This window comes from Siphonobacter sp. SORGH_AS_1065 (genome assembly GCF_030818595.1).
In the GTDB taxonomy this organism is placed as follows: domain Bacteria; phylum Bacteroidota; class Bacteroidia; order Cytophagales; family Spirosomataceae; genus Siphonobacter.
Window position 1 is genome coordinate 865,073 of the sequence record NZ_JAUTAM010000004.1, and the last position, 57,671, is coordinate 922,743.

49 protein-coding genes and 1 pseudogene (2 of these 50 running past the window's edge) are annotated in these 57,671 nt (G+C 45.8%); 27 read left to right on the plus strand and 23 right to left on the minus strand.

Annotation, left to right across the window (positions count from 1 at the left end; genetic code table 11):
- Nucleotides 1-753, plus strand: partial view of a TonB-dependent receptor gene (locus tag QE390_RS04335; protein WP_307141238.1) — the 3' end only. Its footprint begins 2,091 nt before the window's first position; only the last 753 of its 2,844 coding nucleotides appear in the window; its start codon lies off the left edge, out of view; its stop codon occupies nt 751-753.
- Nucleotides 754-868: 115 nt separating this feature from the next.
- Here the strand turns inward: QE390_RS04335 and QE390_RS04340 are convergent, their stop codons facing one another.
- The 3 genes from QE390_RS04340 to QE390_RS04350 all read right to left on the minus strand — a co-directional run bounded on the left by QE390_RS04340 (nt 869) and on the right by QE390_RS04350 (nt 6,425).
- Nucleotides 869-1,630 carry a DUF4397 domain-containing protein gene (locus QE390_RS04340; RefSeq protein ID WP_307141239.1) on the minus strand — a complete coding sequence of 254 codons (762 nt, stop codon included), beginning with the start codon at nt 1,628-1,630 and terminating at the stop codon, nt 869-871.
- Nucleotides 1,631-1,692: 62 nt separating this feature from the next.
- Nucleotides 1,693-3,216 carry a SusD/RagB family nutrient-binding outer membrane lipoprotein gene (locus QE390_RS04345; protein WP_307141240.1) on the minus strand — a complete coding sequence of 508 codons (1,524 nt, stop codon included), beginning with the start codon at nt 3,214-3,216 and terminating at the stop codon, nt 1,693-1,695.
- Nucleotides 3,217-3,245: 29 nt separating this feature from the next.
- A complete protein-coding gene (locus QE390_RS04350; RefSeq protein WP_307141241.1) occupies nt 3,246-6,425 on the minus strand; it encodes a SusC/RagA family TonB-linked outer membrane protein in 3,180 nt (1,059 codons plus the stop codon).
- Between the two features lie 309 nt (nt 6,426-6,734).
- Between QE390_RS04350 and QE390_RS04355 the strand changes: the two genes are divergently transcribed.
- The 7 genes from QE390_RS04355 (at nt 6,735) to QE390_RS04385 (ending at nt 15,888) form a co-directional block, all read left to right on the plus strand.
- On the plus strand, nt 6,735-7,502 hold the full coding sequence (locus QE390_RS04355) for a DeoR/GlpR family DNA-binding transcription regulator (protein ID WP_307141242.1): 768 nt from the start codon (nt 6,735-6,737) through the stop codon (nt 7,500-7,502).
- 56 nt (nt 7,503-7,558) lie between these two features.
- Nucleotides 7,559-8,587: a 3-dehydroquinate synthase gene (gene aroB, locus QE390_RS04360; protein WP_307141243.1), complete on the plus strand. Its 1,029-nt coding sequence runs from the start codon at nt 7,559-7,561 to the stop codon at nt 8,585-8,587.
- 53 nt (nt 8,588-8,640) lie between these two features.
- Nucleotides 8,641-9,204 (plus strand): Crp/Fnr family transcriptional regulator, encoded by a 564-nt coding sequence (locus QE390_RS04365; RefSeq protein ID WP_106637768.1) that lies wholly within the window; start codon nt 8,641-8,643, stop codon nt 9,202-9,204.
- Between the two features lie 637 nt (nt 9,205-9,841).
- Nucleotides 9,842-10,267, plus strand: a complete 426-nt coding sequence (locus QE390_RS04370) for a hypothetical protein (RefSeq protein WP_307141244.1) — start codon at nt 9,842-9,844, stop codon at nt 10,265-10,267.
- 7 nt (nt 10,268-10,274) lie between these two features.
- Entirely contained in the window at nt 10,275-11,315 is a 1,041-nt protein-coding gene (locus tag QE390_RS04375; protein ID WP_307141245.1) for an efflux RND transporter periplasmic adaptor subunit, read from the plus strand.
- A gap of 98 nt (nt 11,316-11,413) precedes the next feature.
- The gene (locus tag QE390_RS04380) at nt 11,414-14,497 is read left to right on the plus strand and encodes an efflux RND transporter permease subunit (protein ID WP_106637765.1); all 3,084 of its coding nucleotides are present in this window, start codon (nt 11,414-11,416) and stop codon (nt 14,495-14,497) included.
- Between the two features lie 74 nt (nt 14,498-14,571).
- Nucleotides 14,572-15,888 carry a TolC family protein gene (locus QE390_RS04385; RefSeq protein WP_307141246.1) on the plus strand — a complete coding sequence of 439 codons (1,317 nt, stop codon included), beginning with the start codon at nt 14,572-14,574 and terminating at the stop codon, nt 15,886-15,888.
- Nucleotides 15,889-15,981: 93 nt separating this feature from the next.
- Here QE390_RS04385 and QE390_RS04390 read toward each other — a convergent pair whose 3' ends face one another.
- From QE390_RS04390 to QE390_RS04400, 3 genes are all read right to left on the minus strand, one after another.
- Nucleotides 15,982-16,209 (minus strand): hypothetical protein, encoded by a 228-nt coding sequence (locus QE390_RS04390; RefSeq protein WP_106637763.1) that lies wholly within the window; start codon nt 16,207-16,209, stop codon nt 15,982-15,984.
- A gap of 4 nt (nt 16,210-16,213) precedes the next feature.
- Complete coding sequence (locus QE390_RS04395; RefSeq protein WP_106637762.1) at nt 16,214-17,179, minus strand: hypothetical protein; 966 nt, start codon at nt 17,177-17,179, stop codon at nt 16,214-16,216.
- Between the two features lie 162 nt (nt 17,180-17,341).
- Nucleotides 17,342-18,556: a hypothetical protein gene (locus tag QE390_RS04400; protein WP_307141247.1), complete on the minus strand. Its 1,215-nt coding sequence runs from the start codon at nt 18,554-18,556 to the stop codon at nt 17,342-17,344.
- Nucleotides 18,557-19,118: 562 nt separating this feature from the next.
- On the opposite strand from QE390_RS04400, the gene QE390_RS04405 reads away from it, so the two are divergent.
- Both QE390_RS04405 and QE390_RS04410 read left to right on the plus strand, forming a co-directional pair.
- The gene (locus QE390_RS04405; protein WP_307141248.1) at nt 19,119-19,505 is read left to right on the plus strand and encodes a hypothetical protein; all 387 of its coding nucleotides are present in this window, start codon (nt 19,119-19,121) and stop codon (nt 19,503-19,505) included.
- Nucleotides 19,506-20,076: 571 nt separating this feature from the next.
- Nucleotides 20,077-23,068 (plus strand): annotated as a pseudogene (locus QE390_RS04410) (FAD-binding and (Fe-S)-binding domain-containing protein).
- 108 nt (nt 23,069-23,176) lie between these two features.
- Here the strand turns inward: QE390_RS04410 and QE390_RS04415 are convergent.
- On the minus strand, nt 23,177-23,689 hold the full coding sequence (locus QE390_RS04415; RefSeq protein WP_307141249.1) for a GNAT family N-acetyltransferase: 513 nt from the start codon (nt 23,687-23,689) through the stop codon (nt 23,177-23,179).
- 556 nt (nt 23,690-24,245) lie between these two features.
- Here QE390_RS04415 and QE390_RS04420 point away from each other — a divergent pair.
- The 3 genes from QE390_RS04420 (at nt 24,246) to QE390_RS04430 (ending at nt 26,991) form a co-directional block, all read left to right on the plus strand.
- On the plus strand, nt 24,246-25,094 hold the full coding sequence (locus QE390_RS04420) for a pirin family protein (protein ID WP_307141250.1): 849 nt from the start codon (nt 24,246-24,248) through the stop codon (nt 25,092-25,094).
- 538 nt (nt 25,095-25,632) lie between these two features.
- Entirely contained in the window at nt 25,633-25,944 is a 312-nt protein-coding gene (locus QE390_RS04425; RefSeq protein ID WP_307141251.1) for a hypothetical protein, read from the plus strand.
- A 48-nt stretch (nt 25,945-25,992) separates the two neighbouring features.
- Entirely contained in the window at nt 25,993-26,991 is a 999-nt protein-coding gene (locus QE390_RS04430) for a radical SAM protein (protein ID WP_307141252.1), read from the plus strand.
- A gap of 241 nt (nt 26,992-27,232) precedes the next feature.
- Here QE390_RS04430 and QE390_RS04435 read toward each other — a convergent pair whose 3' ends face one another.
- Both QE390_RS04435 and QE390_RS04440 read right to left on the minus strand, forming a co-directional pair.
- Nucleotides 27,233-27,664, minus strand: coding sequence for a nuclear transport factor 2 family protein (locus QE390_RS04435; protein WP_307141253.1), 432 nt, complete (start codon nt 27,662-27,664; stop codon nt 27,233-27,235).
- A gap of 72 nt (nt 27,665-27,736) precedes the next feature.
- Nucleotides 27,737-28,069, minus strand: coding sequence for a tRNA-binding protein (locus QE390_RS04440; protein ID WP_307141254.1), 333 nt, complete (start codon nt 28,067-28,069; stop codon nt 27,737-27,739).
- Nucleotides 28,070-28,923: 854 nt separating this feature from the next.
- Here QE390_RS04440 and tsaB point away from each other — a divergent pair.
- From tsaB to QE390_RS04460, 4 genes are all read left to right on the plus strand, one after another.
- On the plus strand, nt 28,924-29,613 hold the full coding sequence (gene tsaB, locus QE390_RS04445; RefSeq protein WP_106637754.1) for a tRNA (adenosine(37)-N6)-threonylcarbamoyltransferase complex dimerization subunit type 1 TsaB: 690 nt from the start codon (nt 28,924-28,926) through the stop codon (nt 29,611-29,613).
- A 15-nt stretch (nt 29,614-29,628) separates the two neighbouring features.
- Entirely contained in the window at nt 29,629-30,144 is a 516-nt protein-coding gene (locus tag QE390_RS04450; RefSeq protein WP_106637753.1) for a DUF2480 family protein, read from the plus strand.
- 233 nt (nt 30,145-30,377) lie between these two features.
- On the plus strand, nt 30,378-30,980 hold the full coding sequence (locus QE390_RS04455; protein WP_307141255.1) for a DUF4254 domain-containing protein: 603 nt from the start codon (nt 30,378-30,380) through the stop codon (nt 30,978-30,980).
- A 65-nt stretch (nt 30,981-31,045) separates the two neighbouring features.
- The gene (locus QE390_RS04460) at nt 31,046-32,101 is read left to right on the plus strand and encodes a glycosyltransferase family 9 protein (protein ID WP_307141256.1); all 1,056 of its coding nucleotides are present in this window, start codon (nt 31,046-31,048) and stop codon (nt 32,099-32,101) included.
- Between the two features lie 99 nt (nt 32,102-32,200).
- On the opposite strand, the gene QE390_RS04465 is transcribed toward QE390_RS04460, so the two are convergent.
- The 4 genes from QE390_RS04465 to QE390_RS04480 form a co-directional block, all read right to left on the minus strand.
- Nucleotides 32,201-32,623, minus strand: a complete 423-nt coding sequence (locus tag QE390_RS04465) for an organic hydroperoxide resistance protein (RefSeq protein ID WP_307141257.1) — start codon at nt 32,621-32,623, stop codon at nt 32,201-32,203.
- 15 nt (nt 32,624-32,638) lie between these two features.
- On the minus strand, nt 32,639-33,076 hold the full coding sequence (locus QE390_RS04470) for a MarR family winged helix-turn-helix transcriptional regulator (protein WP_373424555.1): 438 nt from the start codon (nt 33,074-33,076) through the stop codon (nt 32,639-32,641).
- A 150-nt stretch (nt 33,077-33,226) separates the two neighbouring features.
- Nucleotides 33,227-34,885 (minus strand): amidohydrolase, encoded by a 1,659-nt coding sequence (locus QE390_RS04475; protein WP_106637748.1) that lies wholly within the window; start codon nt 34,883-34,885, stop codon nt 33,227-33,229.
- A gap of 484 nt (nt 34,886-35,369) precedes the next feature.
- Nucleotides 35,370-37,805, minus strand: coding sequence for a zinc-dependent metalloprotease (locus QE390_RS04480; RefSeq protein WP_307141259.1), 2,436 nt, complete (start codon nt 37,803-37,805; stop codon nt 35,370-35,372).
- Between the two features lie 244 nt (nt 37,806-38,049).
- Between QE390_RS04480 and QE390_RS04485 the strand changes: the two genes are divergently transcribed.
- The gene (locus QE390_RS04485) at nt 38,050-38,418 is read left to right on the plus strand and encodes a VOC family protein (RefSeq protein WP_106637745.1); all 369 of its coding nucleotides are present in this window, start codon (nt 38,050-38,052) and stop codon (nt 38,416-38,418) included.
- A gap of 997 nt (nt 38,419-39,415) precedes the next feature.
- On the opposite strand, the gene QE390_RS04490 is transcribed toward QE390_RS04485, so the two are convergent.
- Nucleotides 39,416-40,147: a pyridoxine 5'-phosphate synthase gene (locus QE390_RS04490; RefSeq protein WP_106637744.1), complete on the minus strand. Its 732-nt coding sequence runs from the start codon at nt 40,145-40,147 to the stop codon at nt 39,416-39,418.
- Between the two features lie 171 nt (nt 40,148-40,318).
- Between QE390_RS04490 and QE390_RS04495 the strand changes: the two genes are divergently transcribed.
- The 4 genes from QE390_RS04495 to QE390_RS04510 all read left to right on the plus strand — a co-directional run bounded on the left by QE390_RS04495 (nt 40,319) and on the right by QE390_RS04510 (nt 44,644).
- Entirely contained in the window at nt 40,319-40,765 is a 447-nt protein-coding gene (locus tag QE390_RS04495; protein WP_307141260.1) for a GatB/YqeY domain-containing protein, read from the plus strand.
- 503 nt (nt 40,766-41,268) lie between these two features.
- On the plus strand, nt 41,269-41,808 hold the full coding sequence (locus tag QE390_RS04500; RefSeq protein ID WP_307141261.1) for a CvpA family protein: 540 nt from the start codon (nt 41,269-41,271) through the stop codon (nt 41,806-41,808).
- 61 nt (nt 41,809-41,869) lie between these two features.
- On the plus strand, nt 41,870-42,943 hold the full coding sequence (rlmN, locus tag QE390_RS04505) for a 23S rRNA (adenine(2503)-C(2))-methyltransferase RlmN (protein ID WP_307141262.1): 1,074 nt from the start codon (nt 41,870-41,872) through the stop codon (nt 42,941-42,943).
- Between the two features lie 300 nt (nt 42,944-43,243).
- The gene (locus tag QE390_RS04510) at nt 43,244-44,644 is read left to right on the plus strand and encodes an inorganic phosphate transporter (RefSeq protein ID WP_106637741.1); all 1,401 of its coding nucleotides are present in this window, start codon (nt 43,244-43,246) and stop codon (nt 44,642-44,644) included.
- A gap of 116 nt (nt 44,645-44,760) precedes the next feature.
- On the opposite strand, the gene QE390_RS04515 is transcribed toward QE390_RS04510, so the two are convergent.
- Complete coding sequence (locus tag QE390_RS04515; protein ID WP_307141263.1) at nt 44,761-45,942, minus strand: M20 family metallopeptidase; 1,182 nt, start codon at nt 45,940-45,942, stop codon at nt 44,761-44,763.
- Nucleotides 45,939-46,277, minus strand: coding sequence for a hypothetical protein (locus QE390_RS04520; protein ID WP_307141264.1), 339 nt, complete (start codon nt 46,275-46,277; stop codon nt 45,939-45,941). Before QE390_RS04520 ends, QE390_RS04515 begins: the two co-directional genes overlap by 4 nt.
- Nucleotides 46,278-46,528: 251 nt before the next feature.
- On the opposite strand from QE390_RS04520, the gene QE390_RS04525 reads away from it, so the two are divergent.
- Nucleotides 46,529-47,074, plus strand: a complete 546-nt coding sequence (locus tag QE390_RS04525; protein WP_307141265.1) for an RNA polymerase sigma factor — start codon at nt 46,529-46,531, stop codon at nt 47,072-47,074.
- An 18-nt stretch (nt 47,075-47,092) separates the two neighbouring features.
- Nucleotides 47,093-48,604 (plus strand): outer membrane beta-barrel protein, encoded by a 1,512-nt coding sequence (locus QE390_RS04530; RefSeq protein ID WP_307141266.1) that lies wholly within the window; start codon nt 47,093-47,095, stop codon nt 48,602-48,604.
- A gap of 6 nt (nt 48,605-48,610) precedes the next feature.
- Here the strand turns inward: QE390_RS04530 and QE390_RS04535 are convergent, their stop codons facing one another.
- From QE390_RS04535 to QE390_RS04550, 4 genes are all read right to left on the minus strand, one after another.
- A complete protein-coding gene (locus tag QE390_RS04535; protein WP_307141267.1) occupies nt 48,611-48,997 on the minus strand; it encodes a type II toxin-antitoxin system VapC family toxin in 387 nt (128 codons plus the stop codon).
- 11 nt (nt 48,998-49,008) lie between these two features.
- On the minus strand, nt 49,009-49,239 hold the full coding sequence (locus QE390_RS04540; RefSeq protein ID WP_307141268.1) for a type II toxin-antitoxin system Phd/YefM family antitoxin: 231 nt from the start codon (nt 49,237-49,239) through the stop codon (nt 49,009-49,011).
- Between the two features lie 91 nt (nt 49,240-49,330).
- Nucleotides 49,331-50,149, minus strand: a complete 819-nt coding sequence (locus tag QE390_RS04545) for an oxidoreductase (RefSeq protein WP_307141269.1) — start codon at nt 50,147-50,149, stop codon at nt 49,331-49,333.
- A 72-nt stretch (nt 50,150-50,221) separates the two neighbouring features.
- The gene (locus tag QE390_RS04550; protein ID WP_307141270.1) at nt 50,222-51,142 is read right to left on the minus strand and encodes a TIGR01777 family oxidoreductase; all 921 of its coding nucleotides are present in this window, start codon (nt 51,140-51,142) and stop codon (nt 50,222-50,224) included.
- Nucleotides 51,143-51,241: 99 nt separating this feature from the next.
- Between QE390_RS04550 and QE390_RS04555 the strand changes: the two genes are divergently transcribed.
- On the plus strand, nt 51,242-52,126 hold the full coding sequence (locus tag QE390_RS04555; RefSeq protein ID WP_307141271.1) for a glycerophosphodiester phosphodiesterase family protein: 885 nt from the start codon (nt 51,242-51,244) through the stop codon (nt 52,124-52,126).
- On the opposite strand, the gene QE390_RS04560 is transcribed toward QE390_RS04555, so the two are convergent.
- Nucleotides 52,095-53,015 carry a bestrophin family protein gene (locus QE390_RS04560; protein ID WP_307141272.1) on the minus strand — a complete coding sequence of 307 codons (921 nt, stop codon included), beginning with the start codon at nt 53,013-53,015 and terminating at the stop codon, nt 52,095-52,097. The two genes, QE390_RS04555 and QE390_RS04560, sit on opposite strands and share 32 nt — an antisense overlap.
- Before the next feature lie 320 nt (nt 53,016-53,335).
- On the opposite strand from QE390_RS04560, the gene QE390_RS04565 reads away from it, so the two are divergent.
- A complete protein-coding gene (locus tag QE390_RS04565) occupies nt 53,336-54,811 on the plus strand; it encodes a glycoside hydrolase family 43 protein (RefSeq protein ID WP_307141273.1) in 1,476 nt (491 codons plus the stop codon).
- Nucleotides 54,812-54,864: 53 nt separating this feature from the next.
- A complete protein-coding gene (locus QE390_RS04570) occupies nt 54,865-56,061 on the plus strand; it encodes a winged helix-turn-helix domain-containing protein (RefSeq protein WP_307141274.1) in 1,197 nt (398 codons plus the stop codon).
- An 853-nt stretch (nt 56,062-56,914) separates the two neighbouring features.
- On the opposite strand, the gene QE390_RS04575 is transcribed toward QE390_RS04570, so the two are convergent.
- Both QE390_RS04575 and QE390_RS04580 read right to left on the minus strand, forming a co-directional pair.
- On the minus strand, nt 56,915-57,586 hold the full coding sequence (locus QE390_RS04575) for a hypothetical protein (RefSeq protein ID WP_307141275.1): 672 nt from the start codon (nt 57,584-57,586) through the stop codon (nt 56,915-56,917).
- A gap of 69 nt (nt 57,587-57,655) precedes the next feature.
- Nucleotides 57,656-57,671, minus strand: the 3' end of a protein-coding gene (locus QE390_RS04580) for a hypothetical protein (RefSeq protein ID WP_307141276.1). Its footprint extends 503 nt past the window's final position; only the last 16 of its 519 coding nucleotides appear in the window; its start codon lies beyond the right edge, outside the window; it ends in the stop codon at nt 57,656-57,658.

The window sequence follows — 57,671 nt, forward strand, 5'->3', positions numbered from 1 at the left end:
ATCGTTTTCTCCAGCCAGTTTGCCCGTGAGTCGGGTACTACTGGAACGGTTAATACGATTCTGAATACGGTTGACCCGAATCAAACCATCAACTCTGTTCAGTTTTTCACGAATGCCATTGATACCCGCACGAAGGGTCTGGACATTGTGCTGAGTGATCGTATCAAAATCGGTGCGAATACATTGAACCTAACTGTTTCAGGAAACTTCAACGAAACCAAAGTAACCCGCATTCAGGGTTCTTCGGTGATTGAAGCCGATCCTTCTCTGAAAACCCGTTTATTCAGCCGCGAAGAGCAGTCCCGCTTTGAGTCTTCGGTACCCAAAAGCAAGATCAATCTAAGTGCTAACTATCAGGTAAAAGCCTGGAATTTCTTTTTGCGGACGGTACGCTTCGGTGAGGTAACGTATCGAAGTGCTACCATTCCTGGTACGACTGTAGCAGGCGTTCCCTACCCCGCTGACAATGACCAGACTTTCTCGCCCAAATGGGTAACGGATGTAACGGCCAGTTATGCTTTCAACAAGCACGTAACCCTGACACTGGGAGCAAACAATCTGTTCGATGTGTATCCCGATAAGGCGTACATCAATGCCCGTAACAACCAGTTCAATTACGCCACAGACGCAACCCAAAGTTATACGACGGCACTGGATAATACCTCTAACGGTCGATTCCTCTACAGCCGGGCCGTGTCGCAGTTTGGTTTCAATGGCCGCTTTGTCTTTGCTAAAGTGGGGGTAACGTTCTAAGAACCGTCCCTTAGTAATCTATTCCGTCAGATAACGCCAGCTTAATTAAACAAAAACCGGAGCGTAAGTGTAAAACTTATGCTCCGGTTTTTATTTAATTCCTGCTCTGGGAATACTAAATATCCAGCGGTAATGATATGGTGGGTGGCGTTTTGGTATCCCCGGCAACCCCTCTCAGGATAATGGTATAAAAGCGTCCGGCATAAGGTTGAATCCGATCTGCGGAGGCCGATGTTAAGGTAACTGAGCCATTTTTAGCCGTAATGGTCTGAGCTGCCGAATTGAACGCGACGGGATCAATGGCAATGAAGTTAGTAATGCTTTTATAGGCAGATACCGTGGTAATTACCTTGCCATTGATTGCCACTTCATAGCCCCCAGCAGGACTGTTCACTACCAAATTAGCAACCCGCACGTATGCTTTTCCAGCATCAGCCACGGTTCGGTTATCTTCCACACTAATTACTTCGTAGGCCGAGGCATTTCCAGCGGCAAAGACGGAGTAATACTTCCCATCTTCCAGCGTTAGGTTAGCCCCCCATAAAGCCGCTTCCTCAGCCGTTGTCGTTTTCGCCGCATTGATTTTCAACGTGGCCGTTCCAGGTTCTACCGCTGCATAATTCCGAACCGGAAACGCAGAAAAATAGGTAACCGCCGCAGGTAGCGGATCGGGCGTGGTGGGCACGGTGTTTACTCCTGAAAAAGCCTTGTTATTAAGGTACAGAGCCAGTCCAGGAGCATCGGGGGCGGCGTGATAAAACCTCAGCCGGGCTCCGGTAGCGGGCTTTAGGCTTGCCAGAGGATCGCTTTCGTTACCACAGGCCACGACGGCAGCAGCCAGTAGTACAGTGATGAATGATTTGACTATTGATTTCATTGAATAGCTGTTCAGATGCCTGCCCAGGATTTTATGAAGAAAACCCTGAGCATTCGGCATGGTTAGGGATTAACAAACCAGGTTTCGTACGTATGGTAGTCCAGGTTATTCCCGCCGTATTTGTCCAGGGAAGCTCGGTTCCATACATATTCGGAGTTATACCGGGGACGAACCCGATAGGCCAGTTTTCCATTGTTGTCGGGGAACAGACGCTCAGGTGCAGGAGGGGTAAATCCGGGATATACCTCTGAACTGTACTTGTACCGACGCATATCAACCCAGGTTTCGATTACCCCGTGTCCGTATAAAGCCAGGTATTTCTGCATCATGATGTCACTTAACTTCAAACTCGCCGCCGCTTTCGGCACGGCATTGCTGGCCAGATAGGTCTCCCGGTTGGCAGCCGTTACGCCCGCAAAATCCATGGCTGCCGCTACTCCTTTTTTATAGGCATCGTAGGCAACCGACTTGTCTCCTTTCTTAAAGGCAGCCTCTGCTTTCATGAACTGCACTTCACTGTAAGTCATCAAAGGGAACCCGGCCAGATCCGTAAAAATATACTTACCGGGGGTACTGCTGGTAACCTGATTAGACACCACTCCCCATAAAGTCGGAATGCGGGCCTCATTGCCATTGATATTATTAGGATCGCCATAAGTTACCGTCACCCCCCGGTATTTTCCATCGGGCGAAGGAGAAGCCAGAATGTTCAGGCGAGGATCAGTCGCTCCGAGTAAGCTACCATCCAGCATTTTAATCAACCAGTCGGTCTGGCGGTAACTACCGAAGTTACTCCGGGTAGGCCCCATAAAACTCAGCGTTGCCGTATTACCCGCCGCATAAGGAACAACGAAGTTATCAGCATTGGAGGCCAGTGATTTATCGCAGTACTCAATGACCTTATCGGCATTAAAGGTGCTCTTGTTACTTTGGTGCAGCATGTTACGGGCCAGAACAGCATAGGTAAATTTAACCCACTTGCTTTTGTCACCCTTATAGGCCTGATCGGCTCCGTTCCGATTTAATACGGCAGCTCCCTGCACACCATCCGTGCGGTTGAACGTTTCCAGAGCTTCGTTAGCCAGCTTGGCTACGTATTCGTAGACTTCCGGCTGCGTGTCGTAATCAAAGACGTAACGATTAGGTTCGAAAGCCTGCTTCAGAACGATTTCTCCGTGATAGTCCGTTGTGGTTTGCCAGCTCCAGGCAAACAGAGCTTTCGCCGCTCCCACAAATTCCCATTGCTGATTGGCCGTCGCCTGATTAATCAGTAAGTTGACGTTAGGACCCAGGTTCCAATAATTTACCCGCCAGATTAACCCAGCGTTGTCGGAACCCGCCTGGTAACCGTGACGATCCCAGGTATCGTTGGCCGCAGCATCGCCCCAGCTTTGAATGTATTTTCCGATGAACCGGCAATCGAACTGTTCCCCCAACACCGTTTGCTGAATCATGGGAGGCAGCAGGGCACTGGGATCCGCTACCTGAGGGTTAGCGGGATCGACGTTAATGTCAAGGTATTTATTACAGTTGCTTAAGCCCATGCTTAAAGCAAGCAGTACGAGTGTTGATTTCAGTTTTCGCATAACGTAATAATGCTTGTCAGGTTTCGAAACTAGAAGCCCAGTGAAACGCCAAAGGATAATCCACGGGGCATGGAGATGGTACCGAAGTCAAAACCGCCGGCCCCTACCCCACCCGAAGCAGCTGAAGCTCCGTTCACATTAGGATCGGCTCCGGTATAGTTGGTCAGCAGGAACAGGTCCGTTCCGTTCACAAAGACACTGGCCGAACGAACCAGTTTGCTGCGAGTCAGCCACCCGGAAGGCACCTGATAACGAAGCGTGACATCTCTCAACCGAACCCAGTTAATATCTTTCTCCACAAATTCTGACTCAGGAATGGAAGAGAAGTAATCGGCCGAACGTGCTACCGGGTTGATCTGAATCGTATTTACCGTTGGGTTCTCCGAATCTTCCTTTCCATCACGCAGTACGCCTTTAAACACCACTGGATTTTCGCGATTCAGCGTTTTCAGGCTCAAACCATTTCTCCACAAGTACATTTCGGTACCGTTAAATACGTCTCCACCTTTCCGAATGTCCAATAAGAAAGAAAGCGTCAGGTTTTTGTACGTAAATGAGTTCAGGAAACCCAGCGTAAAGTCAGGGTTCCGATCCCCAATGGGCAGGAAGTTGGCATTCGTCAGCGGTAATCCAGTGGCCGGGTTAATCAGGACTTCTCCCTTGTTATTACGCTGATAGGAATACCCACCAATAGCCGTTGCTGAGCCCATACCCCGTTGGTAATAGTTCCAGTTTAAGCCCCGATACGCCGCCACTGATGAAGGAAAGAACGTCTCCAGATTATTGACAAATGCACTGGCCCGGGCATTCCCATAAGGCCAGGCGTCGGAGTTATAATACTCCGGTACATCGGCAGGCAGACTGGATACACTTGTATTGAGTCTGGTAAAGTTTAACGTCACGTTCCAACGGAAATCCTGGTTCTTGATGGGTGTTCCATTGAGCTGTATTTCTACCCCACGGTTTTTGAAGGTACCGCCATTAATCAATCCGAAAATAAACCCAGTCCCGTAACTCAGTCGTTGGTGAACAATCTGCTGGGAAAGTGTTTTTTCGTAATAAGCTACGTCAATTCCCAACCGATCATTAAAGAACTTCAGTTCTGTACCCAACTCGAAGCTTTTTCCTCTTTCTGCTTTCAGGTTAGGGTTACCGCCGTAAAAGTCATAGCCGAAACCTCCACCATTGGTGGTTTGAAGCACGAGTTTAGGTAATACGTAATACGGCGGTGGGGGGTTACCCGTTTGTCCGTAGGCCAACCGCACTTTACCCGCATTAAGAATACCCGTGTTCCCCTTCAAACCCGGCATATCTGTGAAGACGTAGGACAAGCTAGCCGAGGGATAAAAGAAGCTGCGATTAGAAACAGGTAACGTAGAAGCCCAGTCGTTCCGGCCCGTCAGCGTCAGGTATAACCACTCGTCATAATTCATGGTTAAGCTGGCAAAGGCACTTACCGTCCGCTGTTGTAATCGCCGGAATTTGTTACGCTGCGTCGTTGGGTCCGTGTTGTTAACAGAATTAAATTCTGGAAGGTATAACTTCTGTCCATACGTCACACTCGTGCTGTAATCCCGGTCATCAATGGCCGTTCCCAGAATCAGGTTGGTACCTAATCGGCCCACTTTCTTTTGAATCGTCGCCAGAAAGTTTCCGTTTAACAATCGGCTGGTTTCTACCAGATCTTCGATAGAACCCTGCGAAGCATATCCCCCCGGCGTACCCGCTCCATTACCTGACTGCCAGGATTCGGGATGCAGGAAAAGGTTACTACGAGTGGTATAAATATCGCCCCCTACACGGCCCGTAAGCGATAACCAATCCGTAGCCTTATAATCCGCTTGCAGGTTAATCCGACTCTGATTCGTTAAATCCTGAAAGTTATTCTTGTTAACTGTGAAGTAAGGATTGTCCGCTTCGCCCAGGTTAATCGCTCCCAGAATGGTCCGGCGAGAACCGTCAGAATTCAGATACACGCTGGCATCGTCATTCGTCGGCCAAGTGAGCAATCCAATCACGAAACCACTGTTGTTGCGTAAAGCTTTTTTCGTGTTAACATTAATGTAGGTAAACGACGGCTGTATGCTCAGTTTAGGCGTTAACTGAATGCGGGAAGCCAGCTTGATGTTGAAGTTTTTCATCCCCGTGTTAGGAACCACTCCATCGCTACCAATGAATTGACTTGACAGGTTATAAGTAGCCGTCTCCGAACCACCCGAGATGGAAACATTATGCGTTTGCGTCAGCCCCGTCTGGAAGAAATTACGGGCGTTGTCAAAAAACGTAGTTCCCTCAGCATACTTAGGTCCAAAGTAGGATACGGCGTTAGGATCAGAAAAGCCCTGCGTTCCGCGACCATATACTTTCTGCACCTCGGGAAAGCGATTCACATTCAGAAAGCGGAAATTATTGCTATAGCTTAACTGTCCACGGCCTTTCACCCCTCGCTTAGTCGTAATCACGATGGCTCCCGCCGCCGCATCGATACCGTACAGAGCCGCCGCCTCGGGACCTTTAAGTACCGTAATCGACTCAATATCATTAAAGTTAATATTAGCCGCCTTGTTCATGTAATCCACATCACGGTTCGCCCGGTCTGAATACAGCACCCCTCCTGACGTAGTCCGGTTGTCAATGGGTAGACCATCGACCACGAATAAGGGCTGGTTGTTGCCGCCAATCGAAGTAGCCCCGCGAAGCTGAATACTCGTGGAAGAACCCGGCATTCCCGAAGTAGTCGTCACATTCAAACCCGCCACCCGGCCCTGCAAGGAAACCAGGTAGTTGTCCCGTTGGGCATTTACGAGTTCGGTTCCTTTAATTTCCCCGATGGAATAACCCAGAGCCCGCTTTTCCTGCTTAATACCCAAAGCCGTCACAACGACCTCGTTCAATTGGGCGTCCGTACTGGTCATGATTACGTCCAGCGTGGTCTGATTGGAAAGCGTGATTTCCTGCGTTTTCATACCTACCATCGTGAAAACGAGCGTTTGGCCCTGGCTTGCCGTGATGCGATACACCCCATCGGCATTTCCCGAAACGCCTTTGGTGGTGCCTTTCACCTGCACAGAAACGCCGGGCAAGGGCGAACCTGATTCATCACTTACTCTTCCACTTACGGTGCGATCCTGAGCCCAGGCCATTGGGCCTGCCCCCAGAACGCTCACCAGCAAGAGTAACCGAAAAGTCTGTAGAAGTGTGTGTAGCATAAAGAAGCTGTTAATTGAGATAATAAAGGGAGACAAGAAGTGCGTTTTTATGCACGAAAATAAATCAAACTTGATAAAAACATATAAAACTGCATTTTACTGCAAAAAAGAAAATAATGGACCCATATGGATCATTTGACCATACATAATTAGCTAAATATCAAATAAACAGCAATAATGTTTATAAATATATTTATTGCACTTCACTTTATTTAGTGTTATATTTAATAGGAGTTACTCTCTATTTTTTAGTTTTTACGACAAATAACCGCATAAAACAGCATTAGCACGTTTTCAATCAATAGCACCATGTCCTCTCTTACTAATGCTATGCTGAAAGCAGAAAGACATTCGTTTATTCTGCACCAGCTTAATATTTATAACCGGATTTTATCTTCTGATTTAAGTCAGAAGCTCAACGTATCGGAAGACACCATCCGCCGGGATTTGAACGAACTCGCCGACAGTGGGCAGCTTATTAAAGTTCACGGGGGAGCTCTCTCCCGCTCGTACGGACACATCGCCACCCGAAGCGAGGTATATGCCACCAATCAGAAAGACATTATTGCTCAGAAAACCCTAAGCCTGATCCGGGAAGGTATGTTTCTGCTGCTGGGAGGAGGTACTACCGTGCGATCTCTGGTTCGGATGATTCCGTCGCATCTACGCCTGACGATTTTTACCATCAGCCCCGTGATAGCTCTGGAATTGATTGAAAACCCTAACCTTGAGGTATACCTGCTGGGGGGACGAGTGACCGCCGAGAATCAGATTTGCTCGGGCGGGGAAGTCATTCACCGCCTGAGTGAAATTCGGGTAGATTTATTGATTCTGGGAACTACTGGCATTGATGCCGTTCAGGGCCTCACGGAAAGTGACATGGAAGTAGTGCAGGTGAAAAAAGCCATGATGAAATCGGCAGATCAGGTTGCCATTCTTACCATTTCTGAAAAACTGGGAACGTCTCACCGGATGAAGCTCTGTGATCTTGGTTCCATCCAGACGCTCATTACCGAACTTGAGCCTCAGGACGCCTCGCTACAGATGTACGCAAAAGCGGGCCTGACCTTACTTTAAGGGAGGACTTGCGTTTAGTTCTTTACGCTACCAGCTAATTCTCTAATTTTGCGGTTATGGTAAAAATTGCTCCGATCACCGAAAGTCTGCCTGCTTTTCTGGCCGCTCATTCTTTTTCTCAGATAGCCGTTGTAGTAGATGAACACACAAAGGCTCATTGTTATCCGCTGATTCAGTCGCTGCTTCCGGCTCATACACTCATCGAGATTACATCCGGTGAGAGCGAGAAAACGCTTGACTCGGCCAGTCTGATCTGGGAAAAATTAACCGAAGCTGCTTTTGATCGTCATGGGTTGGTCATTAATCTGGGCGGTGGGGTAATCGGTGATATGGGTGGTTTTTGTGCCGCAACTTACAAACGTGGGCTTTATTTCATTCAAATTCCTACTACGCTTCTTTCGCAGGTGGATGCCAGCGTAGGCGGCAAACTTGGTATTGATTTTCACGGCCTAAAGAATCACATCGGCGTTTTCCGGGTACCCGACGCCGTTTTAATCGACGCGGTTTTTCTGAAAACCCTGCCCTGGCGTGAGCTTCGCTCAGGTTACGCCGAAGTGATTAAACATTGCCTGATTGCCGACGCCAGTAAGTGGGAAGAGATTCGGCAGAAAAACTGGCAAGAACAGGACTGGACGGATTTGATTACGCATTCCGTAGCCATTAAAGAGAACGTTACCACGCAGGATCCTACCGAAAAAGGCCTCCGGAAAATCCTGAACTTCGGTCATACGCTCGGCCATGCCATCGAAACGTACTTTCTGGACGATTCCGATCAACGTCTGCTCCACGGCGAAGCCATTGCGGCCGGAATGATCACGGAAGCTTACCTGAGTTATCAACGCGGCTGGTTGACAACGGAGGCATTTGAGACCATCACGCATTACCTGCTCGCCACGTACGGAAAAGCAGTAATCCCAGCCGACACCTACGACTCCATTATCGAACTGACGGCTCAGGACAAGAAAAACCGGGGTAAGGAAATTCGGTTTTCACTCCTGAAAGGCCTGGGTACCTGCGTCTTTGATATCCCCGTTTCGAGTGAAGAAATGCAACAGGCTCTGGCATTTTACACCAGCCTTTCCTAATACAATCATCTATACGAGCCTTGGATCAAGGCTCGTATTTTGGCTCTCGCTCCATGAATGTTATCTCTTTCCTTCAACAAACGATCAACCTTGGCCCGGAAATAGAAGCCGATCTGACCCACATCATTGTGCGGGAACAGTTTCCTAAAAACCATATTTTGATCCGGCCCGGCCAATATTACCGCCGCTTGATGTTCGTAGAAGAAGGCCTCATTCGGGAACATTACCTGAGTATGGCCGGAAAGGATACCACCTACCGTTTTCATACCGAAGGCAGTTTTGTTACTGCTGACGAAAGTTTCACCGATAACCAGCCGAGTCAATATACATTCGAGACGCTCGAAGATTCCGTGATCTGTTCGATCTCACATGCTGATTTCGAAAACATTCTTCGGCAGCACCCGGAGTTGGAGCAGTTACATATTCTGGTAATGCATCAACTCATTCGGGAAATGAAAGAGCGAATTACAGCTTTGCAATTTCAGACCGCTACCGAACGCTACGAATCACTCCTTAAAAGTCAACCCTCCATTTTTCAGCGAGTTAGCCTAGGACATATTGCTTCTTTTCTGGGGATTTCTCAGGAGACGCTAAGCCGTATTCGGAGTAAGCGTTAGGGATCTCCAGCTTTCTCAAAGTTGCTTTTCTACTAGCCCGCGGATGCGGATCTATTATTCGCTGCCAGTTTTTCCGCTGGCAGCTTTTTCTAAACTATTCTTTCTCAACGTTAGATAGTCATCCTTCTAGGGATTGATGCCAGCAGAAAAGCTGGCATCGGCATAGTGTGTATTTTGAATTTTTCGAATTTATCATGTGAAAGAACGGGCTGGTTTAAAAACCGCCTCTTACCCAGATGCAATTACGCACCTCTCGCCCGCCCGGGCTGGTGTCTTCTCCAGCCATCCATAAGCCTAGTGGTTGGTGAGGACACCAACCACGGCGGAAGGCATCGGCATATATTTCCCTCCCATGGCTGGTGTCCTCACCAGACATTAATAAACCTAATGGTTGGTGAGAACACCAACCACGGCGGAGGATTGCCAATCCGAAAAAGTATAGCAATCGCGTCCCTACCAACTAATTCTCTTCCAGCGAAAAGCGGGTAGCTCTAACTTCCCGAAAATTACTTTTCTAGTAACCAAGCCTCATCACCAATCTCTCGGAGTTTCCCCTTCCGATTTGCTTTTTGACTTTTGTCAAAGACTCTGGCCTTAACTTTTAGGACCTTTGCCTCACCAATCCAGAGTAAAAGCCATGAATAAGTTATCTCAATTAATGAATACGTCTGATCAACCGAAGCCTTCGCTGGTATTTATTACCGGCGAAGCTTCAATTGATCAGGTCATTGAGCGGATCATTCCTTTGATTAAACAAGGATATATCATCCGCGTATTTTACTTATCCAGTGATCTTTCTTCCCATTTTTCTAACCCAACATTAAAGGGTTTAGAAAAAGACTTTATTACGCAGTTAAAAACCTATTACATTTCTATTGACTCCAGCCTTTATGACCCGGTGGTTGCCTTAGAAATGATTGAATCCTTTCTGAATAATTACGATAAAGAGCAACTACATTTCTTTTTATCCGATCAGGAAGAATGGAGTGATTGTATTCATCAACAATTGATTTTTTTAGGAGTAACTACCCATCAAATTAACCTTCTGGAAATTGCCAGTTAATCAAATTATGAAAACGAAATATTATCCTGCCCTGCTCATGGGATTGGTATTAGCGAGTTGCCAGTCCAAGCCGTCCACCGAAAACGTGGTTACTACCGAATCTGCCGTACCCGTTATTACACAGGCAGCCTCCCTTTCCTCCAGCGAAAGCCAGCTATCAATCAGTGGTAATGTAGAAGCAAACCGAACCGTGAAACTTGGCTTTCTTGTGGCGGGTAAAGTCAATTACATCGCGGCGGCGGAAGGCCAAATGGTGTCTGCCGGAAAGGTATTAGCCAGCCTTGACCCCACGAGCTATAAGCTTGGCGTTGATGCGGCTAATGCCAGCGTCAGCCAGACTCAGGATGAATATAATCGACTCAAGCTCATGCATGATCGCAATAGTTTGAGCGATGCCGATTTCTCTAAAATCAGCAATGGCCTCAAGCAGGCGGAAGCTCAGGCGGGCTTACAGAAAAAGAATTTGTCTGATACAAAACTATACACTCCCTTCTCCGGCGTATTACTGAAAAAGAATACCGAAATCGGTGAAATTGTGGGATCAGGAATGCCCCTGTTTATCGTTTCGGATATTCAGAAAGTAAAGGTAAACGCGGCCGTTCCAGAATCTGAACTTCGGAATGTAAAAATCGGGCAGAAAGCTCAGGTTTATATTTCTGCTTTGGATAGTACATTCACCGGAAAAGTCATTGAAGTAGGTTCGGCGGCAGATGCTACCACGCGATCTTTTTCGGCTAAAATTGAGGTTGGTAATCCGAAGTTATTAATTCGTCCGGGAATGATCGCTGAGATAAAATTACCCTCCGCTAAAAAGTCGGAATTCCTAAGCTTACCTACTGAAGCGGTACTTCGGGATACTGATAATTCCTCGTACATCTACGTAGCCGATCCGCAGAAAAAACAAGCATTTAAACGTCGGGTTTCCATCGGTCGGTTACAGGATTCAACGATTGAAATTACCTCTGGTTTACAAAAAGGTGAACTGGTTATTACGGGCGGCCAGCAGAAAATCCATGATGGTTCATCCGTAAGTTTTACGAATCCTTAATCTTAGGCCGTATAATCTCAATCGTTGTTTTGTTTCATCTTCTTAAAAGACCGATTTAATACGATTGATCTGATCTTTTCAATCGGTCTCCTATAGTCATGAATTTTGTTAAATCATCGCTAAAATATTCGCAGGTCACCCTGACGGTGCTACTGATGGTCTTTGCCGTCGGCGTGCATTCCCTCCTGACCATGCCCCGGCGTGAAGATCCTAAAATTACCATTCGTACGGGTCTGGTGCTGGCCTATTATCCCGGAGCTAACTCGGCTCAGGTGGAAGATCAGGTAACTAAAAAACTAGAACAGTATCTTTTTCAATTTGAGGAAGTTAAAAAGTCAAAAACCTTTTCCACGACCCGCGACGGAGCCGTTGTCATTAACGTCGAACTGGAAGATAAGGTCAAAGACCCCGATATTTTCTGGAGTAAACTTCGCCACGAGTTACTGATTGCCAAAAGTTTATCCCTACCCGAAGGCGTACGTGGCCCGATTGTTAACTCTGATTTTGGAGATACAGAAGCCTTGGTCATTGGAATTGAATCGGATAAAGCTTCTTACAATGAACTGAAAAGCTACACGCAAAAAGTGGAAGATCAGATCCGAACGCTTCCAGCCGTTTCTAAAATTAAACGCATTGGCGAGCAGAAAGAGCAGATTCTCATCACCAGTAATTCGGAAAAACTGGCTCAATACGGCATTCCCTTTACGCAGGTCATGAACGTTCTGAAATCGCAGAATGCCATTGGTCCTACGGGTAATGTAAAAACAGGCACCGCCGAAGTACCCCTTTACGCCAACGGTATTTATAATACGGAAAGTCAGATTGCCAGCCAGATCATCGGTACCTCCAAAACGGGGGAAGTGATTCGTCTGGGTGACGTCGCGACCATTACCCGCCAATATCAGGACCCCACCAGCACCACGACCGTGAATGGCCATAAAGCCCTGATGCTGGCCGTTGAAATGCACGAGGGAAATAACATTGTGAAGTTCGGCGATGAAGTGCAAGCTCAGTTGGAAGCCGTCCAGAAGTTATTACCATCCGAAGTAAAAATCACGACTATCGTTAACCAGCCGCATCTGGTCGATGAAAACGTGGGACACTTCATTCGGGAGTTTTTCCTGGCGATTGTTTCCGTCGTAATTGTAGTGATTTTGCTGTTACCCTTCCGCATTGCCACGGTAGCCGCCATGGCCATTCCCATGACGGTAGCCGTCACGTTTGCCTTATTACATGCCTTCGGAATCGAACTACATCAGGTATCACTGGCGGCTTTGATTGTGGTATTAGGAATGGTGGTGGATGATGCCATTGTTATTGCGGACAACTACGTAGAACTGCTAGACGAAGGCGTAGATCGCTGGACGGCAGCCTGGCGAAGTGCGAGTGATCTGGTCATCCCCGTATTGGCGGCCACGATTACCATTATTGCATCCTTCATGCCCATGGTTATTCTGTCGGGTTCGGTTGGTGAATTCATTTTTGCTCTGCCCATTACCGTAGCTATTGCCCTGGCGGCCTCGTTTATTGTCGCCATGATTTTAACACCGCTGTTGTGCTATACCTTCATTAAAAAAGGCTTGCACGATCCTTCGGAGGCGAATAAGAAAAAACGTACTTCCTTACTCGACCGGATGCAAAATGGCTATAATCAGGCGATTGACTGGTGCATGCGTCACTCGGGTATTACCATTGTGGGAAGTTTGGTAACGGTTGCTCTGGCGGGGCTATTATTCACGCAGATTCGTCAGAAATTCTTCCCCGCTGCTGAACGTAACCAGTTTGTAGTAGAACTCTGGATGCCCACGGGAACCCAATTGGATAAGACCAAATCGGCGATTGAGAAGATTGAAAGTGTAATCAAAAAAGAGGATCGGGTGACGAGTTACGCGACCTTTACGGGCACGAGTGCTCCCCGGTTTTACTATAACTTCTCACCCGAGGTTCCTGTTACCAACTACGCTCAGATTCTGATCAATACCAAGGATATCCCAACCACGCAAAGTCTGGCGGCGGATCTTTCCAAACAGGTAGACGCTCTGGTTCCTGAAGGCCGCCCTCAGGTAAAACTCATGCAGCAGGGAACGGTTACGAAAGCTCCCATCGAGGTTCGGATTGTAGGCGATGATCTGAATACGCTGAAATCCATCGGTTTGCAGGTAGATAGTATCATTCGCAGTACGCCCGGCAGTGCCATGATTCGCACCGATTTCATGGAGGATTATTACGGCGTAAACATTAACCTGAAAGGCGAAGCCAGCCGACTCGGATTTACGACATCCAGCATTGCTCAAACGGTTTACGCGGGTTTTAATGGAGCTCCGGTAACGACGATGTACGAGGGAAATACCCCCGTTGATTTAGTAGTTCGGCTGGATGAAGCCAATCGTCGCAACTTCGATGATTTACAGAATACGTATCTGCCCTCGCCGGTAACGGGAGCCAGCGTTCCACTGCGTCAGATTGCAGACTTACAACCCGCCTGGCAAACGGGCCGCATCATGCACCGCAATGGGGTTCGAACACTAACGGTTCAGAGTGAAACGGCGAATAACCTTTTGCCCTCGGAGCTGCTGAAATCCGTTCGTCCGAAAATTGATAACCTGAAGTTACCCGCCGGGTATCGCATCGAGTACGGCGGTGAATTTGAAGGCCAGAAAGAAACCTTTAGTCAGATGGTGGTAGTCATGGCCATTAGTATTGTGCTGATTTTTCTGATTCTGCTATTCCAATTCCGCAATATCAAGGAAGCTCTGCTGGTGATGTTAACTATTCCGCTGAGTCTGTTCGGAGCGGTTCTGGGTCTATTCCTCACCCATAATAACTTCGGTTTTACGGCTTTCGTTGGGCTCATTAGCCTTTCGGGAATTGTGGTTCGGAACGCGATTATCCTCGTCGATCATACCAACGAATTACTCAAGCACGGCATGGACATTCCTACCGCCGCCGCCGAATCCGGGAAACGACGGTTACGCCCCATTTTCCTGACGGCAATGGCCGCAGCCATTGGGGTATTACCCATGATTCTTTCGGGGTCACCGATGTGGAGTCCACTAGCCAGTGTGATTGCCGTGGGGGTAGTCTGGTCCATGATTATGGCCTTATTAACCGTGCCCGTTCTCTACGTCAAGATGATTAAACCGAAGGATAAAAAGTACATTCTGGAAGGAAATCACGCCTAATATTTCAACCCAACAGCCTGCCGAAGCGAAAAGGCATTCGGCAGGTTTTTCAAAGAAAACAAGACCTGAACGTCATGAAAAAGGTTCTTTTTTATAGTCTTCTGCTGATGAGTAGTTTTTACGCTCAGGCTCAGGAGGCCCTTACCCTGGATCAGGCCAAACGGATGGCCCTGCAAAGCAACCGTCTGGTAGGCATTCAAAGAGAGAAAGTTAAAGAAAACGAGTTGAAAGTGCTGGAAGCCAAAACCAAGAACAAACCCATGTTTCTGGCTTCGGGGACTTACCTTTTCAACGGAATCAAAAAAGACCTGGAACTTCCGATGGGAGCCTTCGGGCAGGTGGGCGGCACGTATCTTCCCCAGCAGAACATCCCGCTGTTCAAAGGCAAACATAACCTCTTACTGGGATCGGTAGCGGCCTATCAGCCCATTAGCCAATTGGGCAAAATCAAAGTAGGCGTTAAAGCCGCCGAAGCCGATGTCCGCATCGCAGAAACGCAGGTAAGCAAGGCCGAGCTGGAAGTATTACAAGGGGTTGAAAAGCTCTATTACGGAATGCTTATTGCCCAGAAACAACTCGACGAAGCCAACGCGAATGTGCAGCTGACGCAGGCTAAGTTATACGATGTTGAAAGTGCGTTACTGGCGGGCAAAACGGATGAAGTCTACAAGGTAGGTTTGCAGGCCGAGTTAGCCAACCAGCAACAAAAAGTCGTGCAGATTATAAACCAGATGGAAGATTACGCAGCCGATTTAAGAAATGTACTGGGTGTGCAGGATACCACCTCCTTTAAGCTGGCGGATGTACACGTGGAACCTGTTTCCATCCAAACGCTCGAAGCGTATCAGCAGGAAGCAAAAAATGCCAACCCGGACGTAAAACTGGCGAATCAGACGATTGAGAAAGTGAACTATGGGCTGGAAGCCGCCAAGAAGGATAAGTTACCCAACATTGGCGTAGTAGGCGGATATACGTATCAGAATGTGGTTTCTGATTTACCCAATAATAATTACTTTCTGGGCCTGAACCTCAGTTGGGATATTTATGATTTTGGCAAACGCAAATCGCAGGAGAATCAGCGACTTTCTCAGAAAAAACAGGCCGAAGAATACCTGGCATATACACAAGAGGATGTAGCCGCAAAAATTGGTAAAGCGTATCGGAAAATCACGCAATCGCAGCGGTTAATCACAGTAGCCAATCAAGCGGTTACGTTACGCCGGGAAGAAGTACGGATGAAAACAAACGCCCGGGAGGCGGGATTAAAACTGGAGAAAGATTTACTGGAATCAAAAGTAAATCTGGCGAAAGCAGAACAGGATTTATACTCGGCTCAACTGGCGTATCGACTGGCCGTTGCAGAAATTAATACATTAACCGGAACGCGGTAACCTTCGCAGAAGAATACTTTATTAGCAAAAACGGCAGCAAAAAAGTTGTCGTTTTTTTATTGCCTAACAACAAGCAACGATGACCTAACAACGCTATTTCAAGGCATAAGCCTGAGCCGGATTTCCTTTTTCCAGCTTAATTCGTACGCCATCGATTTCGGAAGGAATTCGTTTTTCCCATTCCGCACCGAAACTTCTGACTCGGATGAGAATGTATTCTTTTTCGTTCTCCCGCCGAATCGAAACCCCTAGAAACTCCTGTTTGTCACAGAGTTGCCGGGAAAGTTCTTTTTTTATTTCACCTACCGTACTCATTTTCATAGCATTATCCGAATGTAACGTTCAAAGCTTTCAGGACCTGGGCAATCGGATTGGCGAAAGTCAGATTCCCGTCTCCGGCGAATAACAAACCAACCACTAATCCCGTTCCAGCCTGTAAAATAAGTGAACCGGAATCGCCTGGTTGTGAGAACGAACTACCGTTTTCACTTTCAATCTCCAGTTGGTCAATGAAATAGGCCTGTTTGTGCCCGAAACTTACGGGTAAATCCGTGGTTAACGAAACAATTTTTCCTTTCGTAAAACCCGTCGTTCGACCGTATTTCACGACTTCCATCCCGTACGTAGGGACGGTAATGCCCGTAATGGCAGGCAAAGCCGGATTCGATGGAGGAAAGGTAGTGGAAATCAATGAATTATCCAAAGGTTCTGCCAAAGCTGCGTCTACTTCATTAGAACCCGAAAAGTCAATAGGCACAAATCGGGCCAGTTTAGCTACCTGATCTTTCGCTGTCCCGCCATCCCGACTGCCGGGTTGCCAGATTGCATCTCCCGGCGTGGCTTCATTTCCATTGGCAAAGACGTGGTTATTACTCAGCCAGAACGGTTTGCCTTCGTCATAAACCACCCCTCCCAGTGTACCCGCCGAAACCTGATTGTGGCCGATAGAAATACCGTAAGGCAAAGGTCGCTGACGGGTTTGAATAGGGCCGTTTAAAGCCCTGATGCGGTCAGTAGCTACGAGTCGCAAATCGGTCTCTTCTACCTCCAGCACCTGCATGAGAGCTTTTACTTCTTCTGCGGATAAAGGCTTTTGTAACAGAATCCGCATGTGGTAATCATCAAGTCCGTCCCGCCCAATACCGATCCCTGCAATGGCCGGTGGTTGCATCAGGTTATGACTCGTCTCTAAAACGGACTCCAGCCCAAAAGCTCTGATAATTTTATGTTGAGAGGCCAGTAATTGACCCGATAAAAGATTTTTAGCTTCAACTGCTTTCTGATAATCCATTACTCTGGGTTGAAATGGTTTGAGGTACTTACTTAATGGTTTGAGGAAGTTTGAGTAACGCGTTTGATAGAAAAGTTCGAGAGTTTGATTAAAGGTTTGACGTTTGATTGGACTTTGCTTGGCAAACGTTATCAAACTACATCAAACATAGTCTAATCAAACTCAGGTAAATGAAGCCCGGCTGCTTAGTTTATCCGCTCGGATTAATTGCCCATCCGACTGAAACAGCATATAATTCAATTCCACCGAGGCATGATACTCAATCTCTGCATTCCACCAGAGTCGCTTGGTAATCTGATATGCTCCCTTCGAACTCACCTGCAAACGAAGGTGATAGGCTGAGTTATTCATTAGTAACTGGGACAACTGTTCCAGCGGTTGAATCATAAAGGCGTTTTCCCTAGTTCCCTCCTGCTTCAGTTGAACATGAGTGGTCTGGATAACCGTCAAAGCGGCCTGCAAGTCGTTCCATTCTTGGGTAAGTTGTTGCAGGCGAAACTTTCTTTCATCCGTATCAGCCCAGGTGTGCAGACGTTCCAGCAACCCCGGCACAGCCTCCGCTGCTTCTGCCGCCAATTGAAGCGATTGAGCTAACGAATGCCACTGTTCTACAAAAGGTGAAGTCACTCCGGTTTTATAGACGGGGTATAACTTCGGGTAGTAAATTTCCAGCTTTAATCCGGCCCTTAAGGCTTCTTTTTGCAGTAATGCCACCGCGTCCTCTTCCGTTAGTAAGGAAGACTGACTGCGAATGTCTACCTCCTTTTTAAATAACTGCACCAGATCGGCGACCGATTTGACAATTCCGCTGGCCAGAGCGGGTACAGCAATCAACCCAATTCCTACGTTTTGCGACTCAGCTAAGGGTTGGTTTTCCAGCCAGGCATTCGCCCGTCGGATGATTTGTTGGGTACGCTGAAAAACTTGTTCAGATGCTTTATGAAGTGATTGGATCTGATCCAGCAACAGGCGATAGTGATGAACAGCCCAGGCATCCTGCTCCTGATAAATAATGAGCTGTGACGACTGAAGATTTACCTGATCGCCGAGCCATTGCTGAATCAGGCTTCGCAGTTGCTGATTAACGGAATCCAGTATTTGCGGGAAAACGACCCCTTCACCGACGGTCAAGCCCCCACTAGGAAGGGTAACGGGCGTTGCCGGAGTTTCCGTCAGGCTAGTGAGGGATTTCAGTTTACCCACTTGAGCAGCTACTGTTTCTTCCAGTGCCAGGTCTCGCCGGGCCTGCCGAATGGCTCGTTCGCCTTCGGCCATTTGCTTTTCCGCTTCAATCCGTTCGGCTTTTGCTTTGGCTAAAGCGGCCTCCTTCTGAGCTTGCTTTAAAGGATCGTCTCCGGCTTGTTCTGGATATGCCATGTACTACTAGAGGTTAAGGTTCGGTTGTTTTCCGGCTGTGTTTCCAAATTAGAACAAACCGCTGGCTCAATCAAACGATCCCCGCGTTTTATTCGGTCGAGCGACTAAAATCTACGGATAATAGCGGAGCTCAGACCTCCACTTCCTTCATTTTTCACGAAAGATTAACCTTCGGGTAACATTCATTTTTCTTCTTTTTTCTTGACTCAACCAAGAAATTATTGGCTATTGAGAAGATTCAAAGGTCCATTTGCCTTTCATCCCGATTAATCATCCGTTCATCCTCGATTTAGATAAAAAAGCCTTTTGCTTGCAACGCTGGCCGTTTCCATCGCATCATTGGTACGTAATTCAAACGAAAAGTAAGGCTTGAGTTAGTAAACGAATACTACCATTCATCACACTAGATAGCCACACATACTACTTTGTATTACATAGTACCTTCCAGTCCATTATCTTTGAATCATCAATCAGGGCAAAACACCCGAAATTGATAAAGCCATGAAATTCTAAAAACATAACACGAACCTTTTTGTCAAACCAGTATCAATTTATAAAAGCCATGAAAACTTCAATCAAATCCATCTTCGTTGCTGCTCTTGTTGCTCTTTCTTTCGTTAGCGTAAACGCTGCTTCTCTGGAAGATCCTAAAGAAACCGCTAAAGCCTCTTACGCCGTTAATGTCTTCAAAGGCAAAGAAGGTAAAGTAAACTTCCTGTTGGAAAAAGTTCAGGGTAAAAAACTGAATGTAACGCTCCGCAACGGTAAAGGTGAAATTCTCTTTAATGAAAATATTACGAAGAATGCAAAAGGTTACGCCCGTCGTTTTGACGTAGCCAGCCTGGCCGATGGGACTTACTCCATTGAAGTATCTGACGGAGAAACAAAACTGAAAAAAGACTTCGTCATCAGCACGGATCAACCTTCTCGTACGATTGCAGTAAACTAATTTTTTATGAACGAGTAAAACGTGGTAGGTATGCAGCTGTTCTCTCATGATAGTCCTGGGCCGTAAGGTCTGGGACTATTTTTTTGCCAGCATTTCCCGGGTTATCAACCGAGGATATCCGAATGTCACGCCCCAGTAACTGCCCCTTACGTATTATTGATTTTCGTTCGTCCGCGTTTTCTAATCTACACTCCCTGTCACTCAGAGCGAAGGACCTTCCCTCGTTCTCAGAGAAATTGTCTAAAAGAAACATACACCTCTTACCCATAAGGTCTCTCACTTCGTTCGAGATGACCGACAGGGGTATACTGGTTCGGATTTATTCCGCTCTTTCGGATTTGCAATCCGAAAGCAAATCTGTCAGGGATTTATCATCCCGCAGTAACGTTAATCCCTTCATTACCTTAACCAGAAGCGATCAATCGCGTCTCTGCAATAGAGTTTATCCGTGGCTTCAAAAGAAAACCATCTCCAAATAATCTTTTGTAAAAAGCAAAAACTGAAAATGGTAATACCGTAAACTATTCACCCGATCGGTTACCTTTGTAGCCCCGAAGCAATAAAACGAATCATGACTACAGCAACGGATCGATTAATTACGAAGTCCTCAGTTCCGACCGAAGCTCTCCGTGACCTTGCCACCCAACTCGAAGGCGAATTCTACTACGACGAAACCATGCGTACGCTTTACGCTACTGATGCTTCAGCGTACCGGGAATTTCCAACGGCGGTGGCCCTTCCTAAAACGCAGGAAGATCTAAAAATCCTTATCGCTTTTGCCCGTCAGCATCGCACTTCGCTCATTCCCCGTACCGCCGGAACCTCACTGGCGGGTCAGGTAGTTGGAGCGGGTATCGTGGTAGACGTTTCCAAATATTTTACTAAAATCCTGGAAATAAATCCACAGGAAGGTTGGGTGCGGGTGCAACCCCGGCGTCGTTCGCGATGAACTGAACCTTTTTCTGAAACCCTACGGATTTTTATTCGGCCCCGAAACCTCTACGGCCAACCGGGCCATGATTGGAGGAATGGTAGGGAATAACTCCTGCGGTTCTAACTCCGTGGTTTACGGTTCCACGCGGGAGCACGTGATGGAAGTTAAAGCCCTTCTGGCCGACGGCTCGGAAGCTACCTTTGGTTCCCAGGCTTCTCAAAGTCCGTTCATTCAGTCTTTATTGAAGAAAAGTAATGCGGTTGAAGGCCTTTCCAATTCTCTGGAAGCGAACATTTACCGTCAGACTTTCGATATCCTTTCGAATCCAGATAATCAGCAGGAAATTCGGAAGAACTTCCCTAAACCCAGCATCGAACGCCGGAATACGGGTTATGCCCTGGATATGCTCCTGAATTGTGAGCCTTTCACGCCCGGCGGCATGGATTTCAACTTCTGTCAACTGATTGCAGGTTCGGAAGGAACGCTCTGTTTTCTAACGGAAATCAAACTGCATATTAACCCGCTGCCTCCCAAAGAAGCCGGACTGGTTTGTGTGCACTTTCATTCGGTGGATGAAGCTCTGCGGGCGAACATCATCGCCATGCAGTACAAGCCTTCGGCGAGTGAGCTGATTGATCACTATATTCTGGAGTGTACCAAGGAAAACATCGAACAGAGTAAAAACCGTTTCTTCGTACAGGGTGATCCGGGAGCAATTCTGGTCGTTGAATTCCGTCGGGAAACGCAGGAAGAAGTACTGGAAGTAGCCGCCCGAATGGAAGCGGAAATGAAGGCGGCCCATCTGGGTTACCACTTCCCTATCCTTTTTGGTGCGGATACCGGTAAAATCTGGACTTTGCGTAAAGCTGGATTAGGCTTGTTATCCAACCTGCCCGGCGACGAAAAAGCCGTAGCCGTGATTGAAGATACCACGGTGGATATTCATGATCTACCCGATTTTATTCGGGATTTCAATGAAATTCTGGCTCAGAATAACATGAGTGCCGTACACTATGCTCACGCAGGTTCGGGTGAGATTCACTTACGGCCCATCATTAACCTAAAAACGAAAGAGGGAAATCAGCAATTTCGCTTAATTGCCGAAGAGATTGCCCGACTGGTAAAGAAATACGACGGTTCGCTTTCGGGTGAACACGGCGACGGTCGTCTGCGGGGCGAGTTTATTTCCTGGATGGTGGGTGATAAGAATTACGCTTTAATGAAAGAGGTAAAGCGTATGTGGGATCCAGAGAACATTTTCAATCCCGGCAAGGTCGTGGATACGCCTCCCATGGATACCTTCCTGCGGTACGAACCTGGTCAGGAAACACCGGAGTTCAAAACCTTTTTCCGGTATCAGAATCAGAATGTTTTGCAACATGCTGAGCAATGCAACGGCTCGGGTGATTGTCGCAAGACCGAGCTAAGCGGAGGTACCATGTGCCCTAGTTTCATGGCAACGCGAAACGAAAAGGAAACCACGCGGGCACGGGCCAATATTCTCCGGGAATTTTTAACCAACTCTACGCAAACCAATCGCTTCGCCCATGAGGAAATCAAGGAAGTACTGGATTTGTGTCTGCTTTGTAAAGGTTGCAAGGCTGAATGTCCTTCCAATGTGGACATGGCTAAGCTTAAAATGGAATTTCTGCAACATTACTATGAGGAGAAAGGTATTCCGCTGCGTTCCCGACTGGTAGCAAACTTTACCTCCCTTAATAAGCTGGCAAGTTTGGCTCCCTGGGCCTACAACGGCATTTTTGATACCCCTGCTCTTAGACGCGTCGCTAACCGGATGGTAGGCTTCCATCCCGACCGGACGATGCCATTACTGGCCAAACAGACCTTTACCAACTGGTGGAACAAAGAAGGGAAATCGAAAAACTCGCAGGGCCGGAGCTTCTACTTGTTCGCGGACGAATTTACTAATTATAATGACGTTGAAGTAGGTAAGAAAGTCGTACAACTCTTTGAACGACTGGGTTATAACGTGATGCTTCCCGGCGAAAATATGCAATCGGGACGGCCTCAGTTATCGAAAGGATTACTGAAAATGGCCAAGGAAGTAGCCAACCGCAACGTTCGACTGCTTCGCACGCTTATTACCCAGGAAACGCCACTGGTGGGTGTTGAACCTTCTGCGATTCTTACCTTCCGGGATGAATATCCTGATCTGGTGGACGACGATCTGGTAAACGATGCCAAAGCCATTGCTTCTCACGTGTACACCTTTGAAGAGTTTCTGGCTCAGGAGCTGGACGCGAAACGCATCAAAGCCGACCAGTTCACAACCGAAAAACGACTCATTAAACTGCATGGGCACTGCCAGCAGAAAGCGATGAGTTCGCTCGTGCCGAGTAAGAAAATCCTGTCCTTACCGGCCAACTACGAAGTACAATTGATTCCTTCGGGTTGCTGTGGCATGGCAGGTAGTTTCGGTTACGAAGCCGAGCATTTTGACGTTTCGATGAAAATTGGCGAGCTGGTTTTATTTCCAACGATTCGAAAACAGCCCGAAGAAGTAATCATCGCCGCAGCCGGTACCAGTTGCCGCCACCAAATCCACGACGGAACGGGCCGCAAAGCCCTGCACCCAGCGGAAATTTTGTGGAATGCACTAAAAAAATAAAGTAATAAAGGCGACTCTGTGAGTCGCCTTTATTGTTTGAGATGCCTAAGGTTTCAAAGCCCAGATGGCTTTCGGATTGTAATTCAGCCGGGACGATAAGAATAAAATTTACCTCAGATCGCTTTCAATTTTATAGATCACCCCTTTGTTCGATTGGTCAAAATCAAACTCTTTCACAAAGGCAAGGCCCACCTTCTCCAGCACTTTGATGGAAGCGATATTTTCTACCCTAGCTCGTCCAATAATCGTTTTTAGTTTTAACGCATTAAACCCATAGTGAATACAGGCCTTTGCACTTTCGGTAGCATACCCCTTATTCCAGTGCTCTTCAAAAAACCTGAAACCAATATCCGTTTCTCCTAAACTTCTATCATACTTAAGTCCACACCAGCCTAGAAATGCATGGGTTGATTTGTGAATCACCGCCCATCTTCCAAAACCATTTATTTCATAGTCCTTATAGTTTTCAAGAAATTCCTGAGCTTCCTCTATACTCGCGAATGCTGAATTTCCTGTATATTTTATGACGTTGGGGTTAAGATTTAATCGATAAAAATTTACGGCATCGCTTGCATCCCATTCCCTCATTAGTAGCCTATTGGTTTCTAAAATTATTTTCATACTCTATAAAATTGCCTAAGCTTTTACTATCAACATAATACCCGCCTTCGCTCCGCAGTCGCTCGGCTTTGCCGAGTGACCACCTAGTTGTAGGCCTCTGGCCGTCTTTCGCGAATAAATATAGGTGACCAAGTACTTACTTGTCCCAAAGGTCTTTTAATACCACCCGGCCAGAGACCTATAGCTATTTCGTTACTCGGCAAAGCCGATCAACTACAAGTAGATGTGTTTTTCTGTAATGTAGAGACGCGACTTCATCGCGTCTACTCGGGGAATAAAGATCCATTTCAATCGTAACAAAAGCAGCCTCTACCCAGACGCGATGAAGTCGCGTCTCTACCTAATCTACAGTTACTCAGCTCTGCCGAGTGTAAATACGAAGGTCTTGGATGCGAATGCATAGGGAGGATTTTACTAAAAATGTCAGAAACTTGATATGCAAAAACCTTTCCCTCTACATGACCAATTCGCATTACCCCATTCACAAAATAAGCTTAGCCTTTTGAACTAAAAACCATCAAATTTTGATATATATGTATATACATACATTTTAATCATGACCTTACGATCCATCCATAAAATCATTCATCCTCAGCCTCGACCCATGGGTCCGCTGACGATGCATCAGCCACTTCCAGCCGCGGGACTTGATCAGATTGATCCTTTTCTGTTATTGCACCACCACGGTCCGCAGGTATTTCCGGCTCATAACAATGGACTTCCTTTTTCGCCTCACCCTCACCGGGGTTTTGAAACAGTTACTTTCATTTACGAAGGCGATGTACAACACCGGGATAGCAGCGGCTTTGCCAGTACGATAAAAAAAGGGGGCGTTCAATGGATGACAACGGGAAGCGGACTGGTTCACGCCGAAGAATCCTCAGAGGAATTTCTCGAATCGGGTGGCCCTGTTGAGTTAATCCAGCTTTGGACGAATTTGCCCGCTCGTTATAAAATGGTGAAACCGAACTACACGGGTTTACAGGAACAGGACATTCCCTTAGCCTCTGTTGATAAAGGCTCAGTAGCCGTTATTTCTGGAGAATGGAATGGCATAAAAGGCCCAATTCAACCGCTCATTGACCTTTCCCTTGCGAATGTAAGTCTGCAAACGGGTGGCTCTTTTACCCGAACTATTCCCGCCCAACAGAACATTTTGTTTTACCTACTCAATGGTTCAATCATCGTGAATGGCCGGGAAGTCAATAACCGTTCTTTAGTACAATTCGCTAACGATGGTGATGAAATTACGGTGGAAGCCACCAGCGATTCCCGCATTCTGATTGGTTCTGCAGAGCCTTTAAACGAACCTGTTGTAGCACACGGGCCTTTTGTGATGAACACCTACGAAGAAATTCAACAGGCCATTACGGATTATCAACTGGGTAAAATGGGCGTGTTGTAATGAGGAGTTAACCATCTTTTGCTTTACTTCGCTTACTATTCAATAAAATAGAGCGGTCCTGAAACTAGGTTTCAGGACCGCTTTTCTATATCGATTGCACATGACAACCCTCAACTAACTTTATACGCCTGTCTATCCAGCAATACCCATTTCCCTTTTTCCTTTATCCAGGTCAGTAATACCCCAATTTCTACGCTCTTTCGGATTTGTAATCCGAAAGCCATCTGTCAGGGATTTATAATCCCAATTAGTACCTAAAACCGTTGGTTTCATCTTATTTAAGCTCAGATGAATGTCAGTCTGTGACTGACGGCAGATGTTGAATAAGAATCTGTCATCACGAACGAAGGGAGGGCTCTTCCTTTTCGCATTTCTAATAAGGAATAACTAAACTCTTAATTTTTGTTTCTAAAAGAGCAACCACTCTGTTTCCCGTTAAATTTTTTCTTCGACTAACCTATAGAAATAATCATCAGGTTGTTTCATACGGAACCCCTGCCGTCCTCTATCAGGGACTACCTTTTAATCAACCTTTACAATGGAAGATGTAAAAAATTTTGAGACCGCTCTCCTCAAACGGCTTTCACACGCCGAGTTCGACAAAGAGTTTTTACGTTCGGCTTCCGGTTCAATCGTGGAAATGCGGAAAATGGGGTTCGATATCCACGAAGCCTTTCCGAAAGGGAAAATCCGATTTGACAGAGTCTTTATTAAAGGTCAATTTCCTCCAGACATGATTCCGAAACTTGGAGATGCATTTAAAATCAATGGCTTAAATAGATTTGATGTTTTCCCAATTGGTATCCTGTCACCTGACCTCTATCGTTTCCAGCTTACATTAAAAATGTAGCAAATGACGACTAACAACGTTTCACAACGTTCTGAACCGGACCGGCCTATGTCGGTCCGGTTCAGAACCATTCAGATTCATCCAACCCGGAAATGCAATCTGACGTGTCTACACTGCTATTCTTCCTCGTCTCCGCACCTGAAAGAAATGCTCGACCCGGCAGCTCTCAGCCGTTTTTTGGCGTATGCTCGTCATGAAGGCTTCAATACCATTTCCGTATCAGGCGGGGAACCGTTCATGTATACACATCTGGAAGAAGTGCTGGCATTTGCCCAGGCAGAAGGATTTAATACGGGCATTGCTACTAATGGCATGTTGCTAAAAACCGATCGGGCCCGGCGAATTTTGAAACATGCCGATATCGTAGCCGTAAGCATCGATGGTCCCGCAGATCTGCATGATTTCATACGGGGCCAACAGGGAGCATTCGATAAAATGCTCGAAGGTGTCGAGGTATTGAAACAACACAACAAACCCTTTGGATTTATTCATACGGTCACGCCCGAAAGCTGGTCGTCATTAATCTGGCTGGCCGATTTTGCGTATGAGCAGGGAGCTCAACTGTTGCAACTGCACCCACTGGAAATGGCCGGACGGGCAGGCGAAAAGTTATCCGGTCACAAAATTGACGATACGCTGGCTCATCAGATTTTTATTCTAAGTCATTACATCAAGTCGAAATACGCCAACCGTATGCTGGTACAGCTGGATTTACTTCACCGGGAGTACATACGAACGTTTCCCGAAATCGTGAATATGTTTGCCGCGGGTACGCCCAAAAATCCCCGACTTTCGGATGTGCTGGATACGATTGTGGTAGACGAACGAGGCCGTATCATTCCGGTAGCGTATGGGTTTAATGAGAACTTGATTATCGGAAATGTGCATAACTTTTCGGATACGATTTTCACAGATTATCTAAATCAACAAATGCCTGTATTGCAAAGTATTTTCGACCAAACCATGCAAAAAATCAATTCAGAAAATCAATTCGATATTGTGAACTGGAACGAAATTCTGATCAACGAAAGTACCCAAGCCGCTTAATTATAGACAGAATTACCCAAAAGCTTTTCCACTGAAATGTATACGGGGTCAATGGGTAGGTACCTTTGATCCTTAACTATTCCAATTGTCTTCTTTTAGACTTAAAACAGCTAGGATGTAATTGGCATTAATCGTTAGTTAACCATCTTTTGCTTTACTTCGCTTACTGTTCAATAAAATAAAGCGGTCCTGAAACTTAGTTTCAGGACCGCTTTTCTATATCGATTGCACATGACAACCCTCAACTAACTTTATACGCCTGTCTACCCAGCAATACCCATTTCCCTTTTTCCTTTATCCAGGTCAGTAATACCCCAATTTTCACCTGGCCTGCCTGACCTTTGTTGGCCGTTTCGCCAGTAAGAATATGCCTTACCAAGGCCGTATTACCCACAATCGTAATGGTTTGATCAGTCAGGGTAATGGACTTGAAAACAGAATTTCCATTCGTCAAATTATTAACAAACGCCGCCTTATCTTCCACGATACCGCTGGAATGTCCATAATTCAATTGGTTGTTGGTGATGGCGTTTAGGGCACGTTTATCCCCTTTGATCATCGCCGCTTTGAGTTGTTCTACGGCTTCGGCTACTGCTGTCTCGTCTTTCGACTGAGCCTGACTCGCAAAAGCGATCAGTACCAGACTCAGGTATAACACAATCGTTTTCTTCATCACAAAAGATATTTTATTTGTCGAGGTATGTTTAAACAAGGACGGTAATAAACGCCCGCTCCCCTTGTTTTCCTAGATCAGTCTCGTGCCGTTAGGAACTATACGTTCAGGTTGGGAAAGTACAATATTCCCCTGCTCATCCGCAAAACCGGTTACGAGCACTTCGGAGAAAAAGTTAGCAATCTGCCGAGGCGGGAAATTTGTCACCGCGATTACCTGTTTACCTACCAATTCTTCTTTCGTATACAAAGCTGTAATTTGAGCTGAAGAACGTTTTTCGCCAATTTCCGGGCCAAAATCAATGAGTAACTGGTAGGCAGGTTTGCGGGCTTTGGGAAAGCCTTCTACTTGAATGATAGTACCCACTCTGATTTCCACGGCCTCAAATTCATTCCAGGTAATCATGCTGTAAAGAGATTAAGTAATGTCATAAAACGGGCTTGCGAAGAAAGCTACGTTTTTGCTATTCAACATAAAAAAAGGCTTTCCCTAGCGGAAAGGCCTCTTGTAGGAAATTAATGAATCCTCTAAAAATAAAGTCTCCGATCCGAGAAACCCGAATCGGAGAGCGGCGTCTATCCAACCCACGTTATACCCGATCTGCAGACGCAGCGAGATCGAGTGAGATTATTATGAATGCCCTGAGGGCGATCAATTCGAATTAATACCTAAATGAATAGTACAATTTGATTTTCTAATATCCTCCATCCTAGGCGATGGTGTATTCCGGTCTCAAGCTGTGTCATTTGTTCTGCAACATTACAAGTTTTTTCTCAATTTGCTACGCTTGTATCCTATTTTTTTTTGTAAAAATGTAAAATAACTGACCATGGAATAGTAGACAAAAGTACTTACCAAAAAAGTAGTGATTCATTTCAAAACCAAATGGTTCGACTCAAAACTAACAAAACTCAATAGATAATCTATGTAAAAACATACTTTAACGGAAAAATTATAAAACCTACCCGTTGTGCATATAAACAAAATCGGAGATGGCTGGCGGGCGTTTGGACAGCTAATCGCTGTATTTTACATCAAAATGATCAGCCTATTCGAAAGTTTTGCGAGGGGAAAGGTTTAGATTTAGTCTTGTTTCATGCCTTTATCCTGATGGAATGGTTATACGCACAACGGGTATAAAACCTATGAATTAGATGATTGACAATTAAAACCCATTTTATACCGCCGTTTTAGCCTAATCCATATTTCTTTGCTGGCGACTAGTATGTTCAAGCCCCCGGCTACTGTAATTTTGCAGCATGCTTATTCTTTCACTAGACACGTCAACGCAGGTTTGTTCGGTTGCTCTTCACCAGAACCGTGAATTACTAGGATGCTATGAACTCCTTACGGAAAAGACGCATTCGTCCATGCTCACGACCCTGCTGGACCATATCGTAACACAAGCCGGCTTTTCACTGGCTGATCTAGACGCCATCGCCGTAGCCAAAGGACCAGGCTCCTACACAGGGTTACGTATTGGCGTGTCCACGGCCAAAGGGTTATGCTTCGCTCTCGACAAACCGCTTATTGCCATTGATACCCTTCAAGCCATGGCAGCTCAGTTACGCGATTTTTATCCGGAATCGCACGTCTTATGCCCCATGATTGATGCTCGTCGCATGGAAGTATATTGTGCCCATTACCAGTCCGTCAGTCTGGAATGTCTACGAGAAACAGCCGCTGAAATTATCGACGAACGTAGTTTCGAGGAACTTTTAAAGGAGCGACCCGTTGTATTCTTTGGAGATGGAGCCGCCAAGTGCAAACCGGCGTTAGCCCAACAGGCCCATGCGTTATTTCCATCTCAATTGATTTATCCTTCGGCTAAAACAGTCGGATACCTGGCAACGGATGCATTTCAGCGTCAGCAATTTGAGGACCTGATTACGTTTGAGCCTTATTATTTAAAAGAATTTATGGGTACCAAGCCCAAACCAAAATTATAATCATTCCAAGGTCAGATGGAAACGCCGGAAATCATTAATCGGGTAGCTAATTCGGGCATCAAGAGCCTGGATCTGGAAGAATATTACCATCAGGGAGAGCGGATTATCTACGATCTGAAGGATAACCTTTTTATGGAAGCCATTCTTCGCGAAAAGGATTTCCGCGAATTTCTGAAGAACCATGACTGGAGTCAGTACGCTGATAAAAACGTAGCTATTATCTGCTCGGCAGATGCGATTGTTCCCACCTGGGCCTACATGTTGCTGGCCGTGCATTTAGAGCCTTACGCTCATCAATTTGTTTTCGGGGATTTACAGGCTCTGGAAGACCGACTTTTTCAGGATGCCCTATCTCAGATTAATCCACAAGACTACGAAGGAGCTCGTGTGGTAGTGAAAGGTTGCAGTACCTATCCCGTCCCGATTTCAGCTTACGTGGAAATTACCCGCAAACTTCGCCCCGTGGTTCAAACGCTTATGTTTGGCGAACCCTGTAGTACAGTTCCACTCTATAAGAAAGCTAAAAAGTAAAAAGCGGACTGGCGAAATGGACAAGCTCCAGAAGTGAGACACTACTCGGGAGCACTCCATTTCGCCAGTCCGCTTTTGTTACTAGTCCCTTCATCCAAACTGGTCAGAAAATTCCTCTATCCGCATTCCTAATAGCTAGGAATCAGTTGAATCTGACGTTTTCGTGCCGATCTATATCTATATATTGGTTCGTAGTTAGTTCTTTTCAATATTTTTGTGGAAAGTTTTACTGCATGAATGCTCCATTAGCTAACGACATTTTCCGTCAGAGTATAAATGATTACCATCGCACGGACCACGTTGATACTCCTTTAAATAACCCCTACGATTCAGGCACGATTGAGTCCTACCTCTATCATAAAAACTGGATCGACACCGTTCAGTGGCATCTGGAAGATTTGATTCGTGATCCTCATATCAATCCCGCTGAACTAGTGGGTATTAAACGCCGTATTGACGCCTCGAATCAGGATCGGACGGATATGGTGGAAAAAATGGATGACTGGTTTATGGCTTTTTTCGGAGAAATTGCCCGAAAACCAAACGCTCGCCTGAATTCTGAAACGCCCGCCTGGTTACTGGATCGGATGTCCATTCTTCAGCTTAAGATTTACCACTTCCGCGAACAGGCCGAACGCTCGGATGCGTCGGAAGAACATATTGCAAAGGCAAAACAGAAGCTTCAGCTTTTACTTGAACAGGAACAGGATTTAGCAAGCTGTTTCGATGAGCTTTTGGAAGATATTCGGGAAGGCAATCGGTATATGAAGGTTTATCGTCAGATGAAAATGTATAATGATCCGGCTCTGAACCCGGTGCTATACCAGCAGAAATAATTTCACAACGAGTTAATCTATCAAAGCCGAAGTCCTGCGTACCTACTCGGGGTGATGGCTAGCGAATGAAACAATTAATCATTTTTCGGTTCTCGGCGATGGGCGATGTGGCCCTGTTAACTCCGGTTGTACAGGCCATTGCCCGGCAATACCCCGATCGGCAATTAACCGTAGTCACCCGTCCCAAACTGGCGGCTTTCTTTGAAGGAATGGCTGGTGTGAAGGTGTTTCCTGCCGATTTACAGGGTCGTCATAAAGGCATTAAGGGCCTGTATCAGCTTTACCGCGATTTGAAAAAAGGGGGTGAGATTGAATACGTAATTGATACGCACCAGAACCTGCGAACGTCCATCCTCAAATCATTTTTTGCTCTTTCAGGCGTTCGTTTTACCACTATCGACAAAGGGCGATCCGATAAAAAAGCCCTGACTCGTCCTGAAAATAAGGTATTGAAGCCCTTACCTCACAGCATTGAAAGGTATTTGCAAACCTTTGAGAAAGCAGGCTATAAAGCTCAGATAGCCGCACCTCCCTATTTTTCATTAACGGCTCAAGGTGAATTAGAACGGTTTTTGCAGGACCAGGCTATTCCGGCAAAATCTACTGATATGCAATGGATTGGACTAGCTCCTTTTGCTCAGCATAAACAAAAAATGTGGCCTTTTGACCGCATGCAGAAAGTGCTTGAGCTCATTACCCAGCAACAGAACGTTCGCATTTTTCTGTTCGGCGGTGGTGAGGTGGAAATCGCCCAGTTAAGGACCCTGGAGCAAGCGTTTCCACAGGCAAAGGTGGTAGCGGGTAAGTTGTCCTTTCAGGGGGAATTAACGCTTATCCATCAACTTGATTTAATGATTTGCATGGATTCCAGCAACATGCACCTGGCTACGCTGAACGGTGTTCCCGTGGTTTCTATTTGGGGGGCCACGCATCCTTTTGCGGGTTTCGGTCCCTGGATGCAATCAGAAGAAAATATGGTACAGGTATCTACGGAAGAGCTCAGTTGCCGCCCTTGTTCCGTTTTTGGCAATAAACCCTGTGCTCGAGGGGATTTGGCCTGTCTGGACTGGATTACCCCAGAAACCGTAGCCAACCGAGCCTTAGCATTACTACAACATTAATACCACAAAAAGCCTCCTGCAAAGAATGCAGGAGGCTTTTTCTTAGGTGAGGTTCACTCAAGACCCTCAACCCCAAAACTCTATACGCATAAAGTTTATTTAACTGGCAGTTACCTGTAAGGTCACTTCTACATTGTTACGGGTGGCATTTGAGTAAGGGCAAACCTGATGAGCCTTCTCCACCAATGCTTCCGCCGTAGCCTGATCTACTCCCGGAATAGTTACATCCAGCGTCACCGCCAGACCAAATCCTCCCGCATCGTTTTTACCGATACTCACTTCGGCCGTAACGGTGGTTGTGCCTGTTTTTACTTTTCCAGTGCGAATAATCAGATTTAATGCACTATCAAAACACGCAGCGTAACCCGCTGCAAATAATTGTTCAGGGTTAGAGTAAGCTCCACCGGAACCTCCCATTTCTTTGGGAACGCGAACTTCCATATCCAGCACTCCATCACTTGATTTAACCTGACCGTTGCGGCCGCCCGTGGCCGTAGCCTGAGCTGTATACAATTTTTCCATGGCGTTTGTTTTCTATTAAATGGGATTCGAATGATTGGTTAATAAGGCCTGAAGCTGATTACGTAATTGTACCGCCTGCTCAATTTCCATATTCATGCAACTGATTAACTGGTTAGGAATATCAGATGCTTTGTTTTTTAATTGCTTGCCAGCCTCCGTCAGGGTTACGTTCACGACCCGTTCATCGGCTTTATCCCGCGTCCGCAGCACCAGTTCTTTCTCCTGCATGCGTTTAAGTAGAGGGGTCAGTGTTCCGCTGTCCAGCCAAAGCTTTTCACCCAATTCTTTAACGGTAGCGGACTCTTTCTCCCACAAGACCAGCAAAACCAGGTATTGGGGATACGTCAGCGACAATTCTTCCAACATGGGACGATACACCGACGTAATGAGCCGGGAAGCCGCGTAAATCGGAAAGCAAAGCTGATTATCTAATTTCAGGTGTTCCATAATGATTAAGTGGTTCAAATATATTGTACACAATTTAATTTTAAACAATTTATTTATAATTATTTTATTCTGATGAGCTAAATCACTAACATTCAGATTATTGTATTCATAAAAAAAGAGCCTCGGGGCGAGGCTCTTTTAGGGTATTCATTTAATTTATTCTTTACCGGTCTTTTCTGCTTTGGGTTTTTCCTCTTTGGGACGCACCGTTGGATACTTAATTCCTAACTGCTCCAGATACGATTTATACTTGCTTGGATCGTAGTAATACTTCTTCATTTTTTCGCGATACTCCGCCATGATTTCCGTGTTTAGGTGAACGGCAGGCTTATCTGTCTCCCGAACCAGCGGCTCGTATTTCATATCTTTGGTTTGCACGTTGGTATAGTAATCCCAGGATTTTTTAATCAAATCAGGGTTAACCAGTAAATCCAGAATGGTCATGGCCTCTACCTTCGCTCCCGCCGTAACGCCTTTATGAGCAATTGGGGTAGCCATCGAAATGGCATTTGCCCAGTGGTGACCGGGTAAGCCCGGAATGTTGGAAGGGTAACGCAGCACAATCGTCGGCATAGACCAGGCAATGTCGGCAATATCATCCGAGCCGCCGCCCAGAGATACGGCGGGAGGCTCAATTGTGCTATCAATTTTTGTCGCTAAACCATTTTTTTCCGGTGACATTAATTCCTCTTGTAGTGCTTTTGCCAACGTCTGATCTTCCGTCGACCAGGTAGGTAACCCTACCCGCTTGATGTTTTGGAAGGTTACTTCCGCCATAGGCTTGTTGAAGTGCCCCGGCCAGGCCGAACCCAGAATTTCATAAGTGTATTTAGTATCGGTCATGATGGAAGCTCCTTCGGCCATTTTCACGCCGTAGTCAAACAGTTGCTTGATTTTATCATAACTACGTTCGCGGAAGTAATACCAGACCGAAGCTTTGGACGGAACCACGTTAGGCTGATCGCCACCGTCTACAATGACGTAATGTGAGCGTTGAGTGGGTAATAAGTGTTCACGTTTGAAGTTCCAGCCGATGTTCATCAACTCTACGGCATCCAGAGCACTGCGACCCCGCCAGGGAGCACCGGCGGCGTGGGCGGCGGCTCCTTCAAAATTAAACTTCACCGAGACTAATCCGTTATTACCTACGTCACCATACGTTACGCCCAGATTATTACCGACGTGCGTGAAAATACAGGCATCTACATCTTTGAAATAGCCGTCTCGGATGTAATATGCTTTTGTTCCTACCTGCTCTTCTGCAACGCCCGGCCAGAGCATCAAGGTGCCGGAAATTTTCTCCCGTTCCATGATTTTCTTCAGGGCCAGAACGGCGGTAATGTTCAAGGGATTACCCGAGTTATGCCCTTCTCCATGGCCAGGAGCACCTTCGATGATGGGGTCGTGATACGCTACACCGGGTTTTTGCGAAGCTTTGGGAATACAGTCAATATCGGAGCCTACCGCGATTTTAGGTTTGCCCGTTCCCCAGGTGGCCGTCCAGGCCGTGGGAATGCCTCCGATGCCTCTCTGGATGGTAAACCCGTTTTTTTCTAAAATCCCGGTCAGGTATTTAGAGGTTTCGTGTTCCTGAAAACCCAATTCCCCGAAACTGAAAACCATGTCATTCATTTCGGCGGAAAAGTCTTTCATCTTGTCGATTTCCACTAACAATTCCTGCTTTAGTGATTCCAGTTTTTTAGCCGGAATCAGCAGATTTACCGAAGCCTCGGGAGCTTTCTTTTTGCTTTGAGCTTCCACTTTTCCCAGCCCTAAGCCCAACAGGGCCAATCCACAAAGTAGTGATCGTTTCATAGGTAGTTTGGTTAAGATGTGTTTATCGTTGTTGGTGGGTTGTTCCTAGTTGTTAGGTTTTACCCGCACTAGCGATTTTTAGTTATGGGTTGATGGGTGTTAGTTTTCATCCACTGCTGGCTTTTGCTGGTAGCGAATGGTTCATTCTCCATAACTTATATGAATCACTATAACCATTGATAACTTTAATTCTTTTTCTCTAAGAGCCTAAGCTAGTGCTGCCAGCGAAAAAGCTGGCAGCGGCGGCTCAAATGGTGGTTTTATAGTTGTTGATTGTTTGTTTTTCTTTTTAGGTTTTTACCCTCTGCCAGCCTTAAGTTGGGCAAGTGGTTGACTGCCCGCAGAATGTTGGCCGGGCCATGTTGGCAGGGAATCTTAGTTAGTAATAACAAACGGTTGATGAATTCATTATTAGTAACTTTCATACGACTAATAACCCATCCATCAACCATCATAACTGTTTTTAATACCAAGAACTAAAGTATTACCATTCACAGCTAAACTCGTCAAAGCTACCGATGGGTGCTCCGTCTGGTTCTTTAGAGGGAGGCGTAATAATGACCGTTTCGGGGCTCGCTTCGAATTGCTGAATTTGCGAAACTGCGAAAAGATACTGGGCTTTCTGGTTGACATCTTTAGCCGAAGTAGCTGATTTCTCGAGCCAATCTTTTAGATCTTTTAGCTTCAGTAAGGCTACTGCCCGCACTTGGCTAGCGGCATCTTTGTTAGCCGCCAACTGTAACAACCGATCCAGCACCGCCGCGTTTACTACGCGTTGTACCTCACCTGCATAGCCCTCCTGTACGGGAGCCTTCCAGGTTGTTCCTACTACTTTGTCTACCACTTCACTGAAATCGGGTAAGGATGAATCAATGGAATGGTTACCAATCAGTCGAGCGGCCCGTTCATCTTGTAATACCAAACGAAGGGTCATGTTAGCCGCGGCTTCGGCGGGAGCCAGCGGATCAAAAGTCAAGCCCGTACGATCTTTAAATACTTCGCGGAAATTTTCGTTAAATCCGTAAGGACGGGGCGGAATCAGCTTCACGATGTTGGCTGGTAGTACCAGTTCTTCGGGTTTTAGCGTCGCCATCAGGGCATCGAGAGCTTTGCGTTGCTCATCGCCTGAAACGTATTCCATGACTTTTTGCTTGTCGCCACGAACGGCATAGGTATAGAATACGCCGCCCACTACTTTACTGGCTGCTTCGATCTGATACCGGTGAAAAAGATAAATCGGCACGAGTGCTTCCTCCAGTGTCGCCATCGGAGCATTCATTGGAATTTTCTTTTCGCTGAAATTGGTCAGAGCAATCCGGCGAACCTGCATGACGCGGTTGAGTTCTTCCACTGAATTTTTACCATTATCCCACAAGTGTGTAATGGGATGAGCCGAACCTTCAGGACGTCCATCCTGATCGCTCAGAAATAAGAAACCTTTGGCGATATAATCGTCGATGATCTTCTTCAGACCCGCTTTTTCTTCTTCTTTCGTTTTAAACTCGCGGTAGGCGTAGTTGATGGCTACTTTATCCCAGCCACCAATTTCCTTGGTATAGGCATCGGCCAGACTTAATTTATTCTGACCCATGATGCGAACCAGCGGATGCGGGTAGTCCATTACCGACGCCCGATCATTATGGTTAGAGGCATAGTTATGAGGTAGACCCAGCGTATGACCCGTTTCGTGGGCTCCCAACTGACGCAGACGAGCCAGTGCCATTTCTTCAGCTTCCTTACTGGGTTTATCCCCTTCGTACTCTCCTACTAAGCCGTTCGCAATCAGATAATCCTGACGAACGCGAAGCGAACCCAGCGTTACCTTTCCCTTAATAATCTCACCCGTGCGAGGATCAATCACACTTGCTCCGTATGACCAGCCCCGCGTTGAGCGATGAACCCATTGCACAAGGTTATAGCGAATATCCATCGGATCAGCCGAGTCGGGTAATACTTTTACCTGAAAGGCATTCTTGAAACCTGCGGCTTCGTAGGCCTGATTCCACCAGGCAATCCCGTCCATCAACGCCGAGCGAATGGGTTCGGGAGCACCAGGGTCCATGTAATAGACAATGGGCTTCACGGCTTCCGAGACGGCTGCGTTTGGATTTTTCTTCTGCAAGCGGTGACGACGAATGTACCGCTTCTCAATAGCCGTGCTGAAAGGCGACGAGTAGTCGAAGTAATCGATGGAGTTAATACCCGCCCGTGGGTCAAATTCACGAGGCTGATAACCGGGCTCGGGTAACTTGATGAAGGAATAATGTTCCCGAACGGTTACTGCATTTGGGGTAGGTACGACTTCCCGAAGGAAAGAACCTGCCTGCTCACCCGTTAGCGTGATGGTTACTTCTACTTCGGTATTTTCGGGAAAGTTTTTAGTATAAGGCAGATAAAAAGCACAACGCGTAGGATCGACCCGAAAAACACCCTGCTTAGTACGGGCAATGGCTGAAGCCGCCTCGTAACCATCCCGCAGAAAGAAGCTGGTGGCATCCACTAAAACGGATTTCCCTTCTTCAGCTGCCACGTCAAATCCCCACAGGGCAGACTGAGCAAAGGATTGCTCTACGGCTCTAACTTCCATTTTTTCACCAGAAGTGGCCCGATACCCGTAATTCTGCTCCAGCATTAATACCTTCGGTCCCGTCCGCTGAAACTTGATCACTTTGGCAGCACCCATTTTTCCACGGTCCAGTCCAATATCATTGGAACCTACTCCCGCCGGGAGCGTGGTATGGAAAAGCATTTCGGTATCCAGCTTATCAATTTCCAGATACATTTTGCCCTTTTTGGCGTCCCAGTACATATTGAGATAACCAGGCATTTTTTGCAGGCCATTGGTAACTCCCGAAAGACCCTGAGCAAAGGAAGGCAACGAACACGCCAGCGATGCGGCTAGTAATAGAACTCTACGCATAAGAAGTATTGGTGAGGAAATCAATGGGAAATGAACAGCATCACAACAAAATATCGCTATCTATAACTAATACAGAACAATATTAAGCTATTAATGCTTTTGACCATCAATTATACAAACAATGCTTAAAAGTAGGGTAGAATTATAGACCTAACCTAAAATTTACCCGTCCAGCCGGAAGATTGTATGTTTGTGAAGTTTTTATCACCGACCTGTAGATTCTGGTCTGAATCGCCTTTCATCTATGCATATTATTGAACTGGATCATGTCGCCTTATACGTCGCCGATACCGAAACGAGTATCGCCTTTTACCGGGATGTTTTAGAGCTGGAAGTATTACCCCGCCCCGCGTTTGATTTCCCGGGAGCTTGGTTTAGCCTCGGCGGTACTAAGCAGTTACATTTATTAGGAAACCGTACGGAGGTAGTTAATGGAGAAGTATTAGGCTCTCGCAAGAATCATTTCGCGGTGAAAATTGCGGATATGGATGAAACAGAGGCTTTCCTCAAAAGCAAAAATCTAACTTTCAAAGGCCCCAAAGCCCGTCCCGATGGCATTCGTCAAATCTTTCTGCAAGATCCAGATGGGTACTGGATTGAATTGAATGAATAGCTGGACTAGGTTTGAGTTTATTTAAAAGCTTGCGGGAGGGCTATCTACCAGAATAGTTTTGAAACCTTCCAACGTTTCTTTTCATCGGCGGGTCTTTTCCTTACAACAACAATTGAAGTACTTCTCAACGAGAGGAGTATTGACCATAAGTCAGTAAAAAAGCTCTGAGAATTCAGAGCTTTTTTCTTTAGTAACTTCCCAAAAATTTAAACCGAGGCACGCTGTGCCCGGAGCACGTTGCCTTTCGGGAAGATCTATTTCTATCTTATTTCCGCCCTGGTTGGTGTCCTCACCAACCCCTAGGTTTTTAGTAAGGGCTGGTGAAGACACCAGCCAGGGCAGGAGTAACCAAAACCGTCTCTTACCCAGACGCGATAAAGTCCCGTCTCTACCTTTCAAAACCAAAAGTTTTAGGCCAAACTACGTTTATTACATTACAGATTCCCTCGCCGTCGCTCGGTTCTGTCCGATGTTCGTAACGCCTGTTTTGATTGTGAAAAGAAAAGTTGGTCTCTTCCCCCCTACTGGTTCGTAGTCTACCGGCCAGAGGCCTAGAGCCAGGTGTCATTCGGCCAGAGCCGAGCGACTGCGGGAATTTCGCTTTTAATAACATTGTCCCCGGATGAAATCCGGGGACAATGAGAGGACACGCTTAGCAATGATCATTATCTCATACCTGAAGCATACATCATTACTTGATTATCAACGTCTGTCATTCAGAGCGAAGCGAAGAATCTTATGATCTTTTTCGAGATTGTTGGATCATGCGGTAGCTCCACTAAACCCGCTCCGCCCCATTCCACAGAAGGTCTCTCTTCGTTCGAGATGACAGGGATCATATCTAGGTTTTCCTCTATATAAACTCCACTGGTGCGAGATTCCATCCCATTCCTATGATAAGACAGGTTCCACCTACCGTTATCCTTTAAGCCTGCGGAAGCCCTGATTCGCAATAAGGTCTTCGATTCTAAATTTTAGACAGCTTCTAAATTATCCATTAAATCAAGCCTGCTTTTGCTTCCCGCAGGTATAACTGAATGGTGTTTTCCAAACCGTAATACAAAGCATCACAAATCAGGGCGTGGCCGATGGATACTTCCAGTAATCCTGGAATGTTCTGCTGGAAATAGCGAAGGTTATCCAGACTCAAATCATGCCCGGCATTAATACCTAAACCCAATTCATTGGCCCGTTCTGCCGCCTTAATGAATGGCGTTAATGCTAATGACTGATCGAGTGAATATTGATGAGCATAGGGCTCCGTGTATAATTCAATGCGATCTGCTCCAACGGCGGCGGCTCCCTCTACCATTGCGACGTCGGCATCCACAAAAATGGAGGTACGAATGCCCGCTTCTTTAAAGGTCTTAACCAAATCCGTCAGTAACGCTTTATTAGCCAGGGTATCCCAACCTGCATTAGAAGTAACGGCTCCGAGCACGTCGGGTACCATCGTTACCTGAGCCGGTTTTACCTGAAGAACCAGATCAACAAATTTCTGCTCCGTGGGATTTCCTTCGATGTTAAACTCCGTTGTTAATACTTTGCTCAAATCCAGTACGTCCTGATACCGAATATGACGTTCGTCGGGACGCGGGTGAACGGTGATTCCTTCGGCTCCAAATCGTTCGCAATCGAGGGCCACTTTAATAACATCCGGATTATTACCTCCGCGGGAATTCCGCAGCGTAGCTACTTTATTAATATTTACCGAAAGACGAGTAGGCATAAATCGTATGATATGCAGGGGTGCTAGCACAGGAAAGCCCCTTCTGCGGTTGAGATTTTGTAACTTTGCAGGGTAGAGAACTCTTCTTTAGCAAGAACAGTTCTAAATAACGCATCAAATATTGCGGGAAATCTTTTTAAATCTTTATAGATCAATCCTGAATTTTAGGTTATGTCTTTAAAATCAACCATCGAAGCTGAGATTAAATCAGCGATGCTCGCGAAAAATCAGTCACGCTTACTGGCGTTGCGGGCTATTAAATCAGCCATTTTATTAGAAGAAACGTCTGGAACTGCTCACGAACTAACTTCCGATCAGGAAATGAAAATCCTGATGAAAGCCGTGAAACAACGTAAGGATTCGGCGGAAATGTACGTCGGAAACGGTCGTCAGGAGTTAGCCGATAAAGAATTTGCGGAAGTAGCCGTAATTGAAGAGTTTTTACCAAAAATGCTAACTGAGGACGAACTCAAAGCTCGTTTGCAGGAAATCATTGCACGCGTAGGTGCCAGCGGCCCCAGCGATCTAGGCAAAGTTATGGGCGTAGCCACGAAAGAGCTGGCCGGAAAAGCCGAAGGGAAAGCCATCTCAGCAGCAGTGAAGCAATTATTACAGTAGTTGGAGGAGGTTTTGGTTTGGGGCAGGTTTGAACCGTTGTTTGATAAGGTTTAAAGCCGTTAAACGTTACTATTTCACCAGCCGTTCTCTCGAATGAAGCAAGAAAACGGTGATGCGGAAGTTTCACTCTGGATAGCTGTGAGAGTAAATTATAATCCATAAGCGACGGTATCTCGGCTGGGTAGAAGCGGCTTTGGTTACTGCCGCCTTGGCTGGTTTCCTCACCAGCCCTTACTAAAAGCATAGGGTTTGGTGAGGAAACCAACCAGGGCGGATGTTACCATTTAAATAATTTTCATTTCCCGGCCAGACGCGACTTCATCGCGTCTCTACATAAAAATTAACCCAGATGGCTAGTTGCCTGCGGTTCTTTACGTTACAAATGCGTACCCATAATGACGGCAATGATTTGGCGAATTATAGTTCAAACCCCATCATATATCCATAAATCAAACCTGCTCAAACCCAAAATCAAACTATTTTCAAACCCTACCCATACCTAAATGAATTTCAATTTTCTTGACCTGTTGTTGCTAATACCTCTGGCCTACGGAGCGTATACGGGATTTCGGCGGGGCGTATTGGTCGAGATTATTGCAGTTATTGCTTTTGCCGTATCCATTATCCTTGGATTCAAGCTATTAAATGAAGCCATTGCCTTTGTAGCTCCGTATGTGGGCGAAACCATTGGTCGAAAGTTTCTGCCATACCTGGGCTTTTCCAGTATTTTTGTGCTGGTCATTTTCACCATCAATCGTTTCGGATGGCTACTTCGGCGAAGTATGCGTTATACCATTTTTGGTAGCTTCGATAGTATGGCTGGGGCCGTTGTGGGCTTGTTTACGTATGCTTTCGGTATCAGCATTTTTTTATGGTTACTGAATGCTCTGAATGTAGGTTACCCTAATCGCGAACAGATGAAGGGAAGTTACGTTTACCCCATTATCCGTCCTTTTGCTCCAAAAGTTATGGACAAGGTGTCGGATGCCATTCCCAAAAGTGACCGATTGATTGAAAAAGTTGATCAGTTACGGAAAGATTAAGTATAGAATTGGAACCCAATGAGTTAGATTGCAGTTGGGCAAAGAATTAGGATTTCGAGCAATGGAACACACAGTCATACAAAAACAGGATATTCGGAAAATCTCAGCGGAAGGGCTGAAGACCTTTTTGGTCGAGCACGGAGAACAGGGTTTCCGGGCCAAACAGATTTTAGAGTGGTTATGGAAGAAGTCGGCCCGCAGCTTTGATGAGATGACGAATCTGTCCAAAAAGACACGGGAAGTCCTTGCCGAGCATTTCGAAATTCGACCGATTCATGTTTCTAAGCAACAGATTTCGAGTGATAAGACCATCAAATCCGCTTTTCAGCTTTTTGATGGGAAATTGATCGAAGGCGTATTAATTCCCGCCGATGATCGGATGACGGCCTGCGTTTCGAGTCAGGTGGGTTGTTCTTTAACCTGTAAATTCTGTGCAACGGGTTACATGGATCGGGAACGGAACCTCGACCCTGCCGAGATTTATGATCAGGTGGTAGCCATTAAAAACCAGGCAGAAGAGAATTACAACCAACCCCTGACCAACATCGTGTACATGGGTATGGGCGAGCCTTTGCTGAATTACGCCAACGTTCTTAAATCCGTCGAGCACATTACTTCTCCCGAAGGGCTGAACATGTCGCCCAAGCGTATTACGGTGAGTACTGCTGGCATTGCCAAGATGATTCAGAAACTTGGTGACGATGGGGTAAAATTCAATCTGGCTCTTTCGCTGCACGCAGCTAATGACAGCAAACGGAATCAGATTATGCCGATTAACGAGAGTAATACGCTAGTAGCTTTGAAAGATGCTCTGAAGTATTTTTATAACAAAACAGGTAATAAAATTACGCTAGAGTACATCCTGTTTTACAACTTCAACGACTCGCTTGAGGATGCCAAGGAGCTTTGGAACTTTGCCAAGCACATTCCCAACGCTCACATCAACATCATTGAGTATAACCCCATTGAAAACGCTCAGTATAAAAACACGGATCCGCAAACGCTATCTAAGTTTGCCCGTTTCATTGAGCAGAAAAATATCCCGATTACCGTTCGTCGCAGTCGCGGAAAAGACATTGACGCCGCTTGCGGCCAGTTGGCTACCAAGACGGCTCCTGCTACGGTTTCAGCCTAAGTTTTCGCCTTCGTGAAACTATTTTTACGTAGAGCCGAACAAAATGCTTAAAACTTAGTTGGAATATATTTTTTGGTTCTTCCAATAAAAATTCGGTATTTCCGGCACCAATCCGAAGGATAGCTGGATTATTCGCCTGATCTTTGCTCTAACGATTGGTCAAAAGCAAGTTCACCAATCGTTAGAGCTTTTTTCTTAGCAGAGGGTAAGCCTGTTCATTCAGATACTCTTAACAATTCCTTAACATTAGGCTTAATCCCTTTGCGTAGCTTCGCGTCAAAATAGCCCCCTTAACTCCTTATGTTTGGCTTAGAGACTGGAATTTTCTTTCTTCTGTGTATCTGCCTCTTTTGTGCGTGTGCCTTCGAATTCGTGAATGGATTTCACGATACGGCCAACGCGGTAGCTACTGTTATTTACACAAACTCCCTGAAACCTAACGTGGCCGTTATGTGGTCAGGTTTCTGCAACTTCCTTGGTGTATTTTTCGGAGGCATCAGCGTCGCAATGGGTATTGTCAATCTCCTTCCCGTTGAACTGCTAATCGACCAAAATGTCTATCATGCCGTGGCGATGGTACTATCACTACTGATTAGTGCCATCATCTGGAACCTCGGCACCTGGTATTTTGGTCTTCCTTCGTCGTCCTCACACACGCTGATTGGCTCCATCCTCGGCGTAGGTCTGGCTTATTCTTTATTACCCGAAAACGTATCAGGCGTTAGTTCCGTTAACTGGGACAAAGCAAAAGAAACGGGTTTCGCCCTCCTGCTTTCTCCACTGGTGGGTTTTAGCCTGGTTATCATTCTGATGTTTATCCTGAAAAGAACCATCAAGAATGACATCATTTTCAAGGAACCTAAGAAAAACCAGTCGCCTCCGGGCTGGATTCGCGGTATTCTGGTGGCGACCTGTACGGGCGTAAGTTTCTTCCACGGCTCGAACGATGGACAGAAAGGCGTGGGTCTGATCATGTTGATTCTGATCGGTATTACTCCTGCTTATTTTGCACTGGATGCCAATAAGGATACGTCCCACATGCAGACGAATCTGGTAAAGATTCAGCAATTGGTTAATCACATTGAAGAACCTCGTCTGGCAGCTGTAGATCAGGAACGTCTGAAGGTAGTGAAAGCCAGTATTTCTGACCTTGATAGTGTACTGAGAGTTTCCAATGGAAAGATTCCTCCTCAGTTACGTTTAGAATCTCGCAAAGACATTCTTCTGATTGCCAGAGATTTATCTAAAATTCAAAAAGACGGAGCATTAACGCTCAACCGTGACGAAGTATCTACGCTGGATTCTTCACTGAAAGGCTTAAAATCTTACACGGAATATGCTCCGACCTGGGTTATCCTGATGGTTTCTCTCTCTTTAGGTTTAGGTACGATGGTAGGTTGGAAACGTATTGTCGTAACCGTAGGTGAAAAAATTGGAAAGCAACACCTGACGTATGCTCAGGGAGCCAGTGCCGAGTTAGTAGCCGCCGGGACCATTGGTCTTTCCTCTGGATTAGGCTTACCCGTATCGACCACACACGTACTTTCTTCGGGTATTGCCGGAAGTATGGTGGCCAATAAAGGAATTAAGAACCTTCAGGCCAGCACCATTCGTAACATCGTTTTAGCCTGGGTATTAACCTTACCCGTTTCGATGATTCTGGCAGGAACGCTGTTCATCCTGTTCCGCACTATTTTATAGTTATTGATGGTAGTAAAATAGTTGAGGGTGGTTCATTTCGGTTTTCCGAAACGAACCACCCTCAACTATTTTTAATTAGTTTTCAAACAACTAACAACCCATAACTATCAACTATTCTACACGGCGAGTTCCTGAAGAGCCAGCCAGCTCATTAAGCCCGCTCCGATTTCCAGCGAATGTTCATCTACATCGAACGTAGGCGTATGCACTCCTGATACGATGCCACGTTCTTCGTTACGCGTCCCCAGACGATAGAAACAGGAATCGGTTACCTGGGAATAAAACGCGAAGTCTTCACCTGCCATCCAGATGTCCAGATCGACGATGTTTTCTTCGCCCATGTATTCGCTGGCCTCCGCCCGCAAACGGCGGGTTAATTCGGGATGATTTTCCAGATAAGGATACCCCCGAACGATTCGCACCTCGCATTCCGCCCCCATGCTTTCGCAGAGGCCTTCGGCTAACTTCTGAATTCGACGCAAGCCTTCTTCCCGCCAGATTTCATTCATGCAACGGAACGTTCCGTCAATCTTGACTTCGTTAGGAATAACGTTTGTGGCACCGTTCGCAATGACCCGGCCAAAGGATAACACCGAAGGTGAATTCTGGGGACGATTCCGGGAAACGATCTGCTGCAAAGCGACTATCAGATGCGAAGCTACCAGCACGGGGTCCACGCCCAATTCGGGAGCGGCTCCGTGCCCACCTTTTCCTTTAACCGTCAGGTAAATCTCATCCGTTGAAGCCATGTACATGCCTTCCCGAAAACCGATTTTACCCACAGGAATTTGCGGAGCAACGTGCTGCCCAATCATTCCCTGAGGAGTAGGATTTTCCAGCACGCCTTCCCGAATCATCATCGAAGCTCCACCGGGAGCCAGCTCTTCACCGGGTTGAAAAACCAGCTTAACCGTTCCTTCAAACTCGTCTTTCAGCTCGGTCAGAATACGGGCTACCCCCAGCAACGAAGCCGTATGTACGTCATGACCGCAGGCGTGCATCACGCCGGGATTAGTGCTTTTATACGACACATCATTGGCTTCCAGAATGGGCAGAGCATCCATATCCGCCCGTAGAGCTACTACTTTTTTGGATGGGTTTTTACCTTCCAGCAAAGCCACCAGACCAGTATTCGCCATGGCCTGCGGAGCCAAGCCCAAGGTTCGTAACTGTTCGGCTACAAACTTCTGGGTTTCGTATTCCTGAAAAGACAATTCTGGATTTGTGTGCAAATGCCGACGATTAGCTACAAATTCAGCAGCGTATTTTCCGGCTAATTGTTTTATTTTCTCTTTCATTCCTGCATCAAAAGTTGTTGCACTTCTTCTTTCAGAAGTGGTAAATCATTTTGCAAAACCCACGTAATATCATCGAGCGTTATACGTCCATCATCCGTTTCAATGCCCCTAGCTACTTCCACCACGCGTTGATTCATGCGTAAGAAAGAGCTATTCATTCGATTTAATTCAGAAACTACCGCTCCTATAATTTTCAATTCTTCCCCTACAGCCTGAACCAGGAGTGCATTATCTTCCATTTCTGTGAAACTGAAAGTTGTCCCTAATACGGCTTCAATTTCATGGATAGCTAACTGAACTTCCGTCAGAAGCTTTTTCTCATAGTCATTCATCATTCGCACTGATAGCAGGATTCTTCTGCTTTAGACGGTCAACACGGTTTTTACTAGATCAGGTTTAACATGAACTTCCGTCCGCTCCAGAGCGACAGGTGAGTTTTGACTTGATACAACTGATTTAATTCCACAAAAATAGAATGAATACCTGCGATACACGTTTTATAAAATAATTTAATACGCCTTCCAACCCTTTTTCAACCCTTCGTGTCCTGTTTTCGGAGGAACAAGACATGGCTTAACCTTTACAAATGACTTTTGATGAACAAGAACTGGTAACTGGCTGCCGCCGAAAGGATCGCGTCTCGCAGCGTCGTTTATACGACGCGTTCGCTGGGCGGATGTTGGTGGTATGCCTACGGTACGTCAAAAGTCGGGATGAAGCCGAGGACGTATTGCAGGAATCGTTTATTAAAATATTCGAAAAGATAGACAGTTTCCGGTTTGAGTCTCCCTTAGCAGCCTGGATTAAACGCATTGTCGTTAATACCGCTCTGAATTATTTAAGGGATAATCGCCGCTATCATTTTGCCGAAGAACTGGAACACGTGCAAGAGGAAGTGGCCACCACCATGACCGATGACCTGCAATGGAAAGACCTTTTATTACTAGTACAAGAGTTACCGCCGGGCTGCCGAACAGTCTTCAACCTTTATGCCATTGAAGGGTATCAACACCAGGAAATCGCCACTTTACTGGATATTTCAGAAGGTACCTCAAAATCACAATACAGCAGAGCTAAAACTCTGATGCAAAAGATGTTACTAAACCACCGCATCGCTGAAAACAGACATTAACATGAATTTTTCCTGGACATGAGCCAGCAAGAACCTAACGATTTTGAAGAACGCTGGCGTAAGGCGTTCGAAGAAGCTTCCGAATCTCCTTCGGACGAGCTTTGGGATCGCCTTGAGCAGAAACTTCCGCCCGAGCAACCCATGGGCCTGCCCTTATTCTGGATAGGCACGGTGCTTCTTTTCTTAGTAGGCAGTTTGGGCTGGTGGTATTTTTCCCAGTCCAATAACACTCCTATGACCAAAAATCGCCCGGTACTGGCTCAGTCTGCCCACGGAAAAGTAACTAGTGAATCTCCGAAGGTCCCTGCTCGGGCAACTACGGAACCAGCTACCCGTATGCATTCTTCTTCCGCTACATTGAAAGTAGAGGAGCCTTTCCTATCTTCTGGATCGGAGTCTAAAAAGGCGGGATTGGCAGGTAATGAAAACCAGACTGACAAGCGAGTTACCCGTAAGAAAACCAATTTAGTACTCCCTAATTCAACCCAACAGCGGTCGGAAAAGGCGATAACTCGTCCCTATTCTCAACCTTCAACCGTACCCACTTTTTCTATCCAACCTACTGCCTCAACTACCCCTGCTAAATCGCAACCTTTAACACTTCAGAAACAGGAAACGATTACTTTACAGGATGCTCAAGGTAAGTCCTGGACTTTATATACGGTTGGCAAGAAGTTAACCTCACCAGCCATAGCGACGGCTCCTGCCCTTCTCGTAAAGCCCAAGTCAAACTTACCACTATCGAAGCACTGGATTGCTTTCCATGCTTCCTGGGCTAATTTCGACCCGGCCGTTTCTACTAGTGGTCAATATACGTCTGCCTTTTATTCCTATGCTCCTGCCTATAGTGGACTATCCCTGGCAACGGCCCAACCTCAAACGAATACGTATCGTAACAGCTCGCATATTTCATATTTGCTTGAGCTTACGGGAGGGACCCGCCTTTCCCGGCACTGGTACCTGGAAACTGGTGCCCAATACCTGAAAGGCCATTCCATTATGAATAACAATATTATTTTGACTGGTAGCAATTACCGGAATACGTTATATAACCAGTTACTATCAACCCAGAAGAACTCTCGAACCAACCAATTGAATTTTCCGTCTCCCAGCAATCCAACAAACGACCTCAATTCAGTATCCGTTGGTGGTACCAATCAATTCCGGTATTCGTTTGATTTCCTGTCTGTTCCGGTGAGTATTGGTTACAATTTCCGCCCAGAAAAGCGTCTGAATTACTTTGCTACGGCGGGATTAACGCTGGATTTCTTCCTGAAGAACGTTCTGGTCGATAATAGCTATGAAGATATTCCGCCGGCTGAATATGGGCCGAAAGATGGGGTTTATCGCAACATCAATACAAGTACGCAGGCCGCCATCGGAGCCAACTACCGGATTTTCAAGAAAACCTCGCTTAACCTGAAAGCCTTCGCCCGGAAAAGCCTGATGGGCGGGATCAGAGAGGGCGATTACATGCAAATCCGGCCCATGACGGTAGGCGTTGGTCTCGGGATCAGAAGAGACTTATAAGCGTGATTACCAATAGACCTTCAACCCTTCAGAAACATATTTCTTCATATCCTCATCCTGGCTGATGAGGATATGATTATTAGTAAGACATTGCCAAACCAGCATCCGATCGAAAGGATCTTTGTGATGCGTGGCGGTGAGTAAATGGTAGGTGGAAGCTTCCTCGGCGGAAAGCTCTACGATGTCAAACCGCATTTCCCGGCAAGCTTGATGAAAGTCCTGCGGCACGAGGGTTTCCAGCTCCAGCTTTCCCAGAGCGTATTTGATGGAAATTTCCCAGAAAGAAATAGCACTCACACCAACCGAACTCAACGGGTCTTCCAGAACGGTTCTGACTTTTCTGGATAACTTTTCAGGCTCGGTTAAAGCCCAGATGAGTGCGTGTGTATCCAACAGGTAACTAATCATCCCAACAATTCCTCGTCCGACATTTGGTAAGCATCCTTGAAAACCACTTTTCCCTTTCCCTGAAGAATACCCAGCGTACGAGGTTTCATATCTTCTTTTCGGGGCACCAGAAAAGCTTTAATCTCCCGTTTTTTTCCGAAAGTAATAGCGATTCGTTCGCCTGCTTCTACTTCCTTTAATACTTCCGAAAAATGGGCTTTTACTTCACCAACAGTCATCGTTTTCATACCTTCCAGTTGAGTATATAAACAAAGATACATTTTCGAGACAAGTTGTCAAGAAAATGTATCCATAAAAATACTACTCATCATCAGTACCTTAGTCATCAAAATCCGCTGATCGGCTTAACTCTTCCCAGGCTTTGATGTGTTTCAGTTCGGTTTCGAGCTTTTGAGTATAGCGATCAACGGCCCAGTTGCCCAGTAGTAATCGCAGCGGAGGCTCATCTCTTTCAACCAGACCAATCAAAATTTCGGCGGCCTTTACGGGATCTCCTAGCTGATTCCCATTCGTTTTATCAAAGTAATTACGAATTTTCCCCGCCGTTTCTGCGTACGCTGGAATCGGGTCAGCCAGTTTGATGGATGATCCGGCGAATTCCGTACGGAAAGGGCCGGGTTCCACGATGGTTACCTTGATACCGAAAGGTCTTACCTCTTGTTGTAAAGCTTCAAACATGCCTTCCAGAGCAAATTTAGAGCCATTGTAATAGGCAAAGCCAGGGGTTGAAACTAAGCCTGCAATGGACGAAAGTACCTGAATATAACCACTTTTCTGCTCACGCATCAGGGGCAGGATGGCCTTTGTTACTTGAATGGTTCCGAACACGTTTGTCTCAAACTGAGCCCGAATTTGCTCGTCGCTAGCTTCTTCCAGTCCTCCTCCCAAGCCGTACCCGGCATTGTTGATCAGCACATCAATCCGCTCAAAACGGCTGATGGCTTCCTTCACTGCGGATTCCACGGCAGATTGATCCGTAATATCCAGGGAAAGCTTAAGTAACTGCTTTTCAGAATCCAGATCCTGAAGACTATCCAGATTGCGGGCGGTGGCTACCACCTGCTCGCCTTTCTCAAGTAATTGTCGGGCCAGTTCTTTTCCAAAGCCGGAAGAACAACCCGTAATAAACCAAACCATCGTTTCAGAAGATTAGCGTTTGAGATTACCTGCATTACGGTTGTAGCCGCAGCCTACAAGTACCTGCTCAAACTAAGTCAAAATAGCTTTTAGAGCTGGCTCTAATTCCGGGTACTCATACTGAAAATCCGTCTCCAGCCGAATGCGTTGATTCAAAATATAATTCCCACCTAAAACGGCAATCGACATTTCCCCAAATAAGGCCTTTAATACCCAGGCCGGTACATTCGGAGCCCAGTAAGGTTTATGTAAAACAGCCGCCGTTTTTTTCACCAACTCTTCATTCGTTACCGGATTGGGAGCAACGGCATTATAAGCCCCCGTCCACGAAGCATTTTCCAGGGCTTCGATGTACATCCGGCAAAGATCATCGGTATGAATCCAACTGATGAACTGCTCACCACTACCGAGCGGTGAACCGATGTTCAATCGTACCGGAATCAGAAAGCTTTTCAAGGCTCCGCCTTTGGTATCCAGCACAATGCCCGTGCGTAGTTTTACGGTACGAATGCCCAGAGCCTGTAGTTGGTCAGCCGCCGCTTCCCATTTGATTACTACATCAGCAAGAAAATCAACGCCGGGGGTGTGTTGCTCCGAAATCCGTTCTGCTCCGGTGTCTGCTCCGTAGTAACTAATGCCCGAAGCCGAGACAAACGATTCAAAACGATGTCCTGAATCTTTTAATTTTCGGGTAATAAGCTCAATAGTCTGCACCCGGCTGTCAATGATCTCCCGTTTGCGTTCTTCCGTCCAGCGACCTTCGGCAATGCCCGCTCCGGCCAGATGAATCAGGTACTGGCTATCGAGCAAAGCCTGCTCGTCCAGCATATTCTTACGCACATCCCAGCGGTATTGCCTGACTTTGGGATCAATCTTTGCTTCGCTCTTGCTGCCACGCGTCAGGTAAGCGACGCTATACCCGCGTTCGAAAAGCAATTGCGTTAGTCGGGTTCCGATTAATCCTGTTCCACCCGTTAGTAATACCTGTTTCATCGTAGATAGAAGGAGCGTTAGTTAATTCATGTATGGATGGAAGTAAAACTAAGGAATTGAAAAAGAATACCGTCTTTTGCTAAAATTTCTTCTCAGATCATGATTCGCTTTCTTTTTCTGACCTGTATACTACTGACGGGTCACCCTGCTTTCCAGCCTATCTGCCGTAAAAAAAACGAGCCGCTTCAACAGTACTTTAAGTGGGAAAAGAATAAAAAGCTCATCATGGCTCACCGAACGACCCCGGTTTCAGGGTATTCGGAGAATACGCTGGCGGCTCTGCAACACGCCTATCAACTATCGCCGTGTGCTACCCAGGAAATTGATGTACGCATGAGTAAAGACAGCGTGCTTATGCTTCTGCACGATGCTACCCTAGAGCGAACTACGACGGGAAAAGGAAATCTGAATGATTTCACGTATCAGGAATTACGAAAACTGGAATTGAAAGACGAACGCGGTCGGGTATTAAAAGGCCAGCGAATTCCTAAGCTGGACGAATTACTGACTTTCGCTAAGCATAAAATAGTTCTTTTTCTGGACATGAAACCCGGCACGGATCCGAAACGATTGATGCAGACGCTGGTCAAACACCAGATGATTACCGATGTCGTTGTTATTTGTTATACCGTGGCCGAAGCTCAGAAGCTTCATCGGCAATACCCCTCCTTAATGATTGCTCTGGGTTTCAATGATGCAAAAGCGATTGATGCCATCACTACATCCGGCATTCCTTACAAAAACCTTGTGGCCTTAACTCCTTCGCAAGTTCAGCCAGCAGCCTTTTATGACCGCATTCACCAAATGGGAATCATGACTTCCTGGGGAGCTAATAATACCGTGGATCACCTGCCTTTTGCTGAAGCAAAAGCTCAGTATCAGGACGCTCTTCTTACCGGAGCCGACATTATCTGCACGGATAGTCTTCAACGGGTACAGTCGCTTTTTGTCACTAATCCACAATCAACTTCGAGGAAAAACTAGTATTGACCGGAAGGTTTATCCCAATGGTTTCCAATACACTGGCTTCGATGATTTGGCACATCGCGTTGAGGGGCAAGTCATTGGGTTCGGTGCCGAAGGGTTCTTCAATTTCACTGCCGATGGCATCCACCGCGATGAAGGTATAACCGATAAAAACCACAATAACGGGCGTCATCCAGCCCAGCGAATCAACCAGGCCAAAGGGTAATAATAAGCCATAGATATAAACCGTACGGTGCAGTAATACATTGTACGTATAAGGGATAGGTGTGTTGACGAGACGTTCGCAGCCCGTTACAATGGCCGAAAGCTGATTAAGCGTATGGTCAATGGTGGTCAGGGTAATTGAATCCAGCTTTCCGGCTAGCCGTTGTTCTTGAAGCCAGAAGCCCATTTCCCGTAATAGAAAAATAGGTTTGAAGCGAGCCTGCATCACCTGCGTTACTAAAGATTCGGGTAAGTTCCGCTCCAAATCAGGTCGTGGGTCTGTGGACCGTAACTGGTGTTTCAGGGCATAGACAAACGCAATTTGCAAGTGAATAAAAGCCGAAAGTTCGTTGGACTGCATAGGTAACCCCGTCAGCGTGGTCACCTGCCGGGCCAGCGAGCGATTCTCCCGCACTAAGGCCCCCCAGAGTTTTCTACCCTCCCAGAAACGGTCATAACTGGCACTATTTCGAAAACCGAGGAAGATAGCAACCGCCACGCCAATCAAAGAAAAAGGAGTTGGGTTGAGGGCGATTTTATAGTCAAAAATTTCTCCCCGCAAGTATACAATGACGCAGCAGAAAAGAAAGAGACCGATCAGCCTGGGATAGATTTTTTCAATAATAGAACCTTTCCAGACAAACAATAATCGAAACCAACTGTATTTAGGAGGTACAACCATGGCAGAGGCAGAATTTGTCCCCGCAAAGTAACTGGGCTTGTTTTATCTTGAATAATGTTTTTTCAAATAGCAGGCAAAGGATGTAGCATTACCTGGAAATTGGACCTTCCCGATTGCTTTGCTTGCGAGGATAACGACAGGTAGGATTGGTAGGAACGAGAGGGAATGTTGCACTAGAGGTCTCCTTCAACGGTTCTTTCGAACGAACTCACGGTCTTCCTATTTTACTTTTAACTATCATTATTGGACAGTCGCTACTAGTTTTACCATTATTTTTTGCCGGATGGGCTATGCCTAGTTCATCCGTTTATGCTAAACCTATGAAATCCTTACTTATTGCCTCGTTACTGACGCTTTCAGTAACTGCTTTTGCTCAGCAGCAAGCCGTTCTTCCGGGCGATCATGCCGATCCTTCCGTTACCAAAATTGGAGATACCTACTGGGCTTCGGCTACTTCTTCTAACTGGGCTCCAGAATTTCCGCTGTTAAAATCCAAAGACTTAATTCACTGGCAAACGGCAGGTTATATTTTCAACAAGCTTCCCGACTGGGCGGATTATTACTTCTGGGCACCCGAAATCTCCTATGAAAAAGGTAAAGTGTATGCCTATTATACCGCTCATAAAAAAGGTGGAAACCTGTGCGTAGGTGTAGCCAGTGCTGATAAGCCCGAAGGTCCCTGGAAGGATCACGGGCCGTTGGTATGCCAGTCAGATGGCTCTATTGACGCCTTTCCGATGCGGGATGAAAACGGTAAACTACATCTGATCTGGAAGGAAGACGGCAACAGTATTCGTCAGCCAACACCCATTTGGATTCAGGAAATGAACGAAGAGCGGACGGCACTGCTGGGCGAGAAAAAGGAATTATTCCGCAACGATCAACCCTGGGAATCCAACCTGGTGGAAGGTGTCTCGATGATGCGGCACGGTGGATATATCTATGCTTTTTACGCGGCAGCAGGCTGTTGCGGAGAAGGTTGCACTTACGTTTCGGGCGTGGCCCGGGCCAAAAATCTATTAGGCCCCTGGGAGAAGTTTTCGGGGAACCCTATTCTGATTTCGGATGAAAACTGGAAATGTCCCGGTCATGGTACACCCATCGTAAAAGACGGAAAGTATTACTTCCTCTACCATGCCTACAGCACGAAAAGTACTGCTTATTCAGGTCGTCAGGGAGTCTTGCGGGAATTCGAATTTACACCTGATGGCTGGGTAGCATTCAAAACTCCCCTTGCCACGACCAATCAGGTACCTACATTGGTGAAAGATGATTTTTCCAGCTTTTCCAATCAATGGAACTGGTCAGTCTTTCATCGCCCCGAGTATCAGGTCAAGGCAGGAAAACTTCAGTTAAAAGCTATTCCCGAACAAGCTGGCGTTTACCTGGCCCGTAAAACGTACACGGGCAACTATACCGCTCAGGTACAGGTGGAAGTGCCAGCAAAAGAGGGGTTAAGTAGTGGTTTGAGTTTAATCGGAGATGATGATAATGGTTTGGGGATTTCTGTTCGAAAAGGTGAAATGCTCGTTTGGAAACGTGAAAAAGGAAAAGATAAAGTCCTCCAAACGCTTCCGATAACAAGTGCTAAAACGGTAGTCTTGCAAGCTGAAGTAAAGAATAGTAAAGACATTACCTTCAAATACCTCATCAACGAAAAAAACACCCAGGTATTCGATTCCGTCGATGGAGCGTTTTTGCCGCCCTGGGACCGGGCCGTTCGGGTTGGGGTAATTGCCAAGGGTGAAGGAACGGCTGTATTTGATAATTTTCAGTTGAAGACGGTGAAGGAATAGATTTGGGTTGGGGGCACGTCTCAGATGTATTTTTCAAGTAATGTATAGCAGTTATGAAGAAAGAATTGACTTTGTCACAACTTCGTTTTTTGACATTAGAAAGTCAAGGATTAACAAAGACGTTTTCTTTTGGAAAAGGTAAAGATGCCGCTCTTAAAGTATTAGGACATCTCGGATATCTACAAATTGATACTTTGTCAATTGTTGAACGAGCTCATCATCATACCCTTTGGACAAGAATTCCCGATTATAAAACTGAATATTTAGACGCATTAGTGGAAGAGCGAAAAATTTTTGAATATTGGTTTCACGCGGCATCTTATCTTCCTATGCGTGATTTTCGTTTTGCATTACCTAAAATGTTGGCGGTAAAACAAAGCAGCAATCACTATTACAATGCAAACCCTAGCGTTATGCAATATGTTTTAGACGCTATTCGTGCAGAAGGGCCCAAAAAAGCAAGAGATTTTGAAAGTGAAACCAAAAATGCAGGAAGCTGGGGGAGTTGGAAACCAACAAAAATTGCACTTGAAAGACTTTTTCTACAAGGTGATTTAATGATTTCAGGCAGAAGCGGAATGCAAAAAATGTATGACCTTACAGAAAATGTGTTGCCAAAATCCATTAGCACAGCCATACCCACTGACCTTGAGTTTGCGGAATATTTAATAAAAACCTACTTAAATGCGTACGGATTTACAACCATTGGGCAGATTACACATCTTAAAAAAGGAGACTTAATAAGAAAAAACGTTGATAAAGTATTAAAATCAATGCTTCGGGCAGGAACGATAGAACAAGTAAGTATTAAAAATATGCCTGCTGTTTTTCTGAATAAAGAATTTCTAGAAAAGTCGTTACAGAAGACCAATCCGAATATCCATATTTTATCGCCATTTGATAATGCTATTATTCATCGGGACCGGATAAAACAATTTTTTGACTTTGATTATAAGATTGAATGCTACGCCCCCAAAGAAAAAAGACAATTTGGATATTTTTGTTTGCCTATCTTATTCGGAGACACCTTTATCGGGCGGATGGATTGTAAAGCTCATCGAAAAGAGAAAACTTTCGAAATCATTCATTTATACATTGAAAATACAGCTATTGACATTGAATTATGGAAAGAAGCATTCGTGAAAATTGTAAAGTCTTTTGCAGCGTTCAACGGTTGCAGATATATCAAGTTAACAAAAGTTAGCCCATCAAAATTACTGAGAGTGGACACTGTGAACTTCGATGTATAAGTCTTGCGGTCAATTAGATTGCTCTTCTAGAAGTCGGCGGGCAGAAATTTATAAAGTTTGGAGAAACGACAACCACGCGATGCCGTGCTAGACTGAAACTTTCTTTAGGCAAAAGCTAACCTATCTTCCTAATAATCCAGTTAAGCAGGGCATCGTTATGGAAGCTTATTAATAGTGTAGTCGATTACTCTGGCATGAAGGGATTAGTTCCTGTTACTCAGGTTTACATTCATGAGACACGTCGCGGACGTGCTTCTCTCCAATCCGCGTTGTAAACGCGGAGTAACTGAGCGAGAAAATGGTCACCTATGGGGCATAGCTACAGTAAAAATTGGGTACCAAAGCACTTATCTATATTTGAGTTTGTGCCCCTTTACGGGAGAAGGATTTGACCTTTTTCGCCTCAACTCAATAGTACCTATTTCGACTGGTTCATCCAGAAAATACAAGAAACTGTTCCATAAATACGTTGTTTATTACGGATGGATCCACTGCCCATAAGACCAATCTTTTTAAGAATAAAAAGCTTACATTCATAAATCGCCGCCGGTATGTCTCGAGCTTAATCGCAGAGGTCAACTGTCCGTTAGAACACTTCTTCAAATAAATACTAAGACGTTTAAAAACAAAGTTTTCAAACCTTGGACTTATCAGAATTAACCATTTAAAAAGCCCTTGAACAACTTTCTACATCGGCTAAAAATGTGATCTCTATTAAATGTGATCTCTATTAATTGTTTCCCTTATATCAAAAATACTTCATCAGCAATCTGATTTAGTATTACTTCTTGTCTAGTCTTCCCTTATAAGAAAGAGATTGCCGATTGGTCAATCTCTTTCTTATAAGGGAAGACTAGACTCCTTCGGACCCAAAAAGAAAACTGCTTAGAGGGTACTGATATGGCCTAGAGACTTCATCCAGTTCAAACTCGGAAGGAATAGCACCATGTACCATGATGGTACAGACATCTGAATAATCGATGAAAGAGAAGTTGGAGTATTCTCTTTCGACAAGCTTTTTTGTTAAATCGATCCAATCATTTTCTTCCTTGGAAACTTGTTGACGATAAAACACCCCATAAAGGTTAGATTTATAATTTCTGAGAGTATTGAAATCTGTCTCTGAGAAACGAAAATCTGGCTTTGATACAAATTTTTCATTTATAAATACTGTATACACCGGTAAGAGTAGTGATACCTGTATATTAAGGTGTACGCTTCGCTCAATCGTTTCGTCTCCGAACAATTTTATTTCGATGGCGGCTTTTAGACTCGGTTCTTTAAAGATATTCAGATCGTAGATAACATGCTCTTTAAATGTTTCTTTAAGAGAATCGCATAAATTTTCCCATGGTTTAGGACCTCTCCCATTGACGGAAACAAGATCAACCTTATCGTTGATAATGTTTACAACTTTCTCATATCCTGGATAATTGTTCCGCAAAAGCGGAAATCCAATTGGATAGAATTTCTTTATTTGATCCAACAAATTGAAATGAAAATCTATTCTCTCTTGAAACGTCATGGTCTATACGTTAAATAAATCTGAGAACCCGAGCCCCTCAGATTTATGATGACTCACTAGAATTTAATTTTAACAACCGTACTGT

Bases quoted from the DNA above. Each gene is read 5' to 3' on its own strand.
- QE390_RS04340 (WP_307141239.1), bottom strand. From the start codon at position 1,630: ATGAAATCAATAGTCAAATCATTCATCACTGTACTACTGGCTGCTGCC.
- QE390_RS04345 (WP_307141240.1), bottom strand. From the start codon at position 3,216: ATGCGAAAACTGAAATCAACACTCGTACTGCTTGCTTTAAGCATGGGC.
- QE390_RS04350 (WP_307141241.1), bottom strand. From the start codon at position 6,425: ATGCTACACACACTTCTACAGACTTTTCGGTTACTCTTGCTGGTGAGC.
- QE390_RS04355 (WP_307141242.1), top strand. From the start codon at position 6,735: ATGTCCTCTCTTACTAATGCTATGCTGAAAGCAGAAAGACATTCGTTT.
- aroB (WP_307141243.1), top strand. From the start codon at position 7,559: ATGGTAAAAATTGCTCCGATCACCGAAAGTCTGCCTGCTTTTCTGGCC.
- QE390_RS04365 (WP_106637768.1), top strand. From the start codon at position 8,641: ATGAATGTTATCTCTTTCCTTCAACAAACGATCAACCTTGGCCCGGAA.
- QE390_RS04370 (WP_307141244.1), top strand. From the start codon at position 9,842: ATGAATAAGTTATCTCAATTAATGAATACGTCTGATCAACCGAAGCCT.
- QE390_RS04375 (WP_307141245.1), top strand. From the start codon at position 10,275: ATGAAAACGAAATATTATCCTGCCCTGCTCATGGGATTGGTATTAGCG.
- QE390_RS04380 (WP_106637765.1), top strand. From the start codon at position 11,414: ATGAATTTTGTTAAATCATCGCTAAAATATTCGCAGGTCACCCTGACG.
- QE390_RS04385 (WP_307141246.1), top strand. From the start codon at position 14,572: ATGAAAAAGGTTCTTTTTTATAGTCTTCTGCTGATGAGTAGTTTTTAC.
- QE390_RS04390 (WP_106637763.1), bottom strand. From the start codon at position 16,209: ATGAAAATGAGTACGGTAGGTGAAATAAAAAAAGAACTTTCCCGGCAA.
- QE390_RS04395 (WP_106637762.1), bottom strand. From the start codon at position 17,179: ATGGATTATCAGAAAGCAGTTGAAGCTAAAAATCTTTTATCGGGTCAA.
- QE390_RS04400 (WP_307141247.1), bottom strand. From the start codon at position 18,556: ATGGCATATCCAGAACAAGCCGGAGACGATCCTTTAAAGCAAGCTCAG.
- QE390_RS04405 (WP_307141248.1), top strand. From the start codon at position 19,119: ATGAAAACTTCAATCAAATCCATCTTCGTTGCTGCTCTTGTTGCTCTT.
- QE390_RS04415 (WP_307141249.1), bottom strand. From the start codon at position 23,689: ATGAAAATAATTTTAGAAACCAATAGGCTACTAATGAGGGAATGGGAT.
- QE390_RS04420 (WP_307141250.1), top strand. From the start codon at position 24,246: ATGACCTTACGATCCATCCATAAAATCATTCATCCTCAGCCTCGACCC.
- QE390_RS04425 (WP_307141251.1), top strand. From the start codon at position 25,633: ATGGAAGATGTAAAAAATTTTGAGACCGCTCTCCTCAAACGGCTTTCA.
- QE390_RS04430 (WP_307141252.1), top strand. From the start codon at position 25,993: ATGTCGGTCCGGTTCAGAACCATTCAGATTCATCCAACCCGGAAATGC.
- QE390_RS04435 (WP_307141253.1), bottom strand. From the start codon at position 27,664: ATGAAGAAAACGATTGTGTTATACCTGAGTCTGGTACTGATCGCTTTT.
- QE390_RS04440 (WP_307141254.1), bottom strand. From the start codon at position 28,069: ATGATTACCTGGAATGAATTTGAGGCCGTGGAAATCAGAGTGGGTACT.
- tsaB (WP_106637754.1), top strand. From the start codon at position 28,924: ATGCTTATTCTTTCACTAGACACGTCAACGCAGGTTTGTTCGGTTGCT.
- QE390_RS04450 (WP_106637753.1), top strand. From the start codon at position 29,629: ATGGAAACGCCGGAAATCATTAATCGGGTAGCTAATTCGGGCATCAAG.
- QE390_RS04455 (WP_307141255.1), top strand. From the start codon at position 30,378: ATGAATGCTCCATTAGCTAACGACATTTTCCGTCAGAGTATAAATGAT.
- QE390_RS04460 (WP_307141256.1), top strand. From the start codon at position 31,046: ATGAAACAATTAATCATTTTTCGGTTCTCGGCGATGGGCGATGTGGCC.
- QE390_RS04465 (WP_307141257.1), bottom strand. From the start codon at position 32,623: ATGGAAAAATTGTATACAGCTCAGGCTACGGCCACGGGCGGCCGCAAC.
- QE390_RS04475 (WP_106637748.1), bottom strand. From the start codon at position 34,885: ATGAAACGATCACTACTTTGTGGATTGGCCCTGTTGGGCTTAGGGCTG.
- QE390_RS04480 (WP_307141259.1), bottom strand. From the start codon at position 37,805: ATGCGTAGAGTTCTATTACTAGCCGCATCGCTGGCGTGTTCGTTGCCT.
- QE390_RS04485 (WP_106637745.1), top strand. From the start codon at position 38,050: ATGCATATTATTGAACTGGATCATGTCGCCTTATACGTCGCCGATACC.
- QE390_RS04490 (WP_106637744.1), bottom strand. From the start codon at position 40,147: ATGCCTACTCGTCTTTCGGTAAATATTAATAAAGTAGCTACGCTGCGG.
- QE390_RS04495 (WP_307141260.1), top strand. From the start codon at position 40,319: ATGTCTTTAAAATCAACCATCGAAGCTGAGATTAAATCAGCGATGCTC.
- QE390_RS04500 (WP_307141261.1), top strand. From the start codon at position 41,269: ATGAATTTCAATTTTCTTGACCTGTTGTTGCTAATACCTCTGGCCTAC.
- rlmN (WP_307141262.1), top strand. From the start codon at position 41,870: ATGGAACACACAGTCATACAAAAACAGGATATTCGGAAAATCTCAGCG.
- QE390_RS04510 (WP_106637741.1), top strand. From the start codon at position 43,244: ATGTTTGGCTTAGAGACTGGAATTTTCTTTCTTCTGTGTATCTGCCTC.
- QE390_RS04515 (WP_307141263.1), bottom strand. From the start codon at position 45,942: ATGAAAGAGAAAATAAAACAATTAGCCGGAAAATACGCTGCTGAATTT.
- QE390_RS04520 (WP_307141264.1), bottom strand. From the start codon at position 46,277: ATGATGAATGACTATGAGAAAAAGCTTCTGACGGAAGTTCAGTTAGCT.
- QE390_RS04525 (WP_307141265.1), top strand. From the start codon at position 46,529: ATGACTTTTGATGAACAAGAACTGGTAACTGGCTGCCGCCGAAAGGAT.
- QE390_RS04530 (WP_307141266.1), top strand. From the start codon at position 47,093: ATGAGCCAGCAAGAACCTAACGATTTTGAAGAACGCTGGCGTAAGGCG.
- QE390_RS04540 (WP_307141268.1), bottom strand. From the start codon at position 49,239: ATGAAAACGATGACTGTTGGTGAAGTAAAAGCCCATTTTTCGGAAGTA.
- QE390_RS04545 (WP_307141269.1), bottom strand. From the start codon at position 50,149: ATGGTTTGGTTTATTACGGGTTGTTCTTCCGGCTTTGGAAAAGAACTG.
- QE390_RS04550 (WP_307141270.1), bottom strand. From the start codon at position 51,142: ATGAAACAGGTATTACTAACGGGTGGAACAGGATTAATCGGAACCCGA.
- QE390_RS04555 (WP_307141271.1), top strand. From the start codon at position 51,242: ATGATTCGCTTTCTTTTTCTGACCTGTATACTACTGACGGGTCACCCT.
- QE390_RS04560 (WP_307141272.1), bottom strand. From the start codon at position 53,015: ATGGTTGTACCTCCTAAATACAGTTGGTTTCGATTATTGTTTGTCTGG.
- QE390_RS04565 (WP_307141273.1), top strand. From the start codon at position 53,336: ATGAAATCCTTACTTATTGCCTCGTTACTGACGCTTTCAGTAACTGCT.
- QE390_RS04570 (WP_307141274.1), top strand. From the start codon at position 54,865: ATGAAGAAAGAATTGACTTTGTCACAACTTCGTTTTTTGACATTAGAA.
- QE390_RS04575 (WP_307141275.1), bottom strand. From the start codon at position 57,586: ATGACGTTTCAAGAGAGAATAGATTTTCATTTCAATTTGTTGGATCAA.